44 protein-coding genes (1 of these 44 running past the window's edge) are annotated in these 57,671 nt (G+C 71.9%); 23 read left to right on the top strand and 21 right to left on the bottom strand.

From position 1 onward, the window contains the following. Both ABZ896_RS04175 and ABZ896_RS04170 read left to right on the top strand, forming a co-directional pair. On the top strand, nt 1-130 hold the end of the coding sequence (locus tag ABZ896_RS04175; protein ID WP_360921586.1) for a LutB/LldF family L-lactate oxidation iron-sulfur protein. Its footprint begins 1,358 nt before the window's first position; only the last 130 of its 1,488 coding nucleotides appear in the window; the start codon falls outside the window, past its left edge; the stop codon is at nt 128-130. After that, on the top strand, nt 127-807 hold the full coding sequence (locus tag ABZ896_RS04170) for an LUD domain-containing protein (RefSeq protein ID WP_360921583.1): 681 nt from the start codon (nt 127-129) through the stop codon (nt 805-807). The genes ABZ896_RS04175 and ABZ896_RS04170 overlap by 4 nt, the downstream gene beginning before the upstream one ends. On the opposite strand, the gene ABZ896_RS04165 is transcribed toward ABZ896_RS04170, so the two are convergent. Further along, nucleotides 780-3,728, bottom strand: a complete 2,949-nt coding sequence (locus tag ABZ896_RS04165) for a family 78 glycoside hydrolase catalytic domain (RefSeq protein ID WP_360921579.1) — start codon at nt 3,726-3,728, stop codon at nt 780-782. The two genes, ABZ896_RS04170 and ABZ896_RS04165, sit on opposite strands and share 28 nt — an antisense overlap. Before the next feature lie 120 nt (nt 3,729-3,848). On the opposite strand from ABZ896_RS04165, the gene ABZ896_RS04160 reads away from it, so the two are divergent. Then, nucleotides 3,849-5,003 carry a betaine/proline/choline family ABC transporter ATP-binding protein gene (locus ABZ896_RS04160; RefSeq protein WP_360921576.1) on the top strand — a complete coding sequence of 385 codons (1,155 nt, stop codon included), beginning with the start codon at nt 3,849-3,851 and terminating at the stop codon, nt 5,001-5,003. Here ABZ896_RS04160 and ABZ896_RS04155 read toward each other — a convergent pair whose 3' ends face one another. The 6 genes from ABZ896_RS04155 to ABZ896_RS04130 form a co-directional block, all read right to left on the bottom strand. Next, on the bottom strand, nt 5,004-5,882 hold the full coding sequence (locus ABZ896_RS04155; RefSeq protein ID WP_360921573.1) for a hypothetical protein: 879 nt from the start codon (nt 5,880-5,882) through the stop codon (nt 5,004-5,006). It abuts the gene before it with no gap. A 146-nt stretch (nt 5,883-6,028) separates the two neighbouring features. Continuing rightward, nucleotides 6,029-6,625, bottom strand: coding sequence for a hypothetical protein (locus ABZ896_RS04150; protein ID WP_360921570.1), 597 nt, complete (start codon nt 6,623-6,625; stop codon nt 6,029-6,031). A 39-nt stretch (nt 6,626-6,664) separates the two neighbouring features. After that, on the bottom strand, nt 6,665-7,603 hold the full coding sequence (locus ABZ896_RS04145) for an ABC transporter substrate-binding protein (RefSeq protein WP_360921567.1): 939 nt from the start codon (nt 7,601-7,603) through the stop codon (nt 6,665-6,667). Continuing rightward, nucleotides 7,600-8,271 carry an ABC transporter permease subunit gene (locus tag ABZ896_RS04140; RefSeq protein ID WP_360921563.1) on the bottom strand — a complete coding sequence of 224 codons (672 nt, stop codon included), beginning with the start codon at nt 8,269-8,271 and terminating at the stop codon, nt 7,600-7,602. Before ABZ896_RS04140 ends, ABZ896_RS04145 begins: the two co-directional genes overlap by 4 nt. Nucleotides 8,272-8,302: 31 nt before the next feature. Further along, nucleotides 8,303-8,983: an ABC transporter permease gene (locus ABZ896_RS04135; RefSeq protein WP_360921560.1), complete on the bottom strand. Its 681-nt coding sequence runs from the start codon at nt 8,981-8,983 to the stop codon at nt 8,303-8,305. A gap of 63 nt (nt 8,984-9,046) precedes the next feature. After that, complete coding sequence (locus ABZ896_RS04130; protein ID WP_360921557.1) at nt 9,047-9,691, bottom strand: hypothetical protein; 645 nt, start codon at nt 9,689-9,691, stop codon at nt 9,047-9,049. Between the two features lie 141 nt (nt 9,692-9,832). On the opposite strand from ABZ896_RS04130, the gene ABZ896_RS04125 reads away from it, so the two are divergent. The 5 genes from ABZ896_RS04125 (at nt 9,833) to ABZ896_RS04105 (ending at nt 15,359) form a co-directional block, all read left to right on the top strand. Next, nucleotides 9,833-10,618 carry an ABC transporter ATP-binding protein gene (locus ABZ896_RS04125; RefSeq protein ID WP_360921554.1) on the top strand — a complete coding sequence of 262 codons (786 nt, stop codon included), beginning with the start codon at nt 9,833-9,835 and terminating at the stop codon, nt 10,616-10,618. 3 nt (nt 10,619-10,621) lie between these two features. Further along, nucleotides 10,622-11,923: an FtsX-like permease family protein gene (locus ABZ896_RS04120; protein ID WP_360921551.1), complete on the top strand. Its 1,302-nt coding sequence runs from the start codon at nt 10,622-10,624 to the stop codon at nt 11,921-11,923. Nucleotides 11,924-12,097: 174 nt separating this feature from the next. Continuing rightward, nucleotides 12,098-12,955 (top strand): MoxR family ATPase, encoded by an 858-nt coding sequence (locus ABZ896_RS04115; RefSeq protein ID WP_360921831.1) that lies wholly within the window; start codon nt 12,098-12,100, stop codon nt 12,953-12,955. After that, on the top strand, nt 12,952-14,298 hold the full coding sequence (locus tag ABZ896_RS04110) for a VWA domain-containing protein (protein WP_360921547.1): 1,347 nt from the start codon (nt 12,952-12,954) through the stop codon (nt 14,296-14,298). Before ABZ896_RS04115 ends, ABZ896_RS04110 begins: the two co-directional genes overlap by 4 nt. Nucleotides 14,299-14,384: 86 nt before the next feature. Next, nucleotides 14,385-15,359 carry an NAD(P)-dependent alcohol dehydrogenase gene (locus tag ABZ896_RS04105; protein WP_360921543.1) on the top strand — a complete coding sequence of 325 codons (975 nt, stop codon included), beginning with the start codon at nt 14,385-14,387 and terminating at the stop codon, nt 15,357-15,359. 24 nt (nt 15,360-15,383) lie between these two features. Here the strand turns inward: ABZ896_RS04105 and ABZ896_RS04100 are convergent, their stop codons facing one another. The 3 genes from ABZ896_RS04100 to ABZ896_RS04090 all read right to left on the bottom strand — a co-directional run bounded on the left by ABZ896_RS04100 (nt 15,384) and on the right by ABZ896_RS04090 (nt 17,533). Beyond that, on the bottom strand, nt 15,384-15,743 hold the full coding sequence (locus tag ABZ896_RS04100) for a cupin domain-containing protein (protein ID WP_360921540.1): 360 nt from the start codon (nt 15,741-15,743) through the stop codon (nt 15,384-15,386). Between the two features lie 161 nt (nt 15,744-15,904). Continuing rightward, the gene (locus tag ABZ896_RS04095; protein WP_360921537.1) at nt 15,905-16,882 is read right to left on the bottom strand and encodes a pyridoxal-phosphate dependent enzyme; all 978 of its coding nucleotides are present in this window, start codon (nt 16,880-16,882) and stop codon (nt 15,905-15,907) included. Between the two features lie 15 nt (nt 16,883-16,897). Then, nucleotides 16,898-17,533, bottom strand: a complete 636-nt coding sequence (locus ABZ896_RS04090; protein WP_360921534.1) for a PAS domain-containing protein — start codon at nt 17,531-17,533, stop codon at nt 16,898-16,900. Between the two features lie 127 nt (nt 17,534-17,660). On the opposite strand from ABZ896_RS04090, the gene ABZ896_RS04085 reads away from it, so the two are divergent. From ABZ896_RS04085 to ABZ896_RS04070, 4 genes are all read left to right on the top strand, one after another. Further along, nucleotides 17,661-18,839, top strand: coding sequence for an MFS transporter (locus ABZ896_RS04085; RefSeq protein ID WP_360921531.1), 1,179 nt, complete (start codon nt 17,661-17,663; stop codon nt 18,837-18,839). Nucleotides 18,840-18,856: 17 nt separating this feature from the next. Further along, nucleotides 18,857-20,617, top strand: a complete 1,761-nt coding sequence (locus tag ABZ896_RS04080; RefSeq protein WP_360921528.1) for a glycoside hydrolase family 35 protein — start codon at nt 18,857-18,859, stop codon at nt 20,615-20,617. Continuing rightward, on the top strand, nt 20,614-22,983 hold the full coding sequence (locus tag ABZ896_RS04075; RefSeq protein WP_360921525.1) for a beta-galactosidase: 2,370 nt from the start codon (nt 20,614-20,616) through the stop codon (nt 22,981-22,983). The genes ABZ896_RS04080 and ABZ896_RS04075 overlap by 4 nt, the downstream gene beginning before the upstream one ends. A gap of 83 nt (nt 22,984-23,066) precedes the next feature. Continuing rightward, nucleotides 23,067-24,134, top strand: a complete 1,068-nt coding sequence (locus ABZ896_RS04070) for a LacI family DNA-binding transcriptional regulator (protein ID WP_360921522.1) — start codon at nt 23,067-23,069, stop codon at nt 24,132-24,134. Nucleotides 24,135-24,148: 14 nt separating this feature from the next. Here ABZ896_RS04070 and ABZ896_RS04065 read toward each other — a convergent pair whose 3' ends face one another. Together ABZ896_RS04065 and ABZ896_RS04060 are read right to left on the bottom strand one after the other, a co-directional pair. Continuing rightward, nucleotides 24,149-25,387: an MFS transporter gene (locus ABZ896_RS04065; protein WP_360921519.1), complete on the bottom strand. Its 1,239-nt coding sequence runs from the start codon at nt 25,385-25,387 to the stop codon at nt 24,149-24,151. Further along, on the bottom strand, nt 25,384-26,466 hold the full coding sequence (locus ABZ896_RS04060; protein ID WP_360921517.1) for an alcohol dehydrogenase catalytic domain-containing protein: 1,083 nt from the start codon (nt 26,464-26,466) through the stop codon (nt 25,384-25,386). The genes ABZ896_RS04065 and ABZ896_RS04060 overlap by 4 nt, the downstream gene beginning before the upstream one ends. Nucleotides 26,467-26,594: 128 nt before the next feature. Between ABZ896_RS04060 and ABZ896_RS04055 the strand changes: the two genes are divergently transcribed. From ABZ896_RS04055 to ABZ896_RS04040, 4 genes are all read left to right on the top strand, one after another. Beyond that, nucleotides 26,595-27,503, top strand: a complete 909-nt coding sequence (locus ABZ896_RS04055; RefSeq protein WP_360921514.1) for a LysR family transcriptional regulator — start codon at nt 26,595-26,597, stop codon at nt 27,501-27,503. A 46-nt stretch (nt 27,504-27,549) separates the two neighbouring features. Further along, entirely contained in the window at nt 27,550-28,092 is a 543-nt protein-coding gene (locus tag ABZ896_RS04050) for a DinB family protein (protein ID WP_360921511.1), read from the top strand. Between the two features lie 156 nt (nt 28,093-28,248). Further along, nucleotides 28,249-28,452, top strand: coding sequence for a cold-shock protein (locus tag ABZ896_RS04045; RefSeq protein ID WP_007502648.1), 204 nt, complete (start codon nt 28,249-28,251; stop codon nt 28,450-28,452). Nucleotides 28,453-28,541: 89 nt separating this feature from the next. Beyond that, the gene (locus ABZ896_RS04040; RefSeq protein WP_360921508.1) at nt 28,542-30,317 is read left to right on the top strand and encodes a DEAD/DEAH box helicase; all 1,776 of its coding nucleotides are present in this window, start codon (nt 28,542-28,544) and stop codon (nt 30,315-30,317) included. Nucleotides 30,318-30,370: 53 nt separating this feature from the next. On the opposite strand, the gene ABZ896_RS04035 is transcribed toward ABZ896_RS04040, so the two are convergent. The 5 genes from ABZ896_RS04035 to kdpF all read right to left on the bottom strand — a co-directional run bounded on the left by ABZ896_RS04035 (nt 30,371) and on the right by kdpF (nt 35,668). Continuing rightward, the gene (locus ABZ896_RS04035) at nt 30,371-31,054 is read right to left on the bottom strand and encodes a response regulator (protein ID WP_360921504.1); all 684 of its coding nucleotides are present in this window, start codon (nt 31,052-31,054) and stop codon (nt 30,371-30,373) included. 93 nt (nt 31,055-31,147) lie between these two features. Next, nucleotides 31,148-31,780, bottom strand: a complete 633-nt coding sequence (locus ABZ896_RS04030) for a potassium-transporting ATPase subunit C (protein ID WP_360921501.1) — start codon at nt 31,778-31,780, stop codon at nt 31,148-31,150. Between the two features lie 5 nt (nt 31,781-31,785). Then, the gene (gene kdpB, locus ABZ896_RS04025) at nt 31,786-33,909 is read right to left on the bottom strand and encodes a potassium-transporting ATPase subunit KdpB (RefSeq protein ID WP_360921498.1); all 2,124 of its coding nucleotides are present in this window, start codon (nt 33,907-33,909) and stop codon (nt 31,786-31,788) included. Then, nucleotides 33,906-35,570, bottom strand: coding sequence for a potassium-transporting ATPase subunit KdpA (gene kdpA, locus ABZ896_RS04020; protein WP_360921495.1), 1,665 nt, complete (start codon nt 35,568-35,570; stop codon nt 33,906-33,908). The genes kdpB and kdpA overlap by 4 nt, the downstream gene beginning before the upstream one ends. 8 nt (nt 35,571-35,578) lie before the next feature. Beyond that, nucleotides 35,579-35,668: a K(+)-transporting ATPase subunit F gene (kdpF, locus tag ABZ896_RS04015; RefSeq protein WP_016434100.1), complete on the bottom strand. Its 90-nt coding sequence runs from the start codon at nt 35,666-35,668 to the stop codon at nt 35,579-35,581. A gap of 780 nt (nt 35,669-36,448) precedes the next feature. Here kdpF and ABZ896_RS04010 point away from each other — a divergent pair. The 3 genes from ABZ896_RS04010 to ABZ896_RS04000 all read left to right on the top strand — a co-directional run bounded on the left by ABZ896_RS04010 (nt 36,449) and on the right by ABZ896_RS04000 (nt 42,860). Then, on the top strand, nt 36,449-36,958 hold the full coding sequence (locus ABZ896_RS04010; protein ID WP_360921492.1) for a sigma-70 family RNA polymerase sigma factor: 510 nt from the start codon (nt 36,449-36,451) through the stop codon (nt 36,956-36,958). Between the two features lie 80 nt (nt 36,959-37,038). Continuing rightward, nucleotides 37,039-38,163 (top strand): hypothetical protein, encoded by a 1,125-nt coding sequence (locus ABZ896_RS04005; protein WP_360921489.1) that lies wholly within the window; start codon nt 37,039-37,041, stop codon nt 38,161-38,163. 122 nt (nt 38,164-38,285) lie between these two features. After that, entirely contained in the window at nt 38,286-42,860 is a 4,575-nt protein-coding gene (locus ABZ896_RS04000) for an FtsK/SpoIIIE domain-containing protein (RefSeq protein ID WP_360921486.1), read from the top strand. A 57-nt stretch (nt 42,861-42,917) separates the two neighbouring features. Here ABZ896_RS04000 and ABZ896_RS03995 read toward each other — a convergent pair whose 3' ends face one another. The 3 genes from ABZ896_RS03995 to ABZ896_RS03985 are packed head-to-tail and all read right to left on the bottom strand — an operon-like array spanning nt 42,918 to nt 44,529. After that, on the bottom strand, nt 42,918-43,247 hold the full coding sequence (locus ABZ896_RS03995; protein WP_360921483.1) for a hypothetical protein: 330 nt from the start codon (nt 43,245-43,247) through the stop codon (nt 42,918-42,920). A gap of 15 nt (nt 43,248-43,262) precedes the next feature. Continuing rightward, entirely contained in the window at nt 43,263-43,571 is a 309-nt protein-coding gene (locus ABZ896_RS03990; RefSeq protein ID WP_360921481.1) for a hypothetical protein, read from the bottom strand. A gap of 31 nt (nt 43,572-43,602) precedes the next feature. After that, nucleotides 43,603-44,529, bottom strand: a complete 927-nt coding sequence (locus ABZ896_RS03985; protein WP_360921478.1) for a serine/arginine repetitive matrix protein 2 — start codon at nt 44,527-44,529, stop codon at nt 43,603-43,605. Between the two features lie 178 nt (nt 44,530-44,707). Between ABZ896_RS03985 and ABZ896_RS03980 the strand changes: the two genes are divergently transcribed. The 3 genes from ABZ896_RS03980 to ABZ896_RS03970 are packed head-to-tail and all read left to right on the top strand — an operon-like array spanning nt 44,708 to nt 55,961. Further along, on the top strand, nt 44,708-52,507 hold the full coding sequence (locus ABZ896_RS03980; protein ID WP_360921475.1) for a hypothetical protein: 7,800 nt from the start codon (nt 44,708-44,710) through the stop codon (nt 52,505-52,507). Further along, entirely contained in the window at nt 52,504-55,155 is a 2,652-nt protein-coding gene (locus ABZ896_RS03975; protein WP_360921472.1) for a right-handed parallel beta-helix repeat-containing protein, read from the top strand. Before ABZ896_RS03980 ends, ABZ896_RS03975 begins: the two co-directional genes overlap by 4 nt. Nucleotides 55,156-55,178: 23 nt before the next feature. Continuing rightward, the gene (locus ABZ896_RS03970; protein WP_360921469.1) at nt 55,179-55,961 is read left to right on the top strand and encodes a mannose-binding protein; all 783 of its coding nucleotides are present in this window, start codon (nt 55,179-55,181) and stop codon (nt 55,959-55,961) included. Nucleotides 55,962-55,991: 30 nt separating this feature from the next. Here the strand turns inward: ABZ896_RS03970 and ABZ896_RS03965 are convergent, their stop codons facing one another. Next, nucleotides 55,992-56,699, bottom strand: a complete 708-nt coding sequence (locus ABZ896_RS03965; protein ID WP_360921466.1) for a TetR/AcrR family transcriptional regulator — start codon at nt 56,697-56,699, stop codon at nt 55,992-55,994. Nucleotides 56,700-56,820: 121 nt separating this feature from the next. Between ABZ896_RS03965 and ABZ896_RS03960 the strand changes: the two genes are divergently transcribed. Further along, nucleotides 56,821-57,528 carry an NAD(P)H-binding protein gene (locus ABZ896_RS03960; protein WP_360921463.1) on the top strand — a complete coding sequence of 236 codons (708 nt, stop codon included), beginning with the start codon at nt 56,821-56,823 and terminating at the stop codon, nt 57,526-57,528. Nucleotides 57,529-57,671 lie beyond the last annotated feature (143 nt).

Raw genomic sequence — 57,671 nt, 5'->3', positions numbered from 1 at the left:
GCGCTCGCTCCCGGGGCCCGGCAAGGCGTGGAGCGGCACGCGGGAGCTGCCCGCCGTGCCCGCGGAACCGTTCCGCGACTGGTGGCAGCGGACCGGCGGGGGCCGCTCCGAGAAGGGGGGCTCGAAGTGAGCAGCAGGGAGCGGATCCTGGGCCGGGTGCGGCGCGCGCTGGCCGACGCGCCGAGCCAGGACACGCCGATCGAGCGCGCGTACCTGCGCGAGCACGGTGACCGGAGTGTGTCGGAGACGGTCGATCTGCTCGCCGAGAACCTGGCCGACTACCGGGCGATCGTGCACCGCTGCACGACCGCCGACCTACCGGCGACGCTCGCCGGGATGCTGGCGGCGCGCGGCTCGAAGACCGTGCTGGTGCCGCCGGGGCTGGAGCCGTCGTGGCTCGCGGACTCCGACGCCGAGCAGATCCCCGACCGCGGCGAGAGCACCCCGCACGAGCTGGACCGGATCGACAGCGTGGTCACGGCGTGCGCGGTGGCGATCGCCGAGACCGGCACGATCGTGCTGGACGGCGGCTCGGACCAGGGCCGCCGCCGGATCACCCTGGTCCCGGACCATCACGTCTGTGTCGTACGGGTGCCGGACCAGGTCGTCTCCTCGGTCCCCCAGGGCCTCGAACGCCTCGACCCGACCCGCCCGTTGACCTGGATCTCCGGTCCGTCGGCGACCAGTGACATCGAGCTGGACCGGGTCGAGGGGGTGCACGGTCCTCGCACCCTGGAGGTGGTGCTGGTGGAAGCTCAACCCCAGGATCAGGCTCAGCCTCAGGAGAGCGAGGACGTCAACTCGTAGGTGCCGGACGGGAGTCGGTAGGACGCGATGCCGTCCGTGAAGTCGATGAACCCGGGCAGCGGTGTCGCGCCTTCGCTGCCTTCGCGGACGGAGGCCGGATCGGTGGTCGGGATGCACAGGGTCGCCGTGCTGTTGGCGGGCACGGTGGCCCGGTAGGTCAACTGCCCATCCCTGACCTGCCATTCGCTGACGATCTCGCCGTACGGCGACCGGTGTGAGCCGGCGACGCGGGTGATCCTGCCGGTCGGGTCCAGGTGGGGGCGCAGGAAGCAGTGCCGGAAGCCCGGGTGGGCCGGGTCCCTGGCGATGCCGGCCATGCTCTCGTACATCCACTCCATGATCGCGCCGTACGAGTAGTGGTTGAAGGAGTTCATCTCGACCGGACCGAAGCCGTCCTCGGTGGAGTACGAGTTCCAGCGCTCCCAGATCGTGGTCGCGCCGTTCTTCACCGAGTAGAGCCAGGACGGCATCGCGTCCTGGTGGAGGAGTGCGTACGCCAGGTCGGCGCGGCCCTCGTCGGTGAGGACGGGGGCGAGGACGTTCACGCCGAGGAAGCCGACGGCGAGGGTGTTCTCGGCGTGGTCGACGCGGGTGCTGTCGGGGTGGGCCGCCTTGTAGGCGGGGGCGTTGGCGATGTTGTCCGCCAAGTGGCCGACTAGTGTGCGCCGTTGTGCCTCGGTGTCGTAGAAGCCGAGTTTCAGGATCCAGAGCAGGGCGGTCTGGGTGTCGTCCTCGGTCTTGCCCGCGCTGTTGCCGGGCGTGTACGGCGGCGGGTCGCCGAGGCTGGACCGTACGGTGACCGTGTCGCCCTCGGCGCTCAAGTACCGTGCAATGAAGGCCCGTTTGATGTTGCCGAAGAGTTCCTCGTAGGCGGCGGCCTCGGCGGTACGGCCGGTCGCGCGGGCCATGTCCGCCATGAGGCGGGCGCTGTAGCCGTAGTAGGCGTCGCTGATGAGCTGGGTGCTGGTGATCTGGAAGGCGAGCCAGTCGCCGAAGACGGCGCCCTGGCCGGCGAAGGTGTCGCCGGTGCGCCGCCGGATCCAGTCGAGGTAGGCCGTCATCGCCTCCCAGCTCCGGTCGATGATCGTGGGGTCGCCGGACATCTGCCACACCGTCCACGGCACGACGACCCCGCAGTCCGCCCAACCGCTCGCGGGGACGGGCTCGTTGTAGCGGGAGCCGGGTGCGATCCAGGTGAACTGGGCGCCGTCCAGGCCGTAGGTCCGCTGCGAGTCGATCACGGTGTCCTGGAAGTGGCCGAGGAAGGCGACCGCGTCGGTGTTGTAGAGGCCGGTGGCGGCGAAGAGCTGGGTGTCGCCGGTCCAGCCGCAGCGTTCGTCGCGCTGCGGGCAGTCGGTGGGCACCCAGAGGTAGTTGCCGCGCTGGCCCCAACGGACGTTGCTGATCAGCTGGTTGACGTCCGCGTCGTCGGTCGTGATGTCGCCGATGTCGTCGAGTGCGGAGGTGGCGACCCGGCCGGTGAACGCGGCGAGGGTGACGGTGTCGGTCGTGGTCACGGAGACATGGCGGAAGCCGTAGAAGCTGAGCGTGTCCTCGTGGGTCTCGCCGTTCGGGTCGCCCTTGAGGATGTAGGTGCTGGTGGCCTGCGCGCTGCGGAGGTTCTCCCGGTAGAGGGAGCCTTCGGGGCCGTCGGCTCCCGCGCTCGTGTCGTTGAGCATCTCGCCGAGCTGGAAGGTGACTTGGGTGCCCGCGGGGCCTCGGAGCGTGTAGCGGGGGACGCCGACCAGGTTCTGGCCGAGGTCGAGGAGGGCGGTGTCCCCCGGGTGCAGGGTGACGGGGGCGGTGGGGTCGAGGCCGGTGCGGGCGGGGTCCTCCGTGAAGTCGCCGCCGGTGCGGATCGTGATCGACTGCGGGCCGCGGTCCCATTCGGGCATCAGGCGGGCCGACTCGCCTGGATACGCGACGAGTTGGGAGTCCGGGAAGCGGGCGGCGAAGTCGTGTTCCTCGACGCCGGACCAGGCAGAGGTGTCGAAGTCGGCCTCCGTCCAGCCCGGGAGTTCCCTGCGGGCGTCGTAGGTCTGGCCGTCGTAGAGGTCGTCGGCGCGGTGGGGGCCGGTGTCGGTGGCCCGCCAGGCGTCGCCGGGCTCGGTGACGACAGACCGGGTCGAGCCGTCCTCGTAGCGGATCAGGAGCCTGGCCTTGAGGGCGAGGCGGTTGCCGTCCGGGGAGTGGTAGACGCTGTTCTCGGAGACGCGGCCGTTGTACCAGCCGTTGCCGAGGACGGCCGCGAGGGTGACGTGCCGCTGTCCCGCGAGGAGTTCGGTCACGTCGTAGGTGAAGTAGTTGACGGTGGTGTCGTAGTTCGTCCAGCCCGGGGTGAGCAGTTCGTGGGTGGTGCCGCCGTTCTGCGGGACCGTGACCCGGTGGCCGTTGACGTGGGCGACGTACACACCGAGGGCGGAGACGTACAGCCGGGCCTCGCGGACGGCTTGGCCGTCGAGGGGTTCCTGGCGCCTCAGCAGGGGTGCGCCCGGGCTGTTCGGGGCCTTGTCCGCCATGGTGATCCAGCGGGCGCCGTCCCAGCCGGTCTCGCCGTCGGTGCTGAGGAGGCCCGTCTCGAAGACGGCGTTCGGGGCCGCGGGGAGGAGGCTGCCGGTCTCGTCCCAGACCTGGACCGTCCAGTGGTAGCGCGTCGAGGGCAGCAGATCCGGGCCCGCGTAGCGCACGGCCACCGAGTCCGCCGTCTCGGTCCGGCCGCTGTCCCAGACGTCCGCGTGGCCGTCGGCCAGGCGTCCGGGCGAGGAGGCGACCAGGATCCGGTAGGCCCTCTGGTGGCGGCCCCGGACCCGGGAAGTGGTGCGCCAGCCGAAGCGGGGTCGTGCCGCGTCCACGCCCAGCGGATCGGTGCGGTGCTCGACCGTGAGGCCCTCAACTGCGGTGCGCTCGATCCCGTCAGTCATGCTGCGGTCCCTTCGTCGCCGTTGTCACAGCAGGAAGCCTTTCCAGAAACGGTCGGAACCTCTCAGCCCGTGGGACCCCGTCGATGCGCGGAGCCCTGGCCGCGCCGTTAGCGTGAGGTCATGATCCGGTTCGAGCAGGTCAGCAAGCGGTACGCGGACGGGACGACGGCGGTCGACGACCTGAGTTTCGAGGTGTCCGAGGGCGAGCTGGTGACGCTCGTGGGCCCGTCCGGCTGCGGCAAGACGACGACCATGATGATGGTCAACCGGCTGATCGAACCGACCTCGGGACGGATCCTCGTGAACGGCGAGGACATCGCCAGGGTGGACCCGGTGCGGCTGCGCAGGCGCATCGGCTACGTCATCCAGCAGGTAGGGCTCTTCCCGCACCGCACGATTCTCGACAACACGGCGACCGTGCCGTCGCTGGTGGGCTGGAAGCGGGCGAAGGCCCGGGCGCGCGCCGCCGAGCTGCTGGATCTGGTGGGCCTGGATCCGAAGACGTACGGGGCGCGCTATCCGGAGCAGTTGTCGGGCGGTCAGCGGCAGCGGGTCGGCGTGGCGCGGGCGCTGGCCGCCGATCCGCCGGTGCTGCTGATGGACGAGCCGTTCGGCGCCGTGGACCCGGTGGTGCGGGAGCAGCTGCAGGAAGAGTTCCTGCGGATGCAGGCCGCGGTGCGCAAGACGGTGCTGCTGGTCACCCACGACATCGAGGAGGCCGTCCGGCTCGGTGACCGCATCGCCGTGTACGGGCAGGGGCGGATCGAGCAGTTCGACACGCCCGGGTCGGTGCTCGGGCGGCCCGCCACGCCGTATGTCGCCGAGTTCGTGGGCGCCGACCGGGGGCTGAAGCGGCTGTCGGTCACGGCGATCGAGCCGGACGACCTGGAGCAGCCGCCGGTCGCCCGCGTGGACGAGCCCGCTGCGCGGGCGGCCGAGCGGCTGCGGGCGGAGGGTGCGCGCTGGGCGGTGGTGCTGGACCCGGCCGGTGATCTGCACGGATGGGTGGGCATCGACGACCTCGAAGGAAGCCGTACGGTCGGTGAGCTCGCCCACCGGATGAACGCCTGGGTGCCGGTGGGTGCCCCCTTGAAGCAGGCGTTCGGTGTGATGCTCCAGCACGACGCCGGCTGGGTCGCCGTGCTGGACGGTTCGCGCTTCCTCGGTGTGCTGACACCGGCGAAGCTGCACGAGGCGCTCCGCCGGTCGGTGGACGCGGACGCGCTGGGCGTGTCGCGCGGTCAGGTGGACTTCGAATCGGTCGCGGACGCGTGATCAGTTGGTCTTGGTGCCCTTCGCGGCCGTGTCCCGCCGGAGGAGCCCGAAGGCCCAGCGTTCGTTGAACCCCGCGACGAATCCGATGGCGCACCAGAAGCCCCAGAACTCCGTACCCGTGCCGGCCGCGCTCCCGGCCCCCGCGGCACCGCACACCTGGGCCGTCGTGGCCGGCACTTCGAACACCGGCACGATCCCCCCGCTGAGCACGAAGTAGACGGCCACCGCGAGGATCCAGCCGACGATCACGCGATACACCCCTTCGTGGCGCATACGCCGGGCCAGTTGCCGGCCGGGTACGGCTCCGCTCCCCGACCCGGCCGCCTGCCGCTGTGCCAGTTCGTCGGCGCTCAGCCGCAGCCGGCCCAGGACGCTGAGGACGGCCCCGAAGGCTCCCACCCCGCCCGCGGCGAACGCGCCGAGCAGACCCCAGCGGTCACCGCAGTCGAGGGTGATGCCGAGCAGGGCGAGGGCGGGCCGGCCGGCGAGGAGGGGCAGCGCCAGCAGCAGAGTGCCCGTGGCGGCTCCCAGTCCCAGGCCGATGTTCAGCCCCCGGCTCACCGCGCTCGCCCGGTCCTGGTCCAACCACCCCTCGATGTCGGTGAGTTCCCGGTCGAGGTACTCGCAGACCAGGTCGCCGGGCGGCCGGGGCTCCGCGAGCACATTGCGCAGGGCGGCCCGCAGCGCGTGCTCCACGCTCCGCCGGGTGCACCGCTCGAACGCCCGCTGCGCGGCACCCAGTACCCGCTGCATCCGTATGTTCTGCGCGGGACAGGTCGCGCAGAACTCCTTGTACGCGTGATCGTCCTCGGTGCGGACGAGGTCCGCCAGACTCTTCGGCCGCTGTTCCGCCTCCGCGCCCTCGTACAGCTCTCTCACTCGACGCCACCATCGGCGTCCCCCGTAGTTGTCCCCCATGAACCGGGTGTACCGGGCATTGCGGGCGCCGGGAAGCCCTCCGCCCGCACCAGTACGGTCACCGACGTCACGGAGGCGTCACCTCAGCGGGCCGTCCAGGCGGAGCCTCAGGTGTAGACGAGCGGGCAGTTGCGGCGGATCGAGTGCTGGGCGGCGCGCAGGTACATCGCCACGTAGAAGGCGGCGTCCAGGTCGTCGCCCCACGGTCCCGGTCGTGCGGCGGCCGTGTCCTTCGCCGGGCCGTCCAGGAACCACATGGTCAGGTCGAGGTTGTCGCAGGTCCCGGGTATCAGATCGAGGGGCAACCGCACGGCCTCGGCGAGTCGTTGCGCCAGGGGCAGGAGCTGTGGGGCTCCGGCCACGACCGTGGTCTCCGAGTACGCGGACTCGACGGAGAGCTCGACCGGCGTGTCGAGCGACACCGGCACCAGCACGGACCAGTCGAGAAAGGCCTCCGCGTCGGAGGGCCCCAGATGCTCGCGGATCAAGCCGAGGAAACCGTCCATGGACGGCACCAGCTTCTCCTCGAAGGAGAGCCCCGACCCTCGTATCGACCGCTCCGGCTCCTCCGGCAGAGACTCGTACGGCGACAGTCCGCGGCGGCGCAACTCCTCGTTCAACCCGGCGGTAACAGCCCCCTGCCCCTCCTCCTCCCCATCGTCGAACCACTCCCGCGCCCCCACACTCACCAGATAGATCCCCATGCCCGCAACGTACAGGCCCCCACTGACAACGCCCCCGTCTCACCTCAGCAGACCCTTCTCCTCCAGGTAGTCCCGGGCCACGTCCGACGCCAACCGCCGCCAGCTGTCGACCTGTTGGTTCATGGACGCGAGGTCGGCCGTGGTCAGTACGTCGTTGAGACGGCTCAGCGCCTCGGTTACTCCCTGGGCCCCCGCCCGGGACCGGTTGACCACCGGCACCACATAGTCCGCGTTCTGGAGATGCCTGTCGTCGGCCAGCAGCACCAGGCCGAAGTCGTCCAGCGTGGCGTCCGTCGTGGTGGTGAGGACCATCTGGTCCCGCCCGCTCTGCACGGCCCGCTTCGCCTGGGTCGTCCCGACACCCTTGGGATCTACGGCCGTGATGGCGATTCCGTAGACCTTCTTCAACCCCGGTTCGCAGTACGGCCGTTGCACGCACTCGTCGCCCGCCGCGAGCCGCACCTTCAGCCCCGACTCCCCGAGATCACTCAGCGTCCTGAGCCGGTGCCGCCGGGCATAGGCGGCCCCCACCGCGAACGCGTTCTGGTCGACCGCCCGGCCGGGGTCCAGGACGGTCAGCCCCCTCGGCGTCGCGAGCTTCCGCAACGCCTTCATCGTCGCGTCCAGGTCGGGCGAGCCGACCGGCGTCGCGTCGGCGCCGTTGGTCTTGGCGTTCAGCCAGTCCGCGAAGGTGGCCGCGTACTCCGGCACGACGTCGATCTGACCGGCCTCCAGGGCGGGTTCGTACAGCTCGCGGTTGGCGACGGTGAGCAGGGAGGTCTTGTACCCGGCCTGCTTCAGCAACAGGGAGTACATCTGGGCGAGCAGGTCGCTCTCGGTGAACCCGGCGGATCCGATGGTCAGGTGGTGGCTGTCGCCGGGCGGTGCGGTGACCTCGCCCCGGGCCTCCAGGGAGGGGCCGGTCGAGCAGCCGGTCAGCAGGAGGGCGGCGACCAGGACAGCCCGTACGCACTTCATCGCGTCCCCCTCGCCCGACGGGGCACGAGTCGCTCGGCCGTCTCGAAGACGCCCTCCACGATCAGGGCGAACACGGCGACCAGGACCGCACCCGCCACCACCTGGGGCGTACTGGCCAGGTTGAACCCGGCGGTGATGATCCGCCCGAGCCCTCCCCCGCCGGCCAGCGCGGCGATGGTGGCGGTGGCGACGAGCTGGACGGCGGCGATCCGGACGCCGTTCAGGAGCAGGGGTAGCGAAAGGGGCAGTTCCACGTGAAACATCACCTGTCGCCCGGTCATGCCCATCCCCCGCGCCGCCTGCACGATGCTGCGGTCGACCTCGCGCATGCCGACGTACGCGTTGGTGAGCAGCGGCGGTACGGCGAACAGCACGAGCGCGACGACGGTCGGGCCCTCGCCCCAGTCGCCCACGGGGGTGAGGAGGAGCAGGACTAGGACGGCGAAGGTGGGGACCGCGCGGCCGATGTTGGAGATGTTGACGGCCAGGGCGCCACCCTTGCCCAGATGGCCCAGGACGACGGCGACCGGCAGGGCGATCAGACAGCTGACCACCAGGCAGACGAGGGTGAGGACGAGATGCTGCAGGAGCCGGTGCCAGATGCCGTCCTCACCGGCCCAGTGGGCGGAGTCGGCGAGCCAGTCCCAGGCGTCGGTCAGCGTGTGCATCCGCGCCCCCTCCGCATCCGCCTCGCGCTCCTCATCCGCGCCCCGCTCTGGTCCATGGAGTCATCAGCCGCTGCACGCCGAGCAGCAGCAGGTCCGCCACCACCGCGATCACCACGCACAGCACCGACGCGGTCAGCACCTGTGCCTTGAAGTAGGTGTTCATACCGGCGTAGATCAGGTTCCCGAGCCCGCCGAAGCCGACGATCGCGCCGACCGTCACCAGGGAGACCGCCGAGACGGTGGCGATGCGCAGTCCGGCCATCGCGGCGGGCAGGGCGAGAGGCAGCTCGACGGTGAGAAGGAGGCGGATCGGGCCGTAGCCCATGCCGCGTGCGGCCTGCCGGGTCTCCTCGGGGACCGCCCGCAGTCCGGCGAGGATGTTCCGCACGAGCAGGGTCAGCGAGTAGAGCACGAGTCCGGCGACGACGAGGCTCGCGGAGAGGCCGTACACGGGCAGGAGCAGGGAGAACATCGCCAGGGACGGAATCGTGTAGAGCACGGTCGTGACGGCGAGGACGGGGCCGGCCGTCCAGCCCCAGCGGCGCGCGAGCACCGCCAGGGGCAGGGCGAGGGCCAGTCCGAGGAGCACCGAGACCGTGGTCAGCTGGAGGTGCTGGAGCACCGCGTCCCACAGGATGTGGCGGCGGCTGCTCAGGTACTCACCGCAGATCCACTCGTTGCGCGCGAGGCAGTCGTCGGGAGGTGCGGTCACTCCTCCATTGCACTGGGCGGGCCGGGACGGCGGCGCGTTGTGGTGGCCCGTACGGGGGTGTGGTCAGACCTCGGTGAGCAGCATGGTGGGCAGGTTCTCGTGGAGGATCCGGTCCCGGGGCAGGGTGAGTCCGAAGTGCTCCTGGAGGACCTCCAGCGAGGTCCGGTGGACGGTACGGCGGTCGAGGTCGTGGTCGGGGAGGCCGGCCGCGGTCAGCCGGTCCTGGACGGCCGAGGCCACGTCGGGGTCGCCCCGGACGCCGTCGTAGCCCCAGGATCCGTCCAGGTGCAGGTTGAACGCGCACATCAGGGTCTCGTCGTGCGAGTAGCCGAACTGCGGGGGCACCGGCTTGCCGTTCTCCTCCTCGAACTCCAGGTGGTAGACGTGCAGTCCGCCCCGGTCGACCGGTCGGGCTCCGCGCCCGAACTCCGCTTGCCAGCCGCCGTACTTGATGACGTACGACCATGCGTCGAGTTCGCCGTGGCGCAGGGCGATCGCGGCGAGGGGGTCGTCGTAGAGGCCGTTCATCAGATCCTCGGCCTGGCGGCCGGTGAGTTCGCCGATCGAGCGGGCTCTGCGGGGTCTGAAGGTGGTCTCGGCGACTCGTCGCGCCAGCGACTCCGACTCCAGGTCGGGGGCGATCACCACGCTGTAGCCGCCCCAGGCGATGGACTGCGGTTCGGCGAGCCAGGCTATTCCGTCGGTCATGACGATCACCCTGTCGTATCCGGCCCGGGGGTGTCACTGAGTACACCCCGCAAGACGGTGTCTGCGCCCCATGTGCCCTGTCCGCCTGCTCCGTAGCGTCTTCTGCGAGGCACACGGAGTGCCGGACGGAGGGTGATGACGATGTTTCGCACAGGCTCACGGCGTACGGACGACACGGGATCCGCCGCCGAGGCGCTGCGGCTGGTCAAGGTCACCAAGAGCTACGGCACGCAGGAGAGCCGGGTGACCGCGCTGGACGGGGTCACGCTCGCCCTCGGCCGGGGCACCTTCACCGCGGTGATGGGGCCGTCGGGTTCGGGCAAGTCCACGCTGCTCCAGTGCGCGGCGGGGCTCGACCGGCCCGACAGCGGGCTGGTGCGGGTGGACGGGAGGGACCTGACGGGCGGCGGCGAGGCCGAGCTGACGAAGTTCCGGCGCGGGCGGGTGGGGTTCGTGTTCCAGCAGTACAACCTGCTGGAGACGCTGACGGTCGCGCAGAACACGGTGCTCCCGCTCAAGCTCGCCGGGCGGCGCGTCGACCGGCGCCGGGTCCGGGAGGTGCTGACGGCGGTCGGGCTCGGTGACCGGCTCGGCCATCGGCCGGACCAGCTCTCCGGCGGTCAGCGGCAGCGCGTGGCGATCGCCCGCGCGCTGGTCGCGGAGCCCCGGGTGATCTTCGCGGACGAGCCGACCGGCGCCCTGGACACCCGCAGCGCGCGGGATGTGCTGCGGCTGCTCCAGGAGGCGGTGCGGGTGCACGGGCGGACCGTGGTGATGGTGACGCACGACCCGGTCGCCGCCTCCTACGCCGACACCGTGCTGTTCCTGGCCGACGGCCGGCTCGCCGGCCACATGGACGCCCCGACCCCGGACGCGGTGGCCGAGCGCCTCGCGCACCTGGGCGACGACGTGACGGTGGGGGTGTGAGCGATGTTCGTACTGGCGATGCGGTCGATCCGGCGGCGGCCCGGACGGTTCCTGGCGACCCTGCTTGCCGCCTTCCTGGGCGCGGCGATCACCATGACGTTCAACTCCCTTTACGACACGGCCGGTCAGGCGGGTGTCGACGCGCGGAGCGAGGAGACGCTGACCACGTCGGCGAGCGTGGTCGGCGGGTACGGCACGCTCCTGGTGTTCTTCGCGGTGGCCTCCACCCTGACGGTCAACGTCCGCCAGCGAGCGGGTGAGGTGGAGTTGCTGCGCTGCTCGGGGGCGACTCCCGCGCAGATCAAACGGATGGTGGTGGGCGAGGCGGTGGCGGTCGCGCTCGTCGGTGCCGTGGCGGCGATCGTCCCGGCGATGCTGGGCGGGCGGGTGCTGCTGGACGTCTTCCAGGACAGCGGGCAGGTCGCGGACTCCGTCGACCACTCCTTCGGTTCGGTGGCGCTGATGTCCGGCGTGTCCATCACGCTGATCGCGTCCGCGGGTGCCGCGTTCCTCGCCGTCCGGCGGGCGACGCGCGGGGACCGGCGGCGGGGCCGGGCGCGGACGGTCCTCGCCTACGCGGCCCTGGGGCTCGGTGCTCTGTCGGCCACCTCCACCTTCGCCTTCTCGGCGACGGACGAGGCGCTCATGGCGACACCGGCGTACGGGGCGATCCTGCTGTCGGTGGGGTTCGCGCTGCTCTCGCCGCGGCTGTTGAAAGGCGTGCTGGACCGGCTGCCGCTGACCGGGGCGAGCGGCTGGCTGGCCGTGCGGAACCTGCGTCGACGGGCGGATCACCTCGCCGGGGTGCTCATGTCGTTGATCCTGTTCACAGCCGTGTCCCTCGCGACGCTGTACATGCAGGGCGTGGACAGCGACGCCGTCGAGGCGTCGGGGGCGGTCAAGACGGTCGACGCGAAGAACCTGGAGACACTGAACCTCACGGTGGTCGGCATCATCGTGGTGTTCGTCTGCGTCATGCTGGTCAACTCGCTGTACGCGGCGACCAGTTACCGCGGCCGGGAGTTCGGCCAGCAGCGTCTCGCGGGGGCGACGCCGGGCCAGGTGCTGCGCACGGTGGGCACGGAGGGGCTGATCCTCACGGCGACCGGTCTGTTCTTCGGAGCGCTCGCGGCGCTGGCCGGGATCATCCCTTACACCGTGGTCCGTACCGACTCGGTGCCGCCCCATCAGGGGCTGGGCATCTGGTGGGCGGTGGCGTCGATCGCGGCGGCCGCGACGATCGGGACGAGCCTGGCCACGGCACGCAGGGTGCTGCGGGCTCCGGCGGTGACGCTGGCGGCGTGAACCCCACGGAGGACGAAGGGCGGCCACTTCCGGTGGCCGCCCTCTGCCGCGTCCCGGCCGCGGCCATCAGCTCACGGCCGTGTCCCTCACCTCCCGGACCACGTGACAGCCAGGGTGAACAAGCGCTTAGATAGTGAGTGGACACGAGTTCGCACCGCGCTGGAGGCCCCGTTGTTGTTCACTTCCGTCGACGACGTCTCCGCACGCCTCGCCGAGACCGGCTACCTCGCCTCCCCCGCCGTCGCCACGACCGTCTTCCTCGCCGACCGGCTCGGCAAGCCGCTCCTGGTGGAGGGCCCCGCCGGGGTCGGCAAGACGGAGCTGGCCAAGGCCGTGGCCCAGGTCGCCGAAGCCCGGCTGGTCCGGCTCCAGTGCTACGAGGGCGTGGACGAGTCCCGGGCGCTGTACGAGTGGAACCACGCCAAGCAGCTGCTGCGTATCAGCGCGGGCCGCGACGAGACCTGGGACGAGACGCGCACGGACATCTTCAGCGAGGAGTTCCTGCTCACCCGCCCCCTGCTGACGGCGATCCGGGGCGACGAGCCCAAGGTGCTGCTGATCGACGAGACCGACAAGGCGGACGTCGAGGTCGAGGGCCTGCTCCTGGAGGTGCTCAGCGACTTCCAGGTCACGGTGCCCGAGCTGGGCACGATCACCGCGTCCCGCCGCCCCTTCGTCGTCCTCACCTCCAACGCGAGCCGTGAACTCTCCGAGGCCCTGCGCCGCCGCTGTCTGTTCCTGCACATCGGGTTCCCCGAGGAGGAGCTGGAGCGGCGGATCGTACGGCTGAAGGTGCCCGGCCTCGACGAGGCGCTGGCCAGGTCGGTGGTCCGGGTCGTCGGTGCGCTGCGGGCCATGGACCTGCGCAAGGTGCCGTCCGTCGCGGAGACCATCGACTGGGCGCGCACCCTGCTGGCGCTCGGCGCGGACTCCCTCGACGAGACGGTCGTACGAGACACCCTGGGCGTTCTCCTCAAGCACCAGGACGACATCCTCAAGGCCGGGGCCAAGCTCGACCTGGACGCGGTGTGAGCACCGCCGAGCGGCTCACCTCCCTGGTCGGGGCGCTGCGGGCGCACGGTGTCCGGATCGGGACCGGCGAGACCGTGGACGCGGCGCAGGCGGTGGAGGCGCTGGGGTTCGCGGACCGCGAGCGGCTGCGGGAGGGCCTGGCGGCGACGCTGCTGCACGGTCCGGCTCAACGGCAGGTGTTCGACCCGGTCTTCGATCTGTACTTCCCGGGGAGCGTGGGAGCGCCCGGCGAGGGGACCACCGACCGTGACGACCTGCGCGAGCGGCTCGCGGCCGCGCTCGCCGCCGACGACCGGGGCCTGATGGCCCGGTTGGCGATCGAGGCGGTCGACGGTTTCGGCGGCTACGGCAACTCCCCCACCACGGACGGCTGGTCGTCGTACCAGGTCCTCGACCGGCTGCGCCCGCAGACGCTGCTCGCGCGGGTCCGCGACTCCGTCCGGGGGCAGCAGGGCATGTCCGGGTTCACGGACCGGCTGCTGGAGGACGAGATCCGGCGGCGCATCGACGCCTTCCGGGCGCTGGTGGCGACCGAGGCGCGGCGGCGGGTCGCCGAGCGGCGCGACCGGGACCAGCTCGCCCGGCGGGCGGTGGCGACGACCACCGACCGGGTGGACTTCCTGTTCGCCGGGAAGGACCGGCTGGCCGAACTGCGGCGCACGGTCCAGCCGTTGGCGCGCAAGCTCGCCACCCGACTCGCGGCCCGGCGGCGTCGTGCGGCGCGCGGGAGCATCGATCTACGGCGGACCCTGCGCGGTTCGCTGTCGACGGGCGGGGTGCCGATGAAGCCGGTGCTGCGCCGGCGCCGGCCCGCCCGGCCCGAACTGGTGCTGCTGTGCGACGTGTCGGGCTCGGTTTCGGGGTTCTCGGACTTCACGATGCTGCTGGTGCAGGCGCTGCACGACCAGTTCAGCAAGGTGCGGGTGTTCGCCTTCGTCAACCGGCTCGACGAGGTGACCGGGCTCCTGGAACACGGGGCGGCCGACGCGGAGGGGCTCGGCGCCCGCATCCGGGCCGAGGCCACGCTCACGGGCTGGCACGGCAGCAGCGACTACGGTGTCGCGCTGGGCGAGTTCGCGCAGCGCTACGGCGACGCGGTGGGTCCGCGCACGACCGTGTTCGTCCTGGGTGACGCCCGCACCAACATGAGCGACCCGAACCTCCCCGCGGTCCGCGAGATCACCGAACGGGCCCGCCGCGTCTACTGGTTGAACCCGGAGGCCCGCCCCCAGTGGGGCACGGGCGACTCCGCCGCGTACGAGTACGCCGACCTGGTCGAGATGCACGAGTGCCGCAACGCCCGGCAGTTGAGCATCCTGGTGGGACGGCTGCTGCCGATCTGAGGTGGCCGGCATGCACTCCGGTGACCGGCAGGAAGGGTGGCAAGCGGCACGGGATGCCCTACTCTCCGAAGCAGGGAGGGGGTCCCATGAAGGCAGTGGTCCAGGACCGGTACGGCTCGGCGGACGCACTGGAGTTGAGGGAGGTCGACCAGCCGGTGCCCGGGCCGGGCGAGGTGCTGGTGAAGGTGCACGCGTCTTCCGTCAACGCCTACGACTGGCACTTCATGCACGGCGATCCGAAGATCGCGCGGCTGTCGATGGGACTGCGCGCGCCGAGGACGAGGATCCGCGGCCGGGACTTCGCGGGCCGCGTCGAGGCGCTCGGCGCCGGGGTCACGGGACTGCGGCCCGGGGACGAGGTGTACGGCGAGGCGAACGGCGCCTTCGCCGAGTACGTGTGCGCCCGCGACTCCGAGACCGACCTGAAGCCCGCGAACCTCACCTTCGAGGAGGCGGCGGCGATCCCCTTGGCGGCGAACACCGCGCTGATCGGCCTGCGGGACGTGGCCCCGCTCAAACCGGGCCAGAGCCTGCTGGTCAACGGGGCGTCGGGAGGCGTCGGCCCCTTCGCCGTACAGCTCGGCAAGGTGTACGGCGCGGAGGTCACCGCCGTGTGCGGCGAACGGAACGCCGACCTCGTCCGCTCACTCGGCGCCGACCACGTCATCGACTACCGGCAGGAGGACTTCACCCGCTCGGGGATCCGGTACGACGTCGTCCTGGACCTGGTCGGCAACCACTCCCTCACCGCTTTCCGCCGCGCCGTCACCCCCACCGGAGCGCTGGTGCTGTCCGGCGGGGGCGTCTACGAGGGCGGCAGTCTCGTCGGCCCGATGGCGCTGTTCATCCGGCGCCGTCTGGTGGCACGCTTCGCCGGCCAACGGCTGCTGGAGATCGCCGCGAAGGCCGACAAGCGGAACCTCCGGGAGCTGCGGGAACTCGCCGAGGCCGGAAAGATCACCCCGGTCGTGGAGCGTGTCTATCCGCTGAGCGAGGCGGCCGAGGCCCTCCGGCACCACGTGGTGGAACACGCGCGCTCGAAGATCGTCATCGCCGTCTGAGAGACGGTGAGCCAGCCCCGCCCGTCAGCCCTTCTTCGCGTAGTCCTTCGCCATGCCGCCCGCGAAGTCGTACACCACGCACTGCTCGTCGCCGACGACCCACGCGTCGTGCCCGGGCGCGACCACGAAGACATCTCCGGGGCCCACTTCGCCCTCGGCGCCGTCGGTCATGGCGATGTGCATCCGGCCCTGGACCACATAGCCGTTGTGGTGGACCTCGCAGCTGCTGGTGCCCGCGATCGGCGCCACGGACTCGGACCAGCGCCAGCCCGGCTCGAAGGTGCCCACGGCGAAGTCCAGTCCGCTCATGTGGACGGCTTCGAGGTGGCCGCGGGGGAAATCGCGGCGCTCGTCCGGCTTGTCGAGCGTCTTGACCTCAAACATGACGACTCTCCCTTCCGACCGCACATCACGGCCGAGGCGTCGGCACCACTGGAGGCCGCGCCCCACCACTCCATCGTCCGCCCGTCCAGTCGGGGCCGCCATTCGAGTGACGGCGCGGAGACAGTACGGGGCGACCCCACCCACCCCCCTCTCCTGACCCGCTACTCCCCACCCCCGCACAGAGACGCGAACCGCTCCGCATCCACATTCCCCCCGGACACGATCACCCCGACACGCGCAGGCACATCACCCACCCTCCCGGCAAGCAGCGCAGCCAGCGCACTCGCCCCACTCGGCTCCACGACCATCTTCAGCCGCTCGAACGCGAACCGCATGGCCTCCCGGATCTCCTCGTCGGACACCAAGGCGATCGAGTCGACCAACCGCCGGTTCACGGAGAACGTCAGCTCCCCCGGCTCATGCAACGCCTGCCCGTCCGCAATGGTCTTCGGCACCGGGACACTCACCCGCCGCCCCTCCTCCAGCGACCGCTTGGTGTCGTCCCCCGCCTCCGGCTCCACGCCGATCATGCGGATCCCCGGAAACCGCCCCTTGGCGACGGTCGCACTCCCCGCCATCAGCCCACCACCCCCGACGGGCACGAGCAGCGCACCCAACTCCCCCACCTCGTCAAGCAGTTCGAGCGCGGCCGTCCCCTGCCCCGCCATGACGTGCGGATGCTCGTACGGCGGGATCAACGCGAGCCCCCGCTCGGCCGCCACCCCCTCCGCCACCGCGACGCGATCCTCGGCGTACCGGTCGTACGTGACGACCTCCGCGCCGTACCCCTCCGTCGCCGCCCGCTTGGAACGCGGCGCGTCCTCGGGCATGACGATCACCGCGGTCGTCCCGAGTTCCCGCGCGGCCAGCGCGACGGCCTGCGCGTGGTTCCCGGAGGAGTACGCGGCGACGCCCCGGGCCAGCTGGTCCGGGCTCAGCCGGGAGACCGCGTTGTAGGCGCCGCGGAACTTGAAGGCACCGACACGCTGGAAGTTCTCGCACTTGAGGTGGACCTCGGCGCCGACCAGGGCGTCGAGGGTGCGGGAGCGCAGCACCGGAGTGCGGTGCGCGACGCCCTTGAGGCGGGCGGCCGCGTCGAGGACGTCGTCGAGGGTGACCGGCGGGACGGTGGTCGGCACGGGTGACCTCCGGTTTCAGGTCTGTTTGCGGGACTGGGAGAGGTAGCTGTAGGCGGAGGCGCGGGAGATGCCGAGCCGCCCGGCCACCTGCTCGATCGCGCGCCGTACGGCGAAGACGCCCCGCTCGTCGAGGCTGCGGAACAGCTCGAGTCGTCCGGCGCGGTCGAGCAGCGCCCAGGACTGGTGCCGATGGGCGTCGAGCATGACGTCGACCACGGAGTCGATGTCGTCGCCGAAGGTGGTGACGGGCGGTTCGGCGGGGGTCGCGCCGACGCCGGCGAGCGCGCCGAGCAGGGCGTGGACCTCGCTCGCGGCGGTGACGTCGACGTTGACACACAGGGCGCCGAAGACCGCGCCGCCGGAGTCCCGCAGCAGGATCGTCGACGACTTGACCAGCCGCCCGGTGCCGGTGCGGGTGACGTAGTTGAGCTCGTCGGCGGCCTCGTCGCCGCGGGCGACCATCCGCATCCCGATCTGGCTCATCGCCCCGCCCACCGAACGCCCGGTGACCGAGCCGGCGAGGGCGACCACCGACTTCTCCGGCTGCCGGTAGTCGTGCAGCACCACTTCACACACCGGTCCGAAGGTCGCCGCGATCCCGTCGACGACAGGGGTCAGCGCGGCGATGATCGCGTTCCGTTCGGCTTCCATCGCAACCTCCCGTCCTCTCTTCGCAAAATCTAGACTACACGTCCAAGGCCTGGACGAACAGTCCAGAACGCCGAGCATCTCCACAAAGATGTTGACGGCCCGAATGTTACCGGTAACATCAACATCCATGGCATCGACAACGGCTCCCTCCCGCGCCCCGGTCTTCAGTCCGGCGGCCGTGGTCGCCTCCTGTGTCGGCTCCATGCTCATCGGCGCGCTCCAAGCGCTGTACGGCGCGGCGGTCCCCGCGTTCCGGGAGGAGTTCGGGCTGTCGCCGTCCGGCGCCGGACTCGCGCTCAGCGCCCATTTCATCGGCGGGGTCGCCGGAGTCCTGCTGTTCGACCGGCTCTTCGGGCGGATCGGCAACCGGCGCATCCTCGGCACGTCGTACCTGCTGATGGCGGCCGGAGCGGTGGGCTTCGCGCTGGCGCCGAACTGGCCGGCCGCCCTGGCCTCGGCGCTGCTGGCCGGGTTCGGCTTCGGCGGCATCGCCTGCGGGCTCAACCAGCTCTTCGCGGTCGGCTTCGGCCCGCGCTCCACCGCGATGCTCAACATTCTCAACGCGCAGTTCGGCGTGGGCGCGGTCCTCGGCCCGGCGCTGATCGGCGCGGTCGGCGCCGCGCGCTACCCGGCGGTCTTCCTCGGATTCGCCCTGGTCAACCTGCCGTTGCTCCTGTGCCTGAGGGGCGTGCAGGACCGGGCGCCGCAGCCGTCCGACACGGCGCCCGGCCCCCAGGTCGCCCGTAGCCGCAGCCTGGCCTCGGTGCTCGTCCTGTTCGTCGTGCTCTACGTCCTGCATGTGGGCATCGAGGCGGGCGTCGGCGGCTGGGAGCCCACTCACCTGGAGACCGTGGGATACGGCGCCGGGGTGGCCGCGACCGCCACCTCCGTCTACTGGCTGATGATGACCGCGGGCCGTTTCCTGGTCGCCCCGCTCACACTGCGGTTCTCGGCGCAGACCATCGTCACCGTGTCCTGCGCGGGTATGACGGTCTGTCTCCTCCTGGCGTCCGTAGAGGAGTTGGCGCCCTACGCGTACGCCGGTGTCGGTCTGTTCATCGCGCCGGTCTTCCCCACCGGTCTGTCCTGGCTGCACCAGGCGGCCCCCGGTGCCCGCCGGACCGGCGCCGTGGTCATCGCCGCCTCCATGGTCGGCGGTGTGGCGGCGGGACCGGCACTGGGCAAGGTCATCGAGTGGTCCGGCGTCCGGGCCGTTCCGCTTCTGCTGAGTGGCGTCTCGGCACTGTGCCTGGCCACCACGTTCCGGCTCGCCCGCAGCACCCGAAAGCCCCCGAACTCCCGCTGACTCGAAGGGAATCCCGCATGCCCGCTCTGACGACGACGTCCGACGGCTTCCTCCTGCACGGCGAGCCGTTCCGGATCATCTCCGGGGCCATGCACTACTTCCGCATCCACCCCGACCAGTGGAGCGACCGGCTGCGCAAGGCCCGCCTGATGGGCCTGAACACCGTCGAGACATATCTGCCCTGGAACCACCACCAGCCGGAGCCGGGCGCGCTCGTCCTGGACGGCTTCCTCGACCTGCCCCGCTGGCTGCGGCTGGCCCAGCAGGAGGGCCTCCATGTCATCCTGCGCCCGGGCCCGTTCATCTGCGCCGAGTGGGACGACGGCGGGCTGCCCTCCTGGCTCCTCGCGGACCCCGACATCCGGCTGCGCACCAGCGACCCGCGCTTCACGGACGCGTTCGACGGCTATCTGGACCTGCTGCTGCCCGCGCTGCGGCCGTATCTGGCGGCACATGGCGGCCCGGTGATCGCCGTGCAGGTGGAGAACGAGTACGGGGCGTACGGCGACGACACCGCCTATCTCAAGCACGTCCACCAGTCGCTGCGCGAACGGGGCGTCGAGGAGCTGCTGTTCACCTGCGACCAGGCCAACCCGGAGCATCTGGCGGCCGGTACCCTGCCCGGCACGCTCGCGACCACCACCTTCGGCAGCCGCGTCGAGGAGAACCTGGGCGCGCTCCGCGCCCACCAGCCCGAAGGCCCGCTGATGTGCGCGGAGTTCTGGATCGGCTGGTTCGACCACTGGGGCGGCCCGCACCATGTCCGCAGCGCGGCCGACGCGGCGGCCGACCTGGACCGGCTGCTCGCGACCGGGGCCTCGGTCAACATCTACATGTTCCACGGCGGCACCAACTTCGGCTTCACCAACGGCGCCAACCACAAGCATGCCTACGCGCCCACCATCACCTCCTACGACTACGACGCGGCCCTCACCGAGAGCGGCGACCCCGGCCCGAAGTACCACGCCTTCCGCGAGGTCATCGCCCGCCACGCCCCGGTCCCGGAGGAGCCGGCCCCCGCACCGGCGCCCAGACTCCCGGTCACGGGCGTGGAGTTGGACCAGCACGCGCCGCTGCTGTCGTACGTCCGGGGTCTCCCGCCGGTGCGCACCGAGGACCCGGCGACGATGAACGCGCTGGGCGCGCAGTCGGGTTACGTGCTCTACCGCACCACCCTGCCCACGGCGGGCGACGGCCTGCTGCACTTCGCGGGCGGGGTCGGCGACCGCGCCCAGGTCTTCGTGGACGGCGCCCCCTTCGGCGTCCTGGAACGCGAACGCCACGACGAGACACTGCCCGTCCGGGTGCCGCACGCCGGTGCCGTGCTGGAGGTGCTCGTCGAGAACATGGGCGGGGTCAACTACGGGCCGCGCATCGGAGCGCCCAAGGGGCTGCTCGGCCCGGTCTCCTTCCAGGGGACCGCCCTGCACGGCTGGGAGGCGCGGCCGGTACCGGTCGACGACCTGACCGCCGTACCGTTCGGGGCGTACGGGACGGGCCCGGCCGCCGGTCCCGCCTTCCACCGGGGCACCTTCGAGGTGGCCACGCCCGCCGACACCTTCCTCGCCCTGCCCGGCTGGACCAAGGGCCAGGCCTGGGTCAACGGCTTCCACCTCGGCCGCTACTGGAACCGCGGACCGCAGCACACGCTGTACGTCCCCGCCCCGGTCCTGCGCCCCGGTACCAACGACCTCGTCGTCCTCGAACTGCACGCCACCACCGGCACCCGTGCCCAGCTCACGGACACCGCCGACCTCGGACCGGAGGACACCTGGTGACCCACTCGCACCGACTGCGCTTCCCCGCGCCCGCCGCTCCCCCGCTCACCGGCCACCTGCCCTTCGCCGACGCGCCGGGCGTGGCCGACCCCATCGAGGTGACCAGCCGCTGGCTCACCCGCGGCGGCCGCCCCTGGTTCCCGGTCTCCGGCGAGTTCCACTACTCCCGCTACCCGGCCGCCGAGTGGGAGGAGGAGCTCCTGAAGATGAAGGCGGGCGGGGTAACCGCCGTCGCCAGCTACATCATCTGGATCCATCACGAGGAGACCGAGGGCCGCGTCTGTTTCGACGACGATCTGGACCTGCGCCGCTTCGCCGAACTGTGCGCCCGCCACGGCCTGGACTTCATCCCCCGCGTCGGCCCCTGGTCGCACGCGGAGGTCCGCAACGGCGGCCTCCCGAACTGGGTGTTGGCACGCGACTGCAAGATCCGCACCGACGATCCGGCCTATCTGGACGCGGTACGACCGTGGTTCGCGGCGGTCGCCGAGCAACTGCGCGGCCTGGACCGGGCGTCCGGCGGCCCGATCGTCGCCGTCCAGATCGAGAACGAGCTCTACGACCAGCCGGGCCACCTCCTGACGCTGAAGCGGATGGCTCAGGAGGCCGGGCTCAGCGCCCCGTTGTGGACGTCGACCGCCTGGGGCGGGGTCCAACTCCCGCCGAACGAGCTGCTTCCGCTGTACGGCGGCTACACCGAGACCTTCTGGACGGAGGCGGACGGCGGCTGGCCCGACACCTGCCGCAAGCACTTCTTCTTCACCCACCAGCGCGACGACGAGGGCATCGGTTCCGACCTGCGCCCCATGACGGTGCGCGGCAGCGAACCGGACGCTTTCGCCGACCGGTTCCCGTGGGCCACCTGCGAGTTGGGCGGCGGCATGGCGGTGTCGTACCACCGTCGTCCGTACGTCGACCCGGACGACATCGGCGCGCTCGGCCTCACCAAGATCGGCTGCGGTTCGGTCTGGCAGGGCTACTACATGTTCCACGGCGGCACGAATCCGGCGGGCGAGCTGACCACCCTGCAGGAGTCGCACGCCACCGGCTACCCCAACGACCTGCCGGTCCTGACGTACGACTTCCAGGCACCGCTCGGCGAGTACGGCCAGTACCGGCGCACCTACCACGAACTCCGGCTCCAGCACCTGCTGTTGGCGGACTTCGGGCATCTGATCGCGCCCATGGAGTCCGTCCTGCCCGAGCGGCAGCCGGACGGGCAGGACGACCGGGAGACCCTGCGGTGGGCGGTGCGCGGTGACGGCTCCTGCGGCTTCCTGTTCGTCAACAACCACCAGCCGCACGAGCCGCTGCCGGAGCACCCGGAGACGTCGTTCACCGTCGAACTCCCGCACATTCACCAGACGTTGAACCTGCCGAGCACGCCCGTCACCGTGCCGTCCGGGGCGTACTTCTGCTGGCCGCTGCGGCTCGACGTGGCGGGGCTGCGGCTGGAGTGGGCCACGGCCCAGCCGGTGTGCACGGTCGACGTGGACGGCCGTACCGTCCTCGTGCTGGCCGCGACGGACGGCGTCGCGCCCGAACTCGCCCTGGCCGCCGACACGGTGGCCGCCGTCGCCACGCCCTCCGGTGATGTCACTCCGGTGGACGACCGGCTGCTGGTGACCGGGGTGCGTCCCGGCACCGACGCCCTCGTCGAGGTGGATACGGCGGACGGCGGACGCGTCGGCCTGCTGGTGCTGGACGCGGCCACCGCCCGTACCGTCTACCGGGGCGAGGCCTGGGGCGCCGAGCGGCTGGTGCTCAGCGCCGACGGTGTCGTCTTCGACCGGGACGAGGTACGGCTGCACGGCTCGGGCGCGGACACCTCGTTCGCGGTGCTGCCCGCGCCGGAGCGGGCGCCGGTGGTGGACGGGGAGCCCGTGAGCGGGGCCCCGGACGGGGTGTTCACTCGGTACCCGGTCGGATCCGGCGCGGGTCCCGTCGTAGAAGATGCCGAGGTCACGCTGGTGCGGCCCGCCGGGGACGCTCCCCCGACCGTGACCGGCGTCCTGGACCGGGCGAGTGCGCCGGCGGACCGGTACTTCGACACCGTGGCCGCCGAGTACCGCGTCGAGGTGCCCGAGGACCTGCCGCCGGGCACGCTGCTGCGGCTGCACTGGAGCGGGGACGTGGGGCGGGCGTACGTGGGCGACACGCTCGTGGCCGACCAGTTCTACGCGGGGCGGGTCTGGGACATCGGGGTGGACCGGCTGCCCGTCGGCGAACTGCGGCTGCGGTTGCTGCCGTTGGGCGCGGACGCGCCGGTGTACCTGCCGCCGCAGGCCGCCGCGGACGGTCGTACGGCATCCGTCGTGCGGGCCGAGTGGATCACCCGCCGGACCTGGTCGGTCCGGGCCGGCTGAGCCGGCTCCCGCCTATGCTGTGGTCCCCCGGGTCCGCCCCGGGGGCCGTACCGCCCCCACCCGAGGTCGAGGAAACCGCCACCATGACACCGAGCGCCACCGGCGGAGCCGCTGCGAAGGGGCGCAGCAGGCGCAACTTCGCGGGCTCGCGGCCCGTGATGGACGACGTCGCCCGGCTGGCCGGAGTCTCCAAGCAGACCGTCTCGCGCGTGCTCAACGAGCATCCGTCGGTCCGGCCCGAGACCCGGGAGACCGTGCTCGCGGCCATGCGCACCCTCGGCTACCGGCCGAGTCGCAGCGCCCGTTCGCTCGCCAGTGGCCGGACCCGGATGCTCGGAGTGATCTCCTTCGACGCGGCCCGCTATGGTCCCGCCTCGATCCTGACCGCGATCAACACCGCGGCTCAGGAGGCCGGTTACCTGGTCAGCTCGATCGCGCTGGACACGGCCGAGCGGCAGACGGTCGTGGAGGCCGTGGACCGGCTCTCGGCCGAGGGGGCGGACGGGGTCATCGCCATCGCCCCGCAGCTGTGGGTGGGGCATGCCCTGGCCGACACCCGTCTCGACACCCCTCTCGTCGTTCTGGAGAACGGCTTCGACACCGAGACCGAGCAGGTCACCGGCGATTCGCGGACGGGGGCGCGCAAGGCCACCGAGCATCTGCTGGGGCTCGGCCACGAGACCGTCCGGCACATCGCGGGCCCGAGCGGCTGGACCTCCGCCGACCACCGGCTGGAAAGCTGGCGGTCGACCCTGGAGGCGGCCGGGGCACCGGTCCCCGAGCCGCTGTTCGGCGACTGGAGCGCGGACTCCGGCTACCACCTGGGGCGCCGTCTGGCCCGGCGGTCCGACGTGACCGCGGTGTTCGTCTCCAACGACCAGATGGCCCTGGGCGTCCTGCACGCCCTCCACGAGGCGGGCCGCTCGGTCCCCGGGGACATCAGTGTGGTCGGCTACGACGACATCCCGGAGGCCGCGCATCTGCTGCCGCCGCTGACGACCGTCCGCACGGACTTCGCGGAGATCGGCACGCGCGCGCTACGGCTGCTTCTGAGCCGTATCGACGACTCGGCGGACGCGCCCGGGCCCGACTCGCTGGTCCCGGTCGACCTGGTGGTACGCGCGAGCAGTGGTCCGGCACCGCAGCGCTGAGGCGTCGGCGTCGGTTACCGCCTGGTCGCCCCCGCGGCGACGGCGGGGAGGACCGCGAGGGCGAGCACGCCGCCGGTGAGGGCCAGGACGGGGTAGCTCGCGGCGGAGACGACGAGGCCGGAGGAGAGGCCCCCGGTGGCGCCGGCGATCGCGATGGACACGTCGACCAGTCCCTGGGTCCGGGCGCGGGTCGCCAGCGGCACCGCGTCGGTGATCATCGCGGTGCCGGAGACGAGACCGAGGTTCCAGCCCACGCCGAGCAACGCGAGCGCCAGGGCGAGCAGCGCGACGGAGTCCGCGGGTGCCGCGGCGGCCGTGATCCCGGCGGCCAGGAGCGTGAGGCCCGAGGACGCGGCGATGGCGGTGGGGCCGTACCGGTCGACGAGCCGGCCGGTCAGCGGCGAGGGCAGGTACATGGCGCCGACATGGATGGCGATCACCAGGCCGGAGGCGGCGGTGCCGTGTCCGTGGTCGTGCATGTGGACGGGCGTCATCGTCATCACGGCGGCCATGACGAGCTGGGTGAGGATCATCGTCAGCGCACCCGGTATCAGCCCCGGCCCACGCGTCTTCGCGACGGGGGTGGTCTCCTGCGGCTGCCGGAGGTCGAGACCGCGGGCGAGCAGCAGGGGGTCGGGGCGCAGCCAGACGGCCAGGACGAGGGCGGCGAGGGCGTAGGCCGTACCGGAGAGGAGGAACGGTCCTGCCAGGGCGGGGACGCCGATGTCCTCGGCGAGGCTCCCCGTGGGCGCGGCCAGGTTGGGGCCGACGACTCCGCCGAGGGTGGTGGCGACCAGGACCGTGGAGACGGCGCGGGCGCGGTGCCCGGGGGCGGCCAGGTCGGCACCGGCGTAGCGCGCCTGGAGGTTGGTGGCGGTGCCCGCGCCGTAGACGAACAGGGCGAGGAACAGCAGGACGGGGCTGTCGGCGACGGCGGCGGCGATGACACCCGCGCTGCCGACGGCGCCGGTCAGGTATCCGAGGGCCAGGCCCGGTCTGCGGCCCCGGGCCTGGGAGATACGGCCCACCGCGACCGCGGCGAGGGCCGAGCCGGCGGTGAACAGGGCGCTGGGCAGGCCCGCGAGGTCGGTGGAGCCGAGCATGTCCTGTGCGAGCAGGGCACCGACGGTGATGCCGGCCGCGAGTCCGGCCCCGCTCAGGATCTGACTGGCGACCAGGACGGTCAGCACCCGGCGCTGTGCCTCGGGCCCGGGGGACGTTCCGGAGGGGGTGGCTGAGGCGGTGCTCGTCACAGGCGGTTTCTCATTTCCCAGGGGTGGCCGTCGATGCGATCGCGGGTTTCCGCGCCGGTCAGGCGGCGTCCAGGACGATACGGAAGCGCGGGGCTCCGGAACGCAGCCGGGTGAGCGCCTCTCCCGCCTCCCGCAGCGGCATCCGCTCGACCATGGGCCCGTACGCCGTGGGTGACGGCGAACCGCATCGCCTCCTCCGTCTCCCGGGGGCTGCCGGTCAGATGGCCGGTGAGGGTGTGGCCGTTCATGACGAGCCGGGCCGCGGGGACGGTCACGGATCCCGCGTCGACGCCCACGAGGGTGAGCCGCCCGTGCACGTTCAGCCCGGTGAGCAGTTCGGTCACGGGGGCGGTGGTGGAGGCGGTGTGGACGATGAGGTCGGCGCCGCCGAGTTCCCTCAGGGCCGCCCCGGGCGGCCTCGCGTCGCTGTCGACGTAGTGGTGGGCGCCGAGTTCGCGGGCGAGCTTCTCGCGGTCGCCGCCCCGGGCGACGGCGATCGTCTCGTACCCGAGCCTCGCCGCGTACTGGACGGCGAGGTGCCCGAGGCCGCCCAGTCCGAACACGGCGACACGGCCACCCGCACGCGTGCCCGCCTTGCGGACGGCATTGAAGGTCGTCACCCCCGCGCAGCCGAACGGCGCGGCATCGAAGGGGTCCAGTCCGTCGGGGATACGCGCGAGCGCGTCGGCGGGCACGGTGACGGTCTGCGCCCAGCCACCCGCGTAGGAGAGACCGGGCACCTTGCGGTCGGGACAGTGGACGACATCGCCGGTCCGGCAGAAGGCGCAGTGCCCGCAGCTGCCGCCGAACCATCCGACGGCCACCCGGTCCCCGACCGCCCAGCCCTCGACCCTGTCGCCCAGCTCGGCGACGACTCCGGCGACCTCGTGCCCCGGCGTGACCGGGAACGAGGTCCCCTTGCCGGTCGCGGCGGCCGTCGCGATGTCCGCGTTGCACACACCGCTCGCCTCGACGGCCACGCGGACCCACGTCCCCGTAGGCGACGCCATCTCAGCCACGGAGGGGTGGAGCGGGCCTCCGGGCTCGGTCACGACCATGGTCACGGCGGGGTCCGGCATGACGCTGCGTCCTTCTCTCGTACGGCGGTACTGGATATAGCTGCTGGTTATGCTGATGCGGCAGACCCTCACCGTATGCAGAGGAAGAGCGGACCGGTAGGTGGCGACCGCGAATGGAGCTATAAGGCATGGCTATGACCGACCGGCTGAATCCCGAAGGTCTCCGGTACGCGCAGGCGGTCGCCGAGACCAAGTCCTTCAGCGCCGCCGCGCGGGCCTACGGCGTCACCCAGCCCGCTCTGTCCAACGGGATCGCCAAGCTGGAGGAGCGCCTGGGCGGCAAGTTGTTCGACCGGTCACCGCGAGGGGTGACCCAGACGGCGTTCGGTGCCCGCATCCTTCCGTTGATCGAGCGCGCCCTGGTCGCCCTCGACGCCGTCGCGGCGGAGGCCAGACGGCTGGCCGAACCGGGCGAGCGGACGATCCGCATGGGCGTCTCGCCCCTGATCGGTTCGCATCTGGTCGCCCGCGTGTTCGGCACGGTCCGCGACCTTCCCCTCCCCCGCGACCTCGTGCTGCGCGAGGCGGACATGCAGGACCTGCGGGCCTGTCTGCTGGCGGACGAGCTGGACATCGTCCTGATCCCGGCCGTCGCCCCCATGCCGCGTTTCGAACACCGGGTCATCGACATCGAGCCGATCGTCGTGGTCGGTCCGGACGCCTGCGAGGGCACTCCCGTCGAACTCGAGGAGGCCGCCAAGGAGCAGTTCATCCTCGTCCCGGACACCTGCGGTCTGACCACGTTCACCACGCAGCTCTTCCAGGCCCGTGAGCTGCCCCTGCGGACGTATCCGGGGGAGGCCGGCAGCTACCAGGGGCTGCAGGAGTGGTCGCGGCTGGGCCTGGGGTCGGCCATGGTCCCCCGCTCCAAGCTCACCTCGCCGGACGCGCCCCACCGGCCGCTGACGGACCAGGGCCGCGAGGTGCGGATCTCCTTCGAGGCGGTGTGGAGCGCCGGCTCCGTCCTCGGCCCCGATCTCCTCCACCTGGCCGACAGCCTCGCGGCCGCCCACCGGCAGCCGTCCGCCTCGCACTGATCCCTTCCCGCCACGCGAGCGGGACCCGACCCGGACAGGGGAAGTCATGCACCGACTCACCGAACTGCTTCGCGAGTACGACCGTGCCCGCGCGTACACCGACGCGCTCTGGAAGGACCTCACCGCGGACGAGGTGACCTGGCGACCGCACGAGGACTCCAGCGCCATCGGCTGGCATCTGGGCCACCAGGCCCATGTCGCCCACTTCATGGTCCGCAACCTCACCGCGGCCGAGCCGAGCCCCGACCCGGAACTGGACGGGCTCATGGACTCGGCCAACCCGGAGAAGTTCCGCGGGGCGCTGCCCACGGTCGAACGGCTCACCACGTTCCGCGACACCGTCGCCGAACGGGTCCACGTCCGCATGGGCGCCATCGCCGCGGGCGACGTCGGGGCCCCGGCCCAACTGACCGTCGTGGGAGCCCACTTGCTGACCGCGCTGATCAACCACGAGTACCAGCACGACCAGTGGATCAGCGAGGTGCGCGCCGACGACCTCGGACACGCCCTCCCGCCGGATCCCGCCTCGGACCGGCTCAGCCGCGTCGACGGCTATCTCGTGCTCGACACACTCGACCTCCACGTCTGACCAGGCATCCGACCCCGGACTGTGCTACGGTTTCCGAGTTGCAGTTGTGGTACCCATGAACCTATGTGCGCCTGACGGGAATGCTTTCTCCTGCAGGCGCATTATTTGTTTTCCGGGATCTCCGGATGGGGCCTCTGCCTACAGAAGGAGAAAGTCATGGCACAGGGAACCGTCAAGTGGTTCAACTCGGAAAAGGGCTTCGGCTTCATCGAGCAGGACGGCGGCGGCCCGGACGTCTTCGCCCACTACTCGAACATCGCGACCCAGGGCTTCCGTGAGCTGCAGGAGGGCCAGCGGGTCTCCTTCGACGTCACGCAGGGCCAGAAGGGTCCCCAGGCGGAGAACATCGTCCCCGCCTGATAGCCGGACGCGTATTCCCGCTCACCGGGGTCCGCACCGAATGGTGCGGACCCCGGTTTGTGCTGTTTTCCAGGAAGGCAGAGCATCGCATGTCCCGCAGGCCCCAGAAGTCGAATCGGCGCGCCTCGTCACCCCCACCGTCCGCGTCGTCGCCGAGGGAGTTCCGGCTGCCGGAGAGCACGACCCCCGCACTCCCCGCCGTCGAGGAATTCGCCGACCTGGACATGCCCGCGGGTCTGCTGAAGACCCTCGCCGCGCAGGGGGTGACCACCCCTTTCCCGATCCAGGGCGCCACCCTGCCCAACTCGATCGCCGGCCGTGACCTGCTGGGGCGGGGGCGCACCGGCTCCGGCAAGACCCTCGCGTTCGGGCTCGCGCTCCTGGCCCGCACCGCCGGACTGCGCGCCGCGCCCAAGGCGCCGCTCGCCCTCGTGCTGGTGCCCACCCGGGAACTCGCCCAGCAGGTGACGGACGCGCTGACCCCGTACGCGACGGCGGTCAACCTCCGGCTGGCCACCGTGGTCGGCGGCCTGTCCATCACCAAGCAGGCCGGCACGCTCCGGCGCGGTGCCGAGGTGCTGGTGGCGACTCCGGGCCGGCTCAACGACCTGGTGGAGCGCGGGGAGTGCGTGCTCGGCGACGTCCGCATCACGGTGCTGGACGAGGCCGACCAGATGACCGACATGGGCTTCCTGCCGCAGATCACCAAGCTGATCACGCAGGTGCGGCCCGACGGTCAGCGCATGCTCTTCTCGGCCACCCTGGACCGCAACATCGACCGCCTGGTGCAGCGGTTCCTGACCGACCCCGTGGTGCACTCCGTGGACCCGTCGGCGGGAGCGGTGACGACCATGGAGCACCACGTGCTCCACGTCCAGGACGAGACCGACAAGAAGGCCGTCACCACGCGCATCGCGGCCCGTGACGGCCGGGTCATCCTCTTCCTCGACACCAAGCGGTCCGCCGACCGGCTCGCCAAGCGGCTGCTGGCCGTCGGGGTGCGCGCGGCGGCCCTGCACGGCGGGCGTTCCCAGCCGCAGCGCAACCGCACCCTGGAGCAGTTCAAGAACGGCCAGGTCACGGCGCTGGTGGCGACGAACGTCGCGGCCCGGGGCATCCACGTCGACGACCTCGACCTCGTCGTCAACGTCGATCCCCCCACCGACCACAAGGACTACCTCCACCGGGGCGGCCGCACGGCCCGCGCCGGCGGCTCCGGCAGTGTGGTCACGCTGGTCCTGCCCGAGCAGAAGCGGGAGATGACCCGGCTGATGTCGGACGCGGGCATCCGCCCCCGCACGGCCCGCGTCACCTCCAGCGACACGGAACTGGCCACGATCACGGGCGCCCGCGAGCCGTCCGGCGTCGCCGTCACGATCGAGGTGCCCCAGCCGGCGGCGCCTGCGTCCCGCGCGGACCGGAAGCCCGGTGACAGGCCGGGCGGCCGACGGTCCGGCCGCAGGAGCCGGTCCGGTGGCGAGGCGGCCCAGGCGTCGTCGGCCGGTGCCACCAGGACGGGAGGCCAGGGCTCCGCCCGGCGCTCGGCCGCCCCAGCGAAGGCCTCCGGCAGCACGTCCGCGTCCGGCGACCGCACCGCCGCCCGCCGCTCGGGGTCCGCCGGGAAGACGCAGGGCGGTGCCGCGACAGCGACCGGCCGCGGCTCCGGGCGCCAGTCGGCTTCCGGTACGACGTCCCGGGGTGCATCCGGTACGACGTCCCGCGCCACGTCCGGTTCCTCGTCCCGGACCGCATCCGGTACGGCGTCTCGCGCTTCCGGTACGACTCCGCGCGCCGCGTCCGCCAAGAGCACCCGGGGCTCCGGACGCCGTAGGGCGGCCCGGCCCAACGCGAGCGACGCCGCGTAATCCGACGCCTATCGCCAGGGCGGCCCTGCGTCCTGGCGAGCTCGCGGGCGGGGTCAGGCTTCGAAGCGGTAGCCCATGCCGGGCTCGGTGATCAGGTGGCGGGGGTGGGAGGGGTCCTTCTCCAGCTTGCGGCGCAGTTGGGCCATATAGACACGCAGGTAGTTCGTCTTGTCGTGCTGCGAGACTCCCCACACCTCCTGGAGGAGGTGCAGCTGCGTGATCAGCCGGCCGGGGCTGGTCACCAGGATCTCCAGCAGGTGCCACTCGGTGGGTGTCAGCCGTACGTCGTGGCCGTCCCGTACGACCTTCTTCGCGAGCAGGTCGATGCTGAAGTCCGCCGTCTCCACCCGGGCGGTCCCGGGAGTCAGCGGAAGTTCCTCGGTACGCCGGACGGCGGCCCGCAGCCGGGCCAGCAGCTCGTCCATGCTGAACGGCTTGGTGACGTAGTCGTCGGCGCCCGCGTCGAGCGCGGCCACCTTCTCGTCCGACCCCTGCCGGGCCGAGATCACCATGATCGGCACCCGGGTCCAGCCACGCAGCGCCCTGATGACGGCGACGCCGTCCATGTCGGGCAGGCCCAGGTCCAGCAGCACCACGTCGGGCCGACGGGCGGCCGCGAGCCGCAGGCCCGTGGTGCCGTCGGGCGCGGCGTCCACGCCGTACCGACGCGCCTGCAGGTTGATGACCAGGGCCCGCACGAGCTGCGGGTCGTCCTCCACCACCAGCACCCGGGTCATGGGTGAGCCCCTCCTGTCGTGGGTGGCCGCCTCGGTGGCGGTGGGAGCCGGCGGGTCCGGGCCGCCGGCTCCCATGCGGGTCGCGGGACGCCGTCAGCTCTTGGCCGCGAGGGCCTTGAGCGCGATGTTGAGTTCGAGGACGTTGACGCGGGGCTCTCCGATGAAGCCGAGCGTGCGGCTCTCGGTGTGCGCGTCGACGAGCTTCTGCACCTGGGCGACGGTCAGGCCGTTCTTCTCGGCGACCCGGTGGACCTGGAGGTCCGCGTACTGCGGGGAGATGTCCGGGTCGAGGCCGGAGGCGGAGGAGGTGACCGCGTCGGCGGGGACCTCGGACGGCCTGACGGTGTAGCCGGGCACCGAGTTGTCCTTGACGACCTTCGCCTTGGCGTCCTCGACCTGCTGGACCAGAGCCTTGCTGTCCGCGGAGAGATTGGTGGCGCCGGACAGGATCAGCTTGTACTGCGTGTTGACCGAGTTTTCACCCAGTCCGTTCGCCGGGCGCGGCTGGAAGTAGTCCAGGCTGTAGCCCTGTTGGCCGATGAGCGAGGAGCCGACGACCTTGCCGTCGTACGTCACCTCGGAGCCGTTCGCCTTGTGGTGGAAGAGCGCCTGGGCGACGCCGGTGACGGCGAGCGGGTAGATGACACCCGTCACCAGGGTGAGCACCAGCAGGGCGCGCAGCCCGGCCCACAGCAATCGGCCGGTGTTCGATACGGAGTTGTTCATGGCCTTCAGCCGATCCCGGGGATGAGGGAGATGAGCAGGTCGATGAGTTTGATGCCGATGAAGGGGGCGATCAGTCCGCCGATGCCGTAGACGGCGAGGTTGCGGCGCAGCAGCTTGTCGGCGCTGACCGGCCGGTACTGCACGCCCTTCAGCGACAGCGGCACCAGCGCGATGATGATCAGCGCGTTGAAGATGACGGCGGACAGGATCGCGGAGTCGGGCGAGGAGAGCCCCATGATGTTGAGCTTGTCCAAGCCCGGGTAGACCGCCGCGAACAGCGCCGGGATGATCGCGAAGTACTTGGCGACGTCGTTGGCGATGGAGAACGTGGTCAACGCGCCCCGGGTGATGAGGAGTTGCTTGCCGATCTCGACGATCTCGATGAGCTTGGTCGGGTTGGAGTCGAGGTCGACCATGTTGCCGGCCTCCTTGGCGGCCGAGGTGCCGGTGTTCATCGCGACGCCGACGTCCGCCTGCGCGAGCGCGGGCGCGTCGTTGGTGCCGTCGCCGGTCATCGCGACGAGTTTGCCGCCGGCCTGCTCCCGCTTGATGAGGGCCATCTTGTCCTCGGGGGTGGCCTCGGCGAGGAAGTCGTCGACGCCCGCCTCCTCGGCGATCGCCTTCGCGGTCAGCGGGTTGTCACCCGTGATCATGACGGTCTTGATGCCCATGCGCCGCAGCTCGTCGAACCGCTCCCGCATGCCCTCCTTGACGACGTCCTTGAGGTGGATGACGCCGAGGATCCGGGCACCTTCGGTGTCCTCCACGGCCACGAGCAGCGGGGTGCCGCCGGCCTCGGAGATCCGGTTGGCGGCCGTGTCCGCGTCCTCGGCGACCGTGCCGCCCCGCTCCTCGACCCACTTGATGACCGAACCGGCCGCGCCCTTGCGGACCTTGCGCCCGTCCACGTCGACTCCGGACATCCGGGTCTGCGCGGTGAACTCGATCCACTCAGCACCGGTGAGTTCGCCCTGGTGGCGCTCGCGCAGTCCGTACTTCTCCTTCGCGAGTACAACGATGGAGCGGCCCTCGGGTGTCTCGTCGGCCAGCGACGACAGTTGGGCCGCGTCGGCGACCTCGGCGTCCGTCACCCCGTTCACCGGCACGAACTCGGACGCCTGACGGTTGCCGAGCGTGATCGTGCCGGTCTTGTCGAGCAGCAGTGTCGAGACGTCACCGGCCGCTTCAACTGCCCTTCCGGACATGGCAAGGACGTTGCGCTGGACCAGGCGGTCCATGCCCGCGATGCCGATCGCGGAGAGCAGGGCGCCGATGGTCGTCGGGATCAGGCACACCAGCAGGGCGACCAGCACGACCATCGTCAGGTGGGTGCCCGCATAGTCCGCGAACGGCGGCAAAGTCGCCACGGCGAGCAGGAAGACGATGGTCAGCGAGGCGAGCAGGATGTTCAGCGCGATCTCGTTGGGCGTCTTCTGCCGGGCCGCGCCCTCCACCAAGGCGATCATCCGGTCGATGAAAGTCTCACCCGGCTTCGTCGTAATCTTGATGACGATCCGGTCGGAGAGGACCTTCGTGCCGCCCGTGACGGCGCTGCGGTCGCCGCCCGACTCCCGGATCACGGGCGCCGACTCACCGGTGATCGCCGACTCGTCGACACTCGCGACCCCCTCGACGACGTCACCGTCGCCAGGGATGATGTCGCCGGCCTCACAGACGACCAGGTCACCGATCTTCAGCTCGGTGCCGGGGACCTGCTCCTCGGAGTCGTCCTTGAGCAGGCGGCGCGCGACCGTGTCGGTCTTGGCCTTCCTGAGCGTGTCGGCCTGGGCCTTTCCGCGGCCCTCGGCGACCGCTTCGGCGAGGTTGGCGAAGACGACGGTGAGCCACAGCCAGGCGCTGATCGCCCAGCCGAACCAGTCCCCCGGGTCCTTGAAGGAGAACACCGTGGTCAGCACGGACCCGATCCACACCACGAACATGACGGGCGACTTGACCATCACCCGCGGATCGAGCTTGCGGACCGCGTCCGGCAGCGACTTGAGGAGTTGCCTGGGGTCGAAGAGACCGGCGCCGACACGGCCCTCGGGGGCCTTGTGCCCGGTGGGCGCGTCCTGGTGGGGCGCGAGGGTGGGAGTGGACATCTCGTCGCTTTCCGTACGGGTGGTCATGACGCCAGCCCCTCGGCCAGCGGCCCCAGCGCCAGGGCGGGGAAGTACGTCAGACCGGTGATGATGAGGATCGCGCCCACCAACAACCCGGTGAACAGGGGCTTTTCGGTGCGCAGGGTGCCTGCGGTGGCCGGCACCGGCTGCTGCTCGCCGAGCGAGCCGGCCAGCGCCAGCACGAACACCATCGGCAGGAAGCGGCCCAGCAGCATCGCCACGCCGAGCATGGTGTTGTACCAGTCGGTGTTCGCGTTCAGCCCGGCGAACGCCGAGCCGTTGTTGTTCGCGGCGGAGGTGAACGCGTACAGCACCTCGGAGAAGCCGTGCGCACCGGAGTTGAGCATCGAGTGCGGCGGCGTCGGCAGCGCCATGGAGATCGCGGCGAGCACCAGCACCAGGGCCGGGGTGATCAGGAGGTAGCAGGCGGCGAGCTTGATCTCGCGGGTGCCGATCTTCTTGCCCAGGTACTCGGGGGTACGGCCGACCATCAGCCCGGCGATGAACACCGCGATGACCGCCATGATCAGCATGCCGTACAGGCCCGAGCCGGTGCCGCCGGGCGCGATCTCGCCCAACTGCATGCCCAGGATGGTGATCCCGCCGCCGAGCCCGGTGAAGGAGGAGTGGAAGGAGTCCACCGCACCGGTCGAGGTCAGGGTCGTGGAGACCGCGAAGATCGACGAGGAGCCGACGCCGAAGCGCACCTCCTTGCCCTCCATCGCCCCGCCGGCGATCTGCAACGCCGGTCCGTGGTGGGCGAATTCGGTCCACATCATCAGGGCGACGAAGCCGACCCAGATGCTGGCCATGGTCGCGAGGATCGCGTACCCCTGCCTGACGCTTCCGACCATCACGCCGAAGGTCCGGGTCAGCGCGAACGGGATCACCAGCAGCAGGAAGATCTCGAAGAGGTTGGTGAAAGGCGTCGGATTCTCAAACGGATGCGCCGAGTTGGCGTTGAAGTAGCCGCCGCCGTTGGTGCCCAGCTCCTTGATGGCCTCCTGCGAGGCGACCGCACCCCCGTTCCACTGCTGCGAACCGCCCATGAACTGACCGACCTCGTGGATGCCGGAGAAGTTCTGGATCGCCCCGCACGCCACCAGCACGACGGCCGCAATGAAGGCGCCCGGCAGCAGGATGCGGGTCACACCGCGCACCATGTCGGCCCAGAAGTTGCCGAGTTCACCGCTGCGGGAGCGCGCGAAGCCCCGTACGAGGGCCACCGCGACGGCGATGCCGACGGCCGCCGAGACGAAGTTCTGCACGGCCAGCCCGGCCGTCTGGACGACGTGGCCCATGGTCTGCTCGCCGTAGTACGACTGCCAGTTGGTGTTGGTCACGAACGACACGGCCGTGTTGAACGACTGCGCCGGATTCACCGAGGCGAAGCCGAGGGAACCGGGCAGGACACCCTGCAGACGCTGGAGCAGGTAGAGGAAGAGGACCCCGGCCGCCGAGAAGGCGAGGACACCGCGCAGGTACGCGGTCCAGCGCATCTCGGTGTCCGGGTCGGCGCCGATGCCCCGGTAGATCCAGCGCTCCACGCGCCAGTGCCGGTCGGAGGAGTAGACCCTGGCCATGTAGGTGCCGAGGGGGATGTAGGCGAGGGCCAACGCGCCGATGAGGGCGAGCAGTTGGAGGACGCCTGCGAGTACGGGACCCATGGTGCGGCTCAGAACCTCTCCGGGAAGATCAGGGCGAGGACGAGATAGCCCAGCAGGGCGACGGCCACGACCAGGCCGACGATGTTCTCGGCGGTCACAGCTTCGTCACCCCCTTGGCGACGAGGGCCACCAGCGCGAACAGCGCGATCGTGGTGACGACGAAGGCCAGATCGGCCATCGTGAACTCCTGGAGTCGAGGTTCGTGGGAAGCGGACGATTAGAGGAAAGCCCCTGCGTGACCGGATCGGGCCGGTCGTTGACGGCTCCCATACGGGCACTGCCGCGGCTTTGACGGATCTCTGACGGCAGCCGTCCCCCTCAGCCGGTCGCCCGGCGGCGCCCGGGTTCGGCGGAACGGACGACGGTGGCGTCAGAGTCCCGTCAAGAGGGCTGTCGTCCGGCTCCGTGCGTCCCTACGGTCGCGGCATGGGACCCTCCGACGACGCGTGCGAACCCGTCGGTACGGCACACGACCTCCGCTGGACACGGGATGCGCGGGACAGGCGTCCGGTTCCTGGTTCCAGGCTCCGCGGTCGTTGCGGAAGGTCACCGCACGGACGTGCGGGTGGGTCGCGAGCCGGCCGCCGGCCCCGGCGACGGCCGCCACGGCGGCCTCGTCCAGCCGGAGGTCCCGGTACACCCCGTGGCGCCCCAACACCCCTGATACGTCCACGAGTTCACCCTCGTGGCCGCCCCCCACCAGGGGCTGGTCAGTGGTTCGGGCGGGGGTCGGTTGGTGCCTTTTCTGCGGTGATATCCATATTGGCAGTGGCACGGAAAATGAATTCTAGGTGGACTCGAGATCATTCCCTTTCGCTTTGCCAGCTCTTTGACGGAACCTTCGGGAGGAAAAATGCATTCAGGTCCTGGAGCAGCCCATGTCCGACGCTCGTCCCGCCGCCTTATCCCTCCTGCCCGCCGCCGAGCGCCATCGGCCGCACCTGCTGCGCTACGCGAACCGGCTCACCGCCGGCGATCTCCACCGCGCGGAGGACATCGTGCAGGAGACGATGTTGCGGGCCTGGCTCAACGACCTCGACGTCCATGACGAGGACCACCGCATCGCCTGGCTCCGGAGAGTCGCCCACAACCTGGCCGTGGACGCCCACAGACGCGACCGTTCGGTGCCGGTGGACACCCTGCCCGAGGACGCCCTGCACCGTCCGGGCGTCACCGGCGACCCGGCCGACACGGTGGTCGAGCGGCAGGTCGTCCGGCGGGCCCTGGGGCGGCTGTCGCCCGAGCACCGCGAGGTGCTCTTCCACATCCACCTGCGCGACCGCACCCGGGCCGAGACGGCCCGCGTCATCGGTGTGCCGCAGGGCACCGTGAAGTCCCGCAACCACTACGCGCTGGAAGCCATGCGGCGCGAGATCCCGGCCGCATGAGACCGGCGCGAATGGCGGGAGCGGCTGGGATGGCGCCGCTGGCGGGAATTGCGTGAGGAATACCCAGTGAGGAACACCGAGTGAGGAATACCGACCCCGTCGTCTGGTTCCGTGAGCACAGCGACGCCGTCTACCGCTGGCTCGGTATCGCCGGTGCGGCACTGCTGCTCTTCCTCCTCCTGCGGGCGTGGGCCACCCGGTGGGGCGGCTGGCGTGCCGCGTGGGCGCGGCTGGGCTGGGAAGTGGCCGTCACGGCGCACGCGTTCGCCGCGCCCGCGCGGGCCTGGCTGCGGCACCGGCGGGAGCGCCGGCTGCTCGTGCGACGGCTTCGGGCCCCGGCCACCTGGCGGGACGCCGAACTCGCCCTGGCCGTCGCCCGTACGGCCGCCGCTCCGGACCGGCCGTATGCCGCGCTGGTGGGCGCCGACTCGGTGACCGTGCTGCTGGCAGGGCGCGACGATCCGGAGCCCTGGACCGTGGCCCGCGCCGCCCTGCCCCCGGTGGCGCCGGAGGCGGTCGGTGTCCGCCCGATCGTCGTGGCCCTCGGCGCGGTGGACGGCCGGCGGTGTGCCTTCCTCGACCTGGCCGTCGGACCGCCGGTGCTCGCCGTGACCGGCGACGACCGGGCCTCCCGGGCGCTGCTCCAGGCGCTGGCCGCGCAGCTCGACGCACGGCTGCCGGCCCCGCTGGTCGTTGTCGCCGAAGGGGTGCACCGGGGCCACCCGGGCGAGCCGGTGCGTGCCGCGTACCGGGCCGCCCGGCGGGCCCCGGCCAGGCTCGGCATCGCGCCCGTCCTGGTCACCACCGAGCTGCCGGATCCGCTGCCCCCGGAACTGGCGGCCCCTCCGGGGGACACGCCCGCGCTGCGGGTCCTCGTGCGGGGTCCCGGGCGCGGTTACGTACGGACCCTGCTGACGGATCGGCACGGGCAGGTCGCCGTGCCCGGCACGCCGCTGCTGGTCGGTTGCAGCGCGCTGGGCCGGGCCGTGGCGCGGGTACTGCCCGTCGTCCCACCGGTGCTGCCGTCCGCGGAGGCCACCGGCGCCGCGAACGAGGCGGACCTGTTCGAGGAGGCCGAGGAACCGGCGGAGGTATTTCGCACGGGGCCTCCAAGGTCTGCCGGCCCCGTCACAGAACCGTCTGGTGAAGCACATCGTCGGCTGCGGGCCGGTGGGGGCCGGTCGCGCAGTTCCCCGCGCCCCTGAGACGCCTCCGCCGGACCTGCTTTGCAGGGGCGCGGGAACTGCGCGACCAGCCATGACGGACCCGCAGACGGCCTACGACAGTCGCCCCCGCTCTCTGGCCCGCCCATGAAACGGACCACCCCGTGAAACTGACCGTCACCACCACCGACCGTTCCGGCCGCCGCGTCGACCATCTGCTGGACCTCCCCGAGGACGCCACCGTCGCCGATCTGGGCGCGGCGCTGGACAGCCCCCGTCTCTACCTCGGCGCCCGCCCCATCGGCCCCGACCTCCCGGTGACCGCCAGCGGCATCCGCAACGGCGTCGTCCTGGGCCGCGGCGCACCCGCCGTGTCGGGCACCGCCGCCCGGGCCTGGGAACCGCCCTCCACCGACCCCGTGCTGGTCGAGGTGAGACACGTCGGCGGTCCCGGTGCGGGCCGGTCCTGGCGGCTGGGGCCCGGGAGCCACGAGGTCGGCACCGACCGCGGCTGCGCCCTGCGCCTGGACGGCGGCGACGCCCCAGAGCGGGGAGTGTGGCTCACCGTGGGGACGGACGGACAGGTCTCCTTCCGGCTGCCCGAGGACCTCGACCCGGCACGGCACGGCCTGCGCAGCCTCACCCCGCCGCCGCCCGTCGACCCCGAGACCGGTACGCCGCTCACCGCCGAGGAACCGGCCGGGCCGTACGACGGCGGACCCGGCGGCCACACCCCGCTGCCCAACCGGCCGGGCCCCGACGGCCTGCCCGCCGAGCCCCCGCTCCCCCCGGCCGGCCGGCTGCCGGTCCCGGACGACGGGACCGGGTCCTGGCCGCCGTACGCCGATCTCTCGCTCGGTGACCATCTGCTGCGCCTCGTCGAGCCCTTCGAGCCGGACGCGGCCGTCAATCCGTCGGCGGACGGGCTCGGGATCGAGTACAACCGGCCGCCGCGCATCGCCCCGCATCTGGACACCGAGTCGATACGGATGCAGGGGCCGCCCGGTGAACGCCGGGGCCGGCCCTTCCCGTTCATGATGATGATGGCCCCGATGGTCATGGGGCTGGTCATGATGAGCCTGTTCCGGACCTTCTACTTCGTCGTCTTCATCCTCTTCACGCCGATGATGGCGGTCAGCAACTGGATCATGGGCCGCCGGTCCGGCCGCAAGGCGCAGGAGGAGGCGCTGCGGCTGTACCGGCTGCGGCGGGCCGCGCTGGAGCTGGAGATGCGGCACGCGACCGTCGAGGAGCGCGACCTGCGCAACGCGACCTTCCCCGACCCGGCGACCGTACTGCTCACCGCCACCGGTCCCGGGAGCCTGCTCTGGCAGCGCCGGCGCCGCGACCCCGACCACCTCACGCTGCGGCTCGGCACGGTCACCCGCCCCTCCCTCAAGCGCATCGACGACCAGGCCCGTGAGTCCAACCACCGCCAGGTCCACTGGCGGCTGGCCGACGCGCCGCTCGGCGTCGAGCTCGCCGACCTCGGTGTCGTCGGCGTCTCCGGCCCCGGGGACACCCCGCGCACGGTGGCCTGCTGGGCCGTCGCCCAGGCCGCCGTCCTGCACAGCCCGCGCGACCTCAGGATCGTCGTCCTGACCGGCGAGGAGCACGCGGCCGCCTGGAGCTGGGTGCGCTGGCTGCCGCACCTGCGCCCCGGCCGGCCCGGCAGCGTCGTCGCGCTCGGCAACGACCCGGAGAGCACCGCCCACCGCGTCAACGAACTCGTCGCCGACATCCAGGCCCGCACCACCGCCCAGACCTCCTCGGCCCTCGGCCACACCCTGCTGAGCGAGCCCGACGTGCTGGTCGTGTGCGACGGCGCCCGGCGGCTGCGGGACGTGCCGGGGGTGGTCCAGGTGCTCACCCAGGGACCGCGGGTGCGGATCTTCAGCCTGTGCGTGGACGAGCGGGAGCGGCTGCTGCCGGAGGAGTGCACGGCGGTCGTCACCACCGAGGGCAACCGGCTGACCGTACGGACCTCCGGCGCCCCCGCCGTCGAGGACGTCCGGGCGGACCTCGTCACCGCGGACTGGTGCGAGGAGGTCGCGCGGGCCCTGGCCCCGGTCCGGGACGTGACCGTGGACAGCGACTCCGGACTGCCCTCCGAGGTACGGCTGCTGCCGCTGCTCGGCCAGGAGCCGCCCGACCCGGCCGCGCTGGCCGCCGGGTGGGCCCGCCGCCCGGCGTCCACCACGTTCGCCCTCGGCACCGGGTACGAGGGGCCGCTCCGGCTCGACCTGGTCCGGGACGGGCCGCACGGGCTGATCGGCGGCACCACCGGGTCCGGCAAGTCCGAACTGCTGCAGACCATGATCGCCTCGCTGGCCGCCGTCAACCGGCCCGACGAGCTGACCTTCGTCCTCGTCGACTACAAGGGCGGCAGCGCCTTCCGCGAGTGCGCCGAACTCCCGCACACCCTCGGCATGATCACCGACCTCGACGGCCACCTCGTCCAGCGGGCGCTCGCCTCCCTCGACGCCGAACTGCGCCGCCGCGAGCGGGTGTTGGCCGACGTCGAGGCCAAGGACCACCCGGAGTACCGGGCCAAGCGCGCCCGCGACCCCGAACTGCCGCCGCTGCCCCGGCTGTTGCTCGTCATCGACGAGTTCGCCACGCTCGTACGCGAACTGCCCGAGTTCGTCCCGGGGTTGATCAGCCTCGCCCAGCGCGGACGCTCCCTGGGTCTGCATCTGATCCTGGCCACCCAGCGGCCGGGCGGCTCGGTCAGCAACGAGATCCGCGCCAACACGAACCTGCGGATCGCGCTGCGGGTGACCGACCGCGCCGAGAGCCAGGACATCATCAACGCCCCCGACGCGGTCAGCATCTCCCCCGGCACCCCGGGCCGGGCCCTGATCCGGCGCGGCTCCGGGGCGCCCACCCCGTTCCAGGGCGCCTGGGCCGGGGCCGAACGCGGCGGCGCCACGCCCGCCGAGAGGACGGCGGCCACCAGGCCCGTACGCGCCGTCGAGCTGACCTGGGCCCGCCTCGGCCGCCCCGCCGAGATCGCCGTAGCGGAAGAGGACGACCTGTCCGCGGCTCCGGTCCCCGGGCAGGAGCCGCTCACCGATCTGCGCGCGCTCGTCGAGGCCGTGGGCCGGGCCGCGGAGCTGCTGGACGACTACCGGCCGCAGCCCAGCCCGTGGCTTCCGCCGCTGGCCGACGTCGTGCGCGCCGAGGACCTGCCGTCCGTCCCGCCCGCCCCGCCGGGCGCGCTGCCGCTCGTCCCGTACGCCCTGCTGGACGTGCCGCAGCTCCAGGAACAGCGCCTGGGCGCCATCGACTTCGCCACCTTCGGCCACCTCTACGTCATCGGCTCGCCGCGCTCCGGACGCACCCAGGTCCTGCGGACCGTCGCGGGGTCGGCCGCCCTCGTCGTCCCCAGCTCCGACCTGCACATCCACGGCATCGACGCGGCCGGCGGCGGGCTCTCCGCGCTGGAGTCCCTGCCGCACTGCGGAGCCGTCGTCTCCCGGCACGACACCGAACGCCTGGAACGGCTCATCGCCCGCCTGGGCGGCGAACTGACGGCACGTCAGCGGCTGATCTCCCAGCACGACTGCGCCGGACTCGGCGAACTGCGCGCCAAGTTGCCCAAGGACCGCCGGCCCGCCCGGCTGCTGCTCCTCGTCGACGGCTGGGACGCGCTGAGCGCCCTGATCGACGACTACGACGGCGGCCGCCTCTACACCGAACTGGTCCGCCTGATCCGCGAGGGCGCGGCGGCCGGCATCCACGTCATCGCCACCTCCGAGCGCATCCTGCTCGGCGGCCGGCTCGCCGCCCACAACGACCACCGGCTGCTGCTGCGGCAGGCCGACCCCAGCGACTACAACCTCGCCGGCATGCCCCGCAACAAGGTGCCCGCGCACATCCCGCCCGGCCGCGGCTGGCTCGCGCCCAGCGGCATCGAGGCCCAGATCTCGCTCCTGCCGGCCGAGGACGGCGCCGACCAGGCGGACGCTGTGCGCGAGATCGGACGGCGTACGACGGCACGGGACACGGGTGTCCCGGCGGCCCGGCGGCCCTTCCGGATCGAGGAACTCCCGGGGCTGATCGGCTTCCAGGAGGCCGTCGACCGCGTCCCCGAGGCCGACCGCCGTCCGCTGTGGGCCCTCCTCGGCATCGGCGGCGACGACGCACGGCCCCTCGGCTACGACTTCGCCGCGTCCGGCGGGTCGTTCATGGTCGCGGGCCCGCCGCGCACGGGACGCAGTACGACGCTCGCCTCCATGGCCGTGTCCCTGCTGCTGGGCGGCACCTCGTTGATCGTCGTCACGCCCCGCGAGTCCCAGCTCAGGCAGCTCGCCGCACACGACCTCGCCCAGGTGATCGCCGACCCCGACCCGTCCGCGGAGGCCGTCACCGAGGCCCTCAAGGCGGTCGAGGGGCGGCCCGCGGTCGTGGTGGTCGACGACGCCGACCTGCTGCTGAGCTGCCGGGCGGACAAGGTCCTCAGGCAGGTCGCCGCCGCCGGGCGCGACCGCCGGCTGGGCCTGCTGCTGGCCGGGCTGCCCGAGTCGATGAGCTCCCTCGGCTGGGTCGGCATGGCCCGCCGCTCCCGGCGCGGCATCCTCCTCGGCCCCAAGAGCATCGCCGAGGGCGACCTCATCGGCGTCCGCGTCTCGGCCGAGCAGGTCCGCACACCGCTGCCCGCGGGGCGCGGCTGGACGGCCGGGGAGTCGGGTACGGCGATCATGGTGCAGGTTCCGATGACGGTGCTGGGCGGCTGAGACCTCAAGGGGGCGGTACGATGCCGTACCGCCCCCTCGTCGCCGTCCGGCCGGACCTCAGCCCTGCTGGGCCGCGATGATGTCGTTCGCCATCGTCGTGTCCGACTCCGCGATCGCGTCCGATATGCCGTCGAAGGCGTCGGCGTAGGACTTGATGTTGGAGGCGGACTCCTTCATCTGGGTGCTGAAGTTGTCGTACGCGTCCTTGAGGGCGACGCTGGCCTTCTCGAAGACCAGGCCGTCCTGGAGGAGATTGCTCACCGTGGTCTCCAGGCTGGTCAGCTCGGAGCTGATGTCGCTGAGCTTGGTGCTCATGGAGGCGGTGGCCGCGCCGATCTCGGCGTAGTCGAAGAGGATGTCCGGGGTGCCGGCCGAGCTGTCTGCCATGGTGTCTGTCTCCCGTCAGCCGTTGCTGGTGGCCTTGTCGGCGATGTCCTGGTCCATGTCCTGGATGGACTGCATGATCTGGCGGAACTGCTCCGCGAAGCCCTTGATGCTGTCGGTGGCCTCCTTGAGGGACGTCGTGAACTTCTCGTACTGCCCCTGGAGCACCGGCCCGGCCACCTCGAGGACCAGGGCGTTCTCCAGGAGGGTGTCGACCTGGGCCTTGGCCTCGTCCATGCGGGGGACGAGGGTCTCCTCCACGCTGGTGTCGAGGAGGTTGGAGACGCGTTCGATCTCGGCGTAGGAGAGGGAGATGTTGGCTGCCATGCGTGAGTGACCTTTCTCGGGGAGGGGGTGGCTAGTCCGTCTCCTCGGGTTCCGACCAGTCCTCGTCCGGGCCGGAGCGCGTGGAGACGGTCGTGTTGCCGTCGCTGTCGGTGATGGTCATGGTCCCGGAGCCGTCCTGGTCGATCACGACCTTCGTGGTGGTCGTGGAGCCGTCCCCGTAGGTGGTCTCCATCGTGTAGTCGCGGACGTCGTAGGGATCGCCGTTCTCCGGCTCGACGATCTGGGGCGCGGAGTCGTAGGTGGTGACCGAGGAGTAGGACTGGCCGTCCGGGGTGGTGATGGTGGACGTCTCCTTCATGACGTTGTAGTCGTCGTCCAGCTCGACGGTGACCTCGACCTTGCCCTGCTCGTCCTCGTACGTGTACGAGGTGGGCGGGGTCTCGGAGGGCTTCTCGGGGGCGGGGCCCGGGTCGCTCGGTGAGTCGTCGTCGTTGAGCCAGGTCTCGCACCAGCCGGGGGCGCCGTCGGCGTTGCAGACCTGGCCGATGTCGGCGTCCGGGTGCTCGGCGAAGTAGTCGGCGGCGCCGATCTCCCGGAGGTAGGCGTCCCAGGCGCTCTTGTCCTCCTGCCACTCGTCGTAGGCGGCCTTGTCGCCCTTCCAGTCGTCCAGGCCGATACTGCCGCTCATCAGCCCGGCGGCACTGGCGAGTTGGGCGTCGGCGTTGAAGAAGGCGTCGGCGATGCCGCTGAAGGTGTCGGCGAGGTCCGTGAGACCGTCCTTGGCCTGCTTGGTACGGCTGGTGGAGCGGCTGTAGAAGAGGTTGAAGGCGTACGACAGGTCGGAGGAGCCGAACAGCGCCCTGCGCTCGGAGCTGGTGGCCTCCCCCACCTCCTTGAACACCCCGGTCGCGCCACCGGAGTCGGCGTCGTCGGCGAGATCCTTCATCTTCTGCTGCACCTCGTGCAGAGCGCCGTAGTCGATGGAGAAGTCGGCCACCACACCTCCCGCTCGGTCCCGGCCCCGGAGGGCCCGGGGGTTCCTGCCGCCCTGTCCACGCACCGAGGGCCCCGAAAGGTTCAGTCGGAAACTCCCGGCACTCCGGTTGAACCTTTCGGGGGGCCTGGTGCGTGGGCAGGGCGGCAGATGTCCTGACGTGGCAAGGAGTGGGTGTCCGATGGCCCGTCCCGCCGACTGGAGCGCACTCGGCCTGGACGACGATCCGACGCCGGGCGATCCGGACCGGATCGACGACCTGATCACCTCGCAGGACGATCTGGTCGAGCTGGCGAACACCATCGACTCGGGTCTGACCGAGATCCTCAACACCACCGACGGCGCCTTCGTCGGCAAGACGGCGGACGCGCTGCGCGATCTGATCGACACCGATCTGCGCAAGTACGTGACCTCCTTCCGGCAGGCCCACGTGGACGTGCAGTCGGCGCTGCGGACGTACGCGGGCGCGATGCGCGAGGAGCAGCGCCGGGCGGACGAGGCGCTGTCGGCGGCGGCCCAGCTGGCCGAGGACGACGACGCGGGCCGGGAGGCCCACAAGGCCACGGCCGAGGACGCCAAGGAGACGCTCCAGGACGCGGCGAGCACGGCCGCGGAGGCGATCCGGGACGCGACGGACAGCATCGCCTCGCCGGTGGACGAGTGCGAGGAGTTCTGGAAGGCGCTCGGCTGGCTGGCGCTGATCCTCGTCATCCCGGCGATGATCGTCGGCGGTCCGCTGGCGCTGTTCACCATCGCGCTCAACGTGGCCCTGCTGATCAAGACCGCGGTGGACTTCTCGCAGGGCAAGGCGGGCATCACCGAGCTGGTCCTGTCGATCCTCGGTGTCATCGCGCCCACCACCAAGGGCCTCAACATCGGGCAGGTGTTCAGGGGGCTGAAGGGTGCCGGGGCGGGCGCCTGGCAGGGGACCCGGAACCTGTTCCTTGGCGGCCCCAACTCCTTCGGGCTCTTCGGCCGCCTCACCCTCGGCATCGACGACGCCTTCCGGGCCACCGGGGTCTGGCTGGGCGGTGTGCGCGGCCTCGGCGGGCTGAAGAGCATCCCGCCGATGACCTTCATGCCGGGCCTCAAGGGCTTCACGATGGGCGGGTCCTTCGGCAAGGGCTTCGGTGTCGTCCCGGCCGCCACCGAGCTGACCGTGATCAACCTGATGGGGGCGCGGACCTTCTTCGGCGTGCGGTCCGTGATCACCGGTCTGAACGGCTTCCGGGGGCTCGGTGCCTCCTTCACCACCCTCGGCCGCAGCATGGTCAACGGCGTCCGCGGGCTGAACGGACTGCGGTTCTTCCTGCCGGTGGCCGCCGACGAGCTGGGGCACGGGGTGCTGTTCGCCCTCCGTATCGGTGTCATCGACCGCGGTGTGTTCGGCATGTACCGGTACGGCGCCTTCGCGGGCGGTCAGTTCCTCGGGGCCGGCAGCAAGATCAGCGGGGGGATCGCGGCCGGACTGGACGTGCTGCGGCCCGGGGCGGGGCTCGGCTCGCTCTCCGGCGTCAACCCGGGCGGCCTCAGCGGCGTGGGGAGCCTGGGGAACTTCGCGAGCGGTGGCCTGGGTTCGGGTCTGCGCGCCCTGCCGCCCGCGTCGATCGCGGACTCCATCGGCACGGTCAACACCAGCGGGTTCAACGGGCTCACGGGGATATCCGCGCCGGGTCCCGGCATGGGTGCGAAGGTGGTGGACATCCCGTCCGTGGGCGCGTTCGGCGGGGCCGGCGGGCTCGACCTGCCGACGCTCGGGCCGGTCACGTCGATCGCCGCGCCGGGGACGGGGAACGGACTGCACGTGTCCGCGGGTGGTGCGACCGCGGGAGTGGGCGCTGCGCTGGACGGGAGCCGGGTGAGTGTGCCGACGCTGACGTCCCTCGGTGTCGGGGACGCGCGGTTCGTCCCGCAGACGGTGGACGCGGCACAGCTGGACGGCCTCTCGGCGGTGCCGACGCCGTCCACGAGCGGTGTCCACCTCACGACGGTCGGCCAGGTCGACGTCCCGAACACCGGTCAGCTGAATGTGCCGAGTCTCGGTTCGGTGGCGTCCGGGCCGAACGCCGTGCGCGTCGACATGCCGAGCGTCGACGCGCGGGTCACGGACATCCCGGCGGTGGGGGCGGTCGGGCGGGTCACCCTGCCGACGACCGGGCAGCTGGATGTGCCTTCGGTGAACGTGTCCCCGGTGGGCAGCGGGGCGGTGGGGAGCGCGCAGGTGCATGTGCCTTCGGTCGCGCCGGGAGGCGTTCCCTCGGGGAGCGTCGCGCAGGGAGGCGTTCCCTCGGTGAACATCGCGCAGGGAGGCGTTCCCTCGGTGAACATCGCGCAGGGAAGCGTCCCCCCGGTAAGCGTCACGCACGGAGGCGTCCCCCCGGTGAACGTCCCGCAGGGAGGCGCTTCTTCGGCGGACCTCTCGCAGACAGGCGTCCACGCCGTCGCCCCCGGCGGTGCGCACGCCGCCGCCCAGACCGGCGTCCCCCACCTGAACGCCCCCGGTGCGGCCCTGGACGCGACCCACGTCAATGTGGCCGCAGTGACCCCGATCCGCACCGAGGGTCTCGGCGCGGGCAGCACGAACCGGGCCTCCGCCGCCGGCGCCACCGCGCCGCCCTCACCCTCCGTACCCACGCCGTCCGCACCCGCCCCGGCCAAGACCGGCGGCGCCCCCGGCAGCGGTTCCTTCGTCGTGGACCTCCTGAAGATGGGCCATGTGGACCTGGCCGCACTGGCGTTCCGGACCGTCGAGATCCGCATGGTCCACGTCCCGCCGGTCGGCAACAACATCCCCCTCCAGCAGCTGACCCCGCCGAACCCGGCCCAGTCCTCGACGACGGCGTCCGCCCCGGCGACCCAGACCCCGGTGGCCGTCCCGGTCCCTGCCCCGCTGAACCTGAGCGTCCCCGGCCTCAACAACGCGGCGATCCAGGTCCAGTTGGCCCCCAACGGCGCCATCACCGCCGTACACACGACCAGTCCGGCCCTCCACACCCGGCACCTGACGGGAGCCGGCCCGAACAACACGGATCTCGTCCGCGTCGAACGCACCGTCAGCCCCGTCGAGATCCATCGCCTCGACCTCACCGTCAACGGCAACGCGCTCGCCCCGGTCGCCGAGACCCGTCTGATCACCCTCTCTGGCGGCCACTACCAGCAGACGACGCTCGGTATCGACGTCCTCAACGCCGGCACCGTCCGTCACCTCGGCGGCACCGGCCCCGCCCCGACCGGCACCCCGCGGCTCGTCAACGGCGAACTCAATCTCCCCACCCCCAACGGCTTCGAGACCTACGACCCGGCGACCGGCCTGCCCACCCGCACCGGCACACAGCTGACCGGCGGCGACGGCAACGCCCTCTACGCCGTCACCACCCCGGGCGGCCCGACCGTGCGGCTCACGGACGCGTCCGCCGTCCCGCACCCCGGCGGCTCGGTCACCCCGGTGCAGGGCGTCTACCACGTGCGGACGGCCCAGACCCCGCCCGGAGTCGTCGACGTCCACACCACGAACGGTGTCTTCACCCACCAGGCGATCACCGTCGAGGGCGGCGGCTACCTCCACCGCACCGGCGGACAGTTCGTCGACGCCACCGGCAACCCGATAAACGGCACCACCGTCGTCCCCCAGCCCGGCAACGCCTTCCGGATAGATGACGGCACCCGGCACATCGTGGTCGGCCCCGACGGCCTGCGTACCCACGACGTGATCGCCCTCCAGGGCACCAACGACCTGGTGCACGTCCCGACCGGCGGCGCCAGGACGCCCGTACGCGTGGACGGAGCAGGCGCGAACCAGGGCCCGGTCACCCGAGTCGGCACCGACTTCCACGTCCCCGCCCCCGGCAACCGCACCACCGTCCACAACACCACCGGCACCCACACCCACGACCTCCTCACCCTCCAGGCGGGCCCGCTCGCCGGCAGCCACCTGCACGTGGACCTGACCGGCACGGTCCGCCACGCGACGGCCACCCCGGGCGGTCCGCCCACCCACAGCGTGATCCCGCTCCAGGGCACCGACGACCTCGTCCTCACCCCCACGGGTGCGAGCGGCACAACGGCCCGCATCAGCACGGCCGGTGTGGACCAGGGCCCGGTCACCCGGGTCGGCACCGACTTCCACGTCCCCGCCCCCGGCAACCGCACCACCGTCTACAACGCGACCGGCACCCACACCCACGACCTGCTCACGGTCCAGGGCGGCCCGCTCACCGGCAGCACCCTGCACGTGAACCTCGACGGAACGGCCGCCCTCGACAGCGCCACCGTGGTCCCCCAGCCAGCCGGTGCCTTCCGGATCCAGCGCGGCAGCGACCACATCGCCGTCAACGCCCAGGGCGTCCACACCGACGACATCGCCACCCTCCCCCCGGCCCAGGGCAACGGCCTCGTGCACACCCCCGTGACCGGCACCAACCCCGTCCCCGTCCTCAAGGACGCGAACGGCGTCCCCGTACCGCACGCCACCGTCGCCACCCGCCCCGGCGGCTTCGAGATCACCCGCGCGATCGTGGACTCCGGCGGCGCCCCCGTCGGCACCTCCCTGCGGATCCACCCCGGCGGCGGGGCCGAGGTGCTCGACGGCGCCCTGGCACGCTTCAACGGCTCCACCGTCACCGCCCGGCCGAACGGGGGCTTCCGGGTCGAGCACGACGGGAACATCGGGCTCCTCGACACCAACGGCCGGATCGACTTCGCGGCCACGGACACCGCGGGGAACGGGGGCTTCCATGTCTACGACGGCCAGGGCACCCACCAGTTCGACATGGTCCGGCTCTCCGACTCGGCGGGCGCCCTCGTCGTCCGCACGGACACCCACACCCTCCTCGACGGCGAGCTGAACCCGGTCACCTCCGGCGGGCTGGGCCGGCCGCAGGGCGGCGGCTACCGGCTGGACGGCTTCGGGGGGCCGCGCGCGGGCGAGTACAAGCTCTACGACGACCTGGGCAGGCTCACCGAGCAGCGGATCAACATCGTCGACAAGGGCGTCCCGAAGCCGAACGAGTACTTCCGGGTCATCCACCCCACCGACGGTGTCACCAAGCCGAGTTGGCAGCGGGTCACCCTGGACGGCGCGGGCGCCCCGCGGCCGGTGACCGGCGTCCGCGCCTGGTACGACGGCGGCACCGTCGACACCAAGGGCCTCGGCGCCGGCCGGGTCCGGCTGCTCGGCAACTCCGGCATCGAGGTCCTGGACCGGCGCCCGCTGCCGGACGGCCATGTCGTGGACGCGTACCGCTCGACCGCCGGGGTCGGCTCCTTCGGCTTCTTCAACCAGCGCGGAGGATGGACGGAGTACGGCGCGGACGGCTCTGTGGCCCGGTTCGGCACCCGGCACTGGGGCGAGAGCGGCCGCAGCTGGTTCGACGTGACGAAGACACACGGACTCGACACCCGTGTCCGGCACTTCCAGGAGACCCCGGACGGCGGTCACGTACTGGCGAACCTCAACAACAAGCCGCTGACGCAGAGCTTCGCCACCAGCGACTGGACCCGTTTCGACGCCGAGTTCCGGCCGATCGCGCACGGCAGCCGCGACTGGGGCCCCGGCCGCGGCTTCACCGACACCATGACCGACCCGAAGAGCGGTGCGAGCGTCGTCGTCCACGAGAAGTGGGGCCGCTTCACCTTCAGCCCGCACGACGTCCGCCGCTTCCACCAGACCGAGATCGGCGCGGACGGCGTTCCGACGCGGAACTACACGTCCTTCTCGGCGCACGGCAAGGAGAACGGCGCGGGCGTCACGCTGAAGAACGGCGACTTCCTGGAGATCCGCCGCTTCGCCGAGCAACGGCCCCCGGTCTCCTGGCGCTGGCTGGCGAGCGGCGACTACCGCGCCACCGATCTCGGCGCCGTGCCCTGGCTGAAGTCGGACAGCAGGCTCCAGGTGTTCCACTTCAGCCAGACCCCGGCGGGCGGCGGCGCGCCCGTCCACGGTGTGCGGTTCGTCAGCGGCAGCACCACGACGGACATCCTGCGCACCGGTGAGGTCGTCCGTGAGGTCCGCAAGCTGACCAACGGCGACACCCTCACCGTCGGCGACGTACGCATGCCGGACGGGGTCGCGGCGCGGCGCGACTACCTGCCCTGGTCGCAGGGCACGGGCAAGCCGCAGGGCCATCGCACGTACGTGGCGGGCGACTTCACCTCGCCGACGATCGACGGCCGGCGGGTCGTCTGGCAGGACCGGGTGGACGTCGGCCCCCACGCGAACGGCGGCGACTGGTACACGCCGAACGCGCCGGGCCGGACCTGGAACGTCGTCCGCTCCGGCCTGGACGACGGCACGGTCGTCGAGTACCGCCCGGCCCCGGGGCAGCAGACCCCGGCCCGCCTGGGCAACGGCGACTGGACCCGCTACGACCACCACGGCCTGGTCGTCGCCCGCCAGGACACCTGGCCGCACCCGACGGGGACCGGCAACGACATCCGGGTGACCGCGACCGACATGCGGGACGGCAGGGTCCGTTGGACCGACAGCCTCGGCAACGGCGGTGTCCGCAAGGTGAACTACCAGCGCGGCGAGGTCACGCCGTGGGGCTGGGACCGGGAGTCGTACCAGGACTTCGACGCGGCCGGGCAGCTCGTCCGCGACCACCGGATGCTCTCCGGGGGCACCACGGTCGGCTCCTGGCCCGTCCCCGACGCGGGCGCGGGCGGCCGCACTTGGCACTGGAACAAGGTCCAGGCGGACGGCACGGTCAGGAACTTCGGCACCGGAGGCGGCGACCGGATCCGCGAGTGGTACGGCCCGGACGGCACCCGGCTCGACGACTGGCGCCGGGGCGCGGTCTTCAAGGACCAGGTCACCAGCCTCGGCAACCAGGTCGTCCAGGAGATCCCGGCCAAGCCCGCCGGAGCCTCCTGGCTCACCGACGTCCCACACCGGGTGCGCGAGTACGTGCCCGACCCGGCGGGCGGGTTCCACCCGCATGTGTGGAAGGAGTTCGAGAACGGCACCGAGATCGGCCGCAAGGTCCAGCTCGGGGACGGCACCTTCCTGGAGAGCGAGGACTGGCACAAGCAGTGGCGCCGCTACGGCACCAACGGCACCTCCCTGATCGACGAGCGGACCGTGTCCGGGTACGTCTGGCACACCGACACCTTCGGCCGGGTCTCCCTCATCGGCCGGGAGACCAACTTCACCGGTCTCCTGCACGACTTCCGCGGCTTCAACCGGACCTGGCGCGAGGCCAACACCTGGCAGTGGGGCCCCAGTCTGGGCGGGGTGTCCACGTACACCCCGTTCGCCTACAAGGCCGGACGGCAGCTCGTCGTCGAGATCGTCCAGGAGTGGATCCTCGACTTCGCGATGAACCTGGCGGTCTACGGCATCGTCGCGGCCGCCACGGGAACGCCGTTCGGCGCGATGGACGTGGCCAAGGCCGCGTTCGGCGCGACCGTCAGCGCGGGCGTCAAGGGCACCTTCTCCGCCGGACACCTCGCCACCTTCCGCGGCGGCCCGTGGCGCACCGGGTTCGGCCAGGTCGACGAGGGCAACCCGTACACCCGCCGCCCGATGGACAAGAACTGGGCGGACGAGTACGGCGGCAACGAGAAGGTGATCCGCTGGCGGTCCGGCGGCTACGACTTCGGCGTCGGCCTCATGAGCGGCATGGCGTCCGGTTTCGTCGGCGGCGCGGCCACGGCGGCGATCTTCGGCGTGAAGGACAAGAACGGCAACACGGTCCACCTCTACGGCACGGACGCGCTGCTCGCGGGCGCGATCGGCATGGCGGGCGGCGCGATCGCCGGGGTCAGCACCGGTCTCGGGCGGAACCTCATCACCAACAACCTCGCGGGGCGCTGGTACCACCGCGGGGGCTTCTTCGACACGATCGCCGTCGGTGCCGTCGGCAAGCTGATCGACAAGAGCTTCTACCAGCTGTTCCTCATGAAGGACCTCACCGTGTCGGTCAACCCCGGTTACTACGGCGGGGGTTCCACCGGTGACCAGGGCAAAGGGGCCCCGGCATGACCGTGATACGCGTGGCCGCCAAGGGCCGGGGCGCCCACCGGACCCTGGCCGCCGCCCTGGCCGCGGCTCCCGCCGGGGCGGTCGTCGTCGTGGAGTGCGGGGAGTACGCGGAGTCGCTGCGGCTCGTCCGCCGGGTCGTCGTCGAGCCGGAGGGCGGGGCCGGTTCCGTGGTGGTCCGCCCGCCCGCCGGGCCCGCCGTCACCGTCACCGCGCCGGACTGTGTGCTGACCGGCCTGGTGCTGCTCGGCACCGACCCGGCCGAGGCGCTGGTTCGGGTGGAGGACGCGGCCGCGCTGACGCTTGACGAGTGCGCGCTGAACGGCGGCCGGATCGAGGTGCTCGGCTCGGCGGCGGGCTCTTCTGCGGTGGCCAACGCGGCGCTCCGTCCGGGCGCCGACCTCGCCGCCGAACTGGCCGACCCCGTCAACGGCGGAGGTGTCCTGCTGCTGCGCCGCACCCGGCTCAGCGGCGCCCGCAACACCGCCCTGCACCTGACCGGCGACGCCCGGGCCCGGGCCGAGGACACGGTGATCGACGAGGTGGACGGCATCGGCGCGGTGCTGTCCGGATCCGCCGTCCTGCTGGCCGAGCGGCTGCGGGTGCGGGGCACCTCCGGGTCGGCGCTGCGGGTGCGCGGCGGGGCCCGGCTACTCGCCGTGGACTGCGCGGTGTCTGACGCGGGCCGCCACGGCGTGCTGGCTCAGGACACCGCCGAGGTCCAGCTCGCCGAGTCCCGGATCGAGCGGGCCGCCCGGTCGGGCGTACGGGTCTCGCACGAGGCACGGACCGAACTGACCGACTGCCGGATCACCGAGCCCGGCGGCAACGGCCTGGAGAGCGACGGCACGGCCCGACTCACCGCTCGGGGCTGCCGTATCGAGGAACCGGCCGGACATGGCGCACTGGCCACGGGCGGCACGACCCTCGTGCTGGCCGACTCGGTCGTCCACCGCGCGGGCGGTACCGCGCTGCACCTCGCCGAGCGCGCGGTCGCCGTGATCAGCGGCAGCCGGGTGTGCGGCGGCGGCGACCACGGGCTGGCGGCGACGGGCGGCGCCCGGGTCGAGATGACGGAGAGCACCCTCGACGACGTCCGGTCCTGCGGGGTGCATGTCGAGGACGAGGCCCGGGTGGTTCTCGCGGCGGTCCGGGTCACGGGCGGCGAGACCGGCTTCCGGGTGCGCTCGACCGCGGCGGAGCCCTCCGAGCTACGGGACTGCTCGGCCGTCGGCCAGCGCCGCAGCGGGGTGGAGATCGGCGCCGACTCCGCGGCCGTGCTGCGCTCCACGCGGATCTCCGGGGCGGGCGGGGCGGGGGTCGCCGTGGACACTGGGGGCCGGCTCGTGATGACGGGCGGCGGGGTCTCGGGAGCCGCCGGGAGCGGGCTGGTGCTGGCTCGCGGCGCGGCGGCCGAGGTCGGCGGGGTCCGCGTCGAGGACAGCGGCAAGAACGGCATCCTGGTCGGCGAGTCGGCGGACGGCACGTTCGACCACTGCGACCTGTCGGGCACCGCCTTCCCCGCGCTGCACATCGGCAAAGGCGCCGAGGCGCGGTTCCGGGGCTGCCGGGTCTTCGACTGCGGACAGGACGTGGGCCTGGCCGACGGGGCCGAGCCGGTGTTCGAGGACTGCGCGGCGATCCGGGTCCGTACGGCCGTACTGCCGACGCTGGCGGACCGGCCGGCGGGGCCACCGCCGTCGTCCGGGCCGGCCGGGGGGTCCGGGTCGTCCAGCCCTGGCACTCCCGCCGACCCCGCCAGACGTGCCGGGCCTCTCGCGGGGACTGCCCCCGGCTCCGCCTCCTCCGGCGAGGAGTGGTGGCAGCGGGGCGAGCCCGAGCCGGAGCCGGAGACCCTGGAGGACCTGCTGGGCGAACTCGACGAGCTGGTCGGCCTGGACGGCGTCAAGCGGGACGTGGGCGGGATGGTCAAGCTGATGCAGACCGTACGGCTGCGCGAGCAGGCCGGGCTGCCGGCCCCGCCGCTCAGCCGCCACCTGGTCTTCGCGGGCAACCCCGGCACCGGAAAGACCACCGTCGCCCGTCTCTACGGCCGTCTCCTCAGGGCGCTCGGCCTGCTCTCCCGCGGCCACCTGGTCGAGGTCGACCGCAGCGCCCTCGTCGGCGAGTACGTCGGCCACACCGGCCCCAAGACCTCCGAGGCGTTCCTCCGCGCCCGCGGCGGCGTCCTCTTCATCGACGAGGCGTACGCCCTCGTCCCGGCCGGCGCCACCAACGACTTCGGCACCGAGGCCATCGCCACGCTCGTCAAGCTCATGGAGGACCACCGGGACGAGGTCGTCGTGATCGCCGCCGGATACCCCGACGACATGGACCGCTTCGTCGCGTCGAACCCGGGCCTGTCCTCCCGCTTCACCCGCGCCCTGCACTTCGCCGACTACACCTCGGCCGAACTCGTCAGCATCGTCGAGCACCACGCCCAGCGGCACCGCTACGAACTCACCGCCGCCGCCCGCAAGGCCCTCGCCGAGCATGTCGAACGCATCCCCCGGGGCGCCCAGTTCGGCAACGGCCGTACGGCCCGGCAGCTGTTCCAGCACATGACGGAACGCCAGGCCATGCGGGTCTCCGACCTCACCGCGCCCGACCCCGCCCAGCTGATGCAGCTGGACGAACAGGACCTGCCGTAACCCACCTCCCGGAGTCCGACACCATGCCCGAACCCATCGAGTCCGTACCGCAGTCGGGGGCGCCCGAGCCCGCGCGGCGCTTCGCGGACACCTTCCGCCGCAGACCGGCCCGGGCTCCCCGGGGCATGACCCCGGGCCCGCGTGTGTGGGCCGCCACGGGCTGGACGGCCGCGGTGGCCGCGACCACGACGGCCGTACTCCTCGTGGTCCCCCTGCTCGTGTCGGGCACCGACGAGGCCGACCGGGAGACCGCGGCCCGGAACGTGGTCCCGGCCCCCGAGCGCTCGCCGTCCCCGACGGCTTCGGAGAAACCGGCCGAGCCGAGCCCCACGCCCACGAAGAAGACGGCGAAGCCGGCCCCCACCCGGACGACCGTCGTGCGCGCGGAGCCGAAGCCCGAGACCCCGCCGACGACCAGGGCCCCCTCCCCCACCGCCACGCGCAAGACCGTCACCAAGGAGACCAAGAAGCCCGCGGCGCCGGTGTGGACCCAGACGGTCGTCTCGGCCACGAACGTCCTCTCCACCGGCGAGTCCTGGCGTACCAACCGCATCCGGATGACCATGCAGGCCGACGGCAACCTCGTCGTCTACGACGAGAACGACAAGCCGACCTGGGCGGCCATGACCTTCGGCGAGGGCCACACGGCCCGCTTCCAGGCGGACGGCAACCTCGTCGTCCACAACGGCGAGGACCGGCCCATCTGGGCCTCGAACACCTACGGCCACCCGTCCGCGAAACTGACCCTCCGCAAGGACGGCAAGGTCGTCATCACGGAGGGCGGCACCGTGCTGTGGAGCACCTGAGTTCGAGGAGCCTCGCGGCACCCGGGACGCTCAGCGTCGGCGCGGAAGACCCAGGGTCTCCAGGAGCTGGGCGACTTCCTCCCGGAAGAGCTTGTCCGGGCTGACGGTCTGGGTGCGCAGGTGGCCGTAGACCTCCAGTGCGACCAGGCCGTGCAGGTGTCCCCAGATGCGCAGGGCGAGGGCGACGCCCGCGGGTGGCAGGTCGGGGAAGGCCGGACGCACCTTCTCCAGGAGCCCGGGGTCGAAGTCGGGCCAGTCGAAGGCGCTGTCCTGGTAGCGGTGGCGGGCGTGCGGCCAGGCGGCCGCGGCAAGGGCGGCGAGCCCGATGCAGACCCGGCGCGCGGCATCCGGGGCGGGGCCTCCCTCGGGGGCCTGGTAGCCGGGCACGGGGTCGCCGTAGATGAGACGGAACCCCTGGGGGTTGACCAGGGCCCACGTCCGGAAGGCGGTGGCCCATGCCTCGATCCGGACGGCGGGATCGGCTGAGGACGCGGCCTCCCAGGCAGTGTCCACCGCGTCGGCCAGGGCGGTGTAGACCTCGCTGATCAGCGTGGTGACGAGGTCGTCCCTGGTCGGGAAGTACCCGTAGATGGCGTTGGCGGTCATGCCCATCTCGCGGGCGATGGCCCGCAGGGTGATGGCGTCCGGCCCGCCCGAGGCCATCAACGCCAGTGCCGTCTTCTTGATGTCGGCCGTGGTCTCGGCCCGTAGCCGCTCGCGCCTTCCCGTGACTGTCACACCAGGCACTCTACAGCGTTTACTTACTGCTCCACGTATGAAAACTTCACGGCGTATAGTTTTCGCACGGCGTCACCCACACTGGCTGGCGTCCTACTACTGCATGCGCAGGGGGAGAACCATGCACATCGGAGTCATCGGAGCGACCGGCACCATCGGCAGCCGGGTCGTCACCGAGGCCCTCGACCGTGGCCACCGCGTCAAGGCGTTCAGCCGGGACGCCGTTCAGGCCCGGCGCGAGGAGCAGCGCGACGACATCACATGGACGAACGTCGACGTCCTGGACCCGGAGAGCATCGCCGGCGTCCTGCCCGGACTCGACGTCCTGATCAGCGGATTCCAGCCGGGCAACGCCGCCAGGGACTTCGCGGACACCGTACGGCGCTCCATCGCCGACCCGACCGTCTACGCGACGGCGGCACGGGCCCTGTTGAAGGCCCTGGAGAGCCGGCCACGGACCCGGCTCATCGTGATCGGCGGCGCCGGCAGCCTTGAGATCGAACCGGGAGTGGTGCGGGCGGACTCCGACGAGCTGCTACACGCCACGCTCGACCAGATCGGACTGCCGCGCGCCTACGCCGCGGCGGTCCGCGGTCACCGCGACGCCCTGGCCGTCCTGCGCGCCTCGAACCGGCTGTGGACCTACTTCAGCCCCGCGGAGGAGATCGGCCCGGGCGAGCGCACCGGCCGCTTCCGGATCGGCGGCGACCAGCCGGTCCTTGACGCCGAGGGCCGCAGCCGCATCTCGGTGGAGGACGCGGCCATCGCCCTAATCGACGAGGCCGAGCTGCCGCGCTTCGTGCAGCGCCGGTTCACCATCGGCTACTGACATCCACAGGCTGCTCGGCTCGGCCGTTCCCGGCGGGCCGTTCCCCTCGCGGGGACGGCGCGGGCGGGTTCAGTCGGGCAGTGGTTCGGAGTAGTGGCGGAAGCCGTCGCGCCGGGCGTGGATGGCGTAGAGACGTTCGGCGA

Origin of the sequence: Streptomyces sp. NPDC047072 (assembly GCF_040643855.1) — a bacterium.
Classification (GTDB): domain Bacteria; phylum Actinomycetota; class Actinomycetes; order Streptomycetales; family Streptomycetaceae; genus Streptomyces.
This window is presented reverse-complemented; position numbering and strand designations above follow the sequence as displayed.

Excerpts from the sequence above, each read along its gene's own strand:
- ABZ896_RS04165 (WP_360921579.1), bottom strand. The coding sequence starts at position 3,728 with ATGACTGACGGGATCGAGCGCACCGCAGTTGAGGGCCTCACGGTCGAG.
- ABZ896_RS04160 (WP_360921576.1), top strand. The coding sequence starts at position 3,849 with ATGATCCGGTTCGAGCAGGTCAGCAAGCGGTACGCGGACGGGACGACG.
- ABZ896_RS04150 (WP_360921570.1), bottom strand. The coding sequence starts at position 6,625 with ATGGGGATCTATCTGGTGAGTGTGGGGGCGCGGGAGTGGTTCGACGAT.
- ABZ896_RS04145 (WP_360921567.1), bottom strand. The coding sequence starts at position 7,603 with ATGAAGTGCGTACGGGCTGTCCTGGTCGCCGCCCTCCTGCTGACCGGC.
- ABZ896_RS04140 (WP_360921563.1), bottom strand. The coding sequence starts at position 8,271 with ATGCACACGCTGACCGACGCCTGGGACTGGCTCGCCGACTCCGCCCAC.
- ABZ896_RS04130 (WP_360921557.1), bottom strand. The coding sequence starts at position 9,691 with ATGACCGACGGAATAGCCTGGCTCGCCGAACCGCAGTCCATCGCCTGG.
- ABZ896_RS04125 (WP_360921554.1), top strand. The coding sequence starts at position 9,833 with ATGTTTCGCACAGGCTCACGGCGTACGGACGACACGGGATCCGCCGCC.
- ABZ896_RS04120 (WP_360921551.1), top strand. The coding sequence starts at position 10,622 with ATGTTCGTACTGGCGATGCGGTCGATCCGGCGGCGGCCCGGACGGTTC.
- ABZ896_RS04105 (WP_360921543.1), top strand. The coding sequence starts at position 14,385 with ATGAAGGCAGTGGTCCAGGACCGGTACGGCTCGGCGGACGCACTGGAG.
- ABZ896_RS04100 (WP_360921540.1), bottom strand. The coding sequence starts at position 15,743 with ATGTTTGAGGTCAAGACGCTCGACAAGCCGGACGAGCGCCGCGATTTC.
- ABZ896_RS04090 (WP_360921534.1), bottom strand. The coding sequence starts at position 17,533 with ATGGAAGCCGAACGGAACGCGATCATCGCCGCGCTGACCCCTGTCGTC.
- ABZ896_RS04085 (WP_360921531.1), top strand. The coding sequence starts at position 17,661 with ATGGCATCGACAACGGCTCCCTCCCGCGCCCCGGTCTTCAGTCCGGCG.
- ABZ896_RS04080 (WP_360921528.1), top strand. The coding sequence starts at position 18,857 with ATGCCCGCTCTGACGACGACGTCCGACGGCTTCCTCCTGCACGGCGAG.
- ABZ896_RS04070 (WP_360921522.1), top strand. The coding sequence starts at position 23,067 with ATGACACCGAGCGCCACCGGCGGAGCCGCTGCGAAGGGGCGCAGCAGG.
- ABZ896_RS04060 (WP_360921517.1), bottom strand. The coding sequence starts at position 26,466 with ATGCCGGACCCCGCCGTGACCATGGTCGTGACCGAGCCCGGAGGCCCG.
- ABZ896_RS04055 (WP_360921514.1), top strand. The coding sequence starts at position 26,595 with ATGGCTATGACCGACCGGCTGAATCCCGAAGGTCTCCGGTACGCGCAG.
- ABZ896_RS04050 (WP_360921511.1), top strand. The coding sequence starts at position 27,550 with ATGCACCGACTCACCGAACTGCTTCGCGAGTACGACCGTGCCCGCGCG.
- ABZ896_RS04045 (WP_007502648.1), top strand. The coding sequence starts at position 28,249 with ATGGCACAGGGAACCGTCAAGTGGTTCAACTCGGAAAAGGGCTTCGGC.
- ABZ896_RS04040 (WP_360921508.1), top strand. The coding sequence starts at position 28,542 with ATGTCCCGCAGGCCCCAGAAGTCGAATCGGCGCGCCTCGTCACCCCCA.
- ABZ896_RS04035 (WP_360921504.1), bottom strand. The coding sequence starts at position 31,054 with ATGACCCGGGTGCTGGTGGTGGAGGACGACCCGCAGCTCGTGCGGGCC.
- ABZ896_RS04030 (WP_360921501.1), bottom strand. The coding sequence starts at position 31,780 with ATGAACAACTCCGTATCGAACACCGGCCGATTGCTGTGGGCCGGGCTG.
- kdpB (WP_360921498.1), bottom strand. The coding sequence starts at position 33,909 with ATGACCACCCGTACGGAAAGCGACGAGATGTCCACTCCCACCCTCGCG.
- kdpA (WP_360921495.1), bottom strand. The coding sequence starts at position 35,570 with ATGGGTCCCGTACTCGCAGGCGTCCTCCAACTGCTCGCCCTCATCGGC.
- ABZ896_RS04010 (WP_360921492.1), top strand. The coding sequence starts at position 36,449 with ATGTCCGACGCTCGTCCCGCCGCCTTATCCCTCCTGCCCGCCGCCGAG.
- ABZ896_RS03995 (WP_360921483.1), bottom strand. The coding sequence starts at position 43,247 with ATGGCAGACAGCTCGGCCGGCACCCCGGACATCCTCTTCGACTACGCC.
- ABZ896_RS03990 (WP_360921481.1), bottom strand. The coding sequence starts at position 43,571 with ATGGCAGCCAACATCTCCCTCTCCTACGCCGAGATCGAACGCGTCTCC.
- ABZ896_RS03980 (WP_360921475.1), top strand. The coding sequence starts at position 44,708 with ATGGCCCGTCCCGCCGACTGGAGCGCACTCGGCCTGGACGACGATCCG.
- ABZ896_RS03975 (WP_360921472.1), top strand. The coding sequence starts at position 52,504 with ATGACCGTGATACGCGTGGCCGCCAAGGGCCGGGGCGCCCACCGGACC.
- ABZ896_RS03970 (WP_360921469.1), top strand. The coding sequence starts at position 55,179 with ATGCCCGAACCCATCGAGTCCGTACCGCAGTCGGGGGCGCCCGAGCCC.
- ABZ896_RS03960 (WP_360921463.1), top strand. The coding sequence starts at position 56,821 with ATGCACATCGGAGTCATCGGAGCGACCGGCACCATCGGCAGCCGGGTC.